48 protein-coding genes (2 of these 48 only partly in view) are annotated in these 57,549 nt (G+C 70.3%); 28 read left to right on the top strand and 20 right to left on the bottom strand.

All coding sequences use genetic code 11. The annotated features are described in order from the left end of the window. On the bottom strand, positions 1 to 420 hold the beginning of the coding sequence (locus tag KEC57_RS16300) for a Gfo/Idh/MocA family protein (RefSeq protein ID WP_229385748.1). The gene continues 720 nt to the left of window position 1, outside the view; 420 of the gene's 1,140 nt are visible here — the first part of the coding sequence; it begins with the start codon at positions 418 to 420; its stop codon lies beyond the left edge, outside the window. Beyond that, a complete protein-coding gene (locus tag KEC57_RS16295; protein WP_229385747.1) occupies positions 420 to 1,238 on the bottom strand; it encodes a sugar phosphate isomerase/epimerase family protein in 819 nt (272 codons plus the stop codon). The genes KEC57_RS16300 and KEC57_RS16295 overlap by 1 nt, the downstream gene beginning before the upstream one ends. A 113-nt stretch (positions 1,239 to 1,351) precedes the next feature. On the opposite strand from KEC57_RS16295, the gene KEC57_RS16290 reads away from it, so the two are divergent. Then, positions 1,352 to 1,960 (top strand): TetR/AcrR family transcriptional regulator, encoded by a 609-nt coding sequence (locus KEC57_RS16290; RefSeq protein ID WP_229385746.1) that lies wholly within the window; start codon positions 1,352 to 1,354, stop codon positions 1,958 to 1,960. Positions 1,961 to 2,118: 158 nt separating this feature from the next. On the opposite strand, the gene KEC57_RS16285 is transcribed toward KEC57_RS16290, so the two are convergent. Further along, positions 2,119 to 2,511 (bottom strand): PPOX class F420-dependent oxidoreductase, encoded by a 393-nt coding sequence (locus tag KEC57_RS16285; protein ID WP_229385745.1) that lies wholly within the window; start codon positions 2,509 to 2,511, stop codon positions 2,119 to 2,121. Positions 2,512 to 2,610: 99 nt separating this feature from the next. On the opposite strand from KEC57_RS16285, the gene KEC57_RS16280 reads away from it, so the two are divergent. Then, the gene (locus tag KEC57_RS16280; protein ID WP_229385744.1) at positions 2,611 to 3,645 is read left to right on the top strand and encodes an endonuclease/exonuclease/phosphatase family protein; all 1,035 of its coding nucleotides are present in this window, start codon (positions 2,611 to 2,613) and stop codon (positions 3,643 to 3,645) included. Between the two features lie 90 nt (positions 3,646 to 3,735). After that, complete coding sequence (locus KEC57_RS16275; protein WP_229385743.1) at positions 3,736 to 4,785, top strand: FUSC family protein; 1,050 nt, start codon at positions 3,736 to 3,738, stop codon at positions 4,783 to 4,785. Between the two features lie 16 nt (positions 4,786 to 4,801). Here KEC57_RS16275 and KEC57_RS16270 read toward each other — a convergent pair whose 3' ends face one another. Further along, positions 4,802 to 6,484, bottom strand: a complete 1,683-nt coding sequence (locus KEC57_RS16270; protein WP_229385742.1) for an aminotransferase class V-fold PLP-dependent enzyme — start codon at positions 6,482 to 6,484, stop codon at positions 4,802 to 4,804. Between the two features lie 75 nt (positions 6,485 to 6,559). On the opposite strand from KEC57_RS16270, the gene KEC57_RS16265 reads away from it, so the two are divergent. From KEC57_RS16265 to KEC57_RS16250, 4 genes are all read left to right on the top strand, one after another. Further along, positions 6,560 to 7,900 (top strand): sensor histidine kinase, encoded by a 1,341-nt coding sequence (locus KEC57_RS16265; protein ID WP_229385741.1) that lies wholly within the window; start codon positions 6,560 to 6,562, stop codon positions 7,898 to 7,900. A 1-nt stretch (position 7,901) separates the two neighbouring features. After that, complete coding sequence (locus KEC57_RS16260) at positions 7,902 to 8,522, top strand: response regulator (protein ID WP_229385740.1); 621 nt, start codon at positions 7,902 to 7,904, stop codon at positions 8,520 to 8,522. A 69-nt stretch (positions 8,523 to 8,591) separates the two neighbouring features. Then, positions 8,592 to 9,050 (top strand): DUF2871 domain-containing protein, encoded by a 459-nt coding sequence (locus tag KEC57_RS16255; RefSeq protein ID WP_229385739.1) that lies wholly within the window; start codon positions 8,592 to 8,594, stop codon positions 9,048 to 9,050. 80 nt (positions 9,051 to 9,130) lie between these two features. Next, a complete protein-coding gene (locus KEC57_RS16250; RefSeq protein WP_229385738.1) occupies positions 9,131 to 11,251 on the top strand; it encodes a RecQ family ATP-dependent DNA helicase in 2,121 nt (706 codons plus the stop codon). Between the two features lie 205 nt (positions 11,252 to 11,456). Here the strand turns inward: KEC57_RS16250 and KEC57_RS16245 are convergent, their stop codons facing one another. Beyond that, positions 11,457 to 12,029, bottom strand: a complete 573-nt coding sequence (locus tag KEC57_RS16245) for a hypothetical protein (RefSeq protein ID WP_229385737.1) — start codon at positions 12,027 to 12,029, stop codon at positions 11,457 to 11,459. 358 nt (positions 12,030 to 12,387) lie between these two features. On the opposite strand from KEC57_RS16245, the gene KEC57_RS16240 reads away from it, so the two are divergent. Further along, positions 12,388 to 13,245 (top strand): sulfurtransferase, encoded by an 858-nt coding sequence (locus KEC57_RS16240; RefSeq protein WP_229385736.1) that lies wholly within the window; start codon positions 12,388 to 12,390, stop codon positions 13,243 to 13,245. 150 nt (positions 13,246 to 13,395) lie between these two features. Continuing rightward, entirely contained in the window at positions 13,396 to 13,989 is a 594-nt protein-coding gene (gene msuE, locus KEC57_RS16235) for an FMN reductase (protein WP_229385735.1), read from the top strand. 621 nt (positions 13,990 to 14,610) lie between these two features. Here msuE and KEC57_RS16230 read toward each other — a convergent pair. From KEC57_RS16230 to KEC57_RS16195, 8 genes are all read right to left on the bottom strand, one after another. Then, positions 14,611 to 15,972, bottom strand: coding sequence for an LLM class flavin-dependent oxidoreductase (locus KEC57_RS16230; RefSeq protein ID WP_229385734.1), 1,362 nt, complete (start codon positions 15,970 to 15,972; stop codon positions 14,611 to 14,613). Between the two features lie 14 nt (positions 15,973 to 15,986). Beyond that, positions 15,987 to 17,336: an NtaA/DmoA family FMN-dependent monooxygenase gene (locus KEC57_RS16225; protein ID WP_229385733.1), complete on the bottom strand. Its 1,350-nt coding sequence runs from the start codon at positions 17,334 to 17,336 to the stop codon at positions 15,987 to 15,989. 26 nt (positions 17,337 to 17,362) lie between these two features. After that, positions 17,363 to 18,223 carry an ABC transporter ATP-binding protein gene (locus tag KEC57_RS16220; RefSeq protein ID WP_229385732.1) on the bottom strand — a complete coding sequence of 287 codons (861 nt, stop codon included), beginning with the start codon at positions 18,221 to 18,223 and terminating at the stop codon, positions 17,363 to 17,365. Continuing rightward, positions 18,213 to 19,160, bottom strand: a complete 948-nt coding sequence (locus KEC57_RS16215; protein WP_229385731.1) for an ABC transporter ATP-binding protein — start codon at positions 19,158 to 19,160, stop codon at positions 18,213 to 18,215. The genes KEC57_RS16220 and KEC57_RS16215 overlap by 11 nt, the downstream gene beginning before the upstream one ends. Positions 19,161 to 19,170: 10 nt before the next feature. Further along, positions 19,171 to 20,061: an ABC transporter permease gene (locus tag KEC57_RS16210; RefSeq protein ID WP_229385730.1), complete on the bottom strand. Its 891-nt coding sequence runs from the start codon at positions 20,059 to 20,061 to the stop codon at positions 19,171 to 19,173. A gap of 1 nt (position 20,062) precedes the next feature. Continuing rightward, the gene (locus KEC57_RS16205; protein WP_229385729.1) at positions 20,063 to 21,112 is read right to left on the bottom strand and encodes an ABC transporter permease; all 1,050 of its coding nucleotides are present in this window, start codon (positions 21,110 to 21,112) and stop codon (positions 20,063 to 20,065) included. Between the two features lie 112 nt (positions 21,113 to 21,224). Then, entirely contained in the window at positions 21,225 to 22,760 is a 1,536-nt protein-coding gene (locus tag KEC57_RS16200) for an ABC transporter substrate-binding protein (protein WP_229385728.1), read from the bottom strand. Positions 22,761 to 23,009: 249 nt separating this feature from the next. Beyond that, positions 23,010 to 24,584, bottom strand: a complete 1,575-nt coding sequence (locus KEC57_RS16195) for an ABC transporter substrate-binding protein (RefSeq protein ID WP_229385727.1) — start codon at positions 24,582 to 24,584, stop codon at positions 23,010 to 23,012. 259 nt (positions 24,585 to 24,843) lie between these two features. Between KEC57_RS16195 and KEC57_RS16190 the strand changes: the two genes are divergently transcribed. Together KEC57_RS16190 and KEC57_RS19015 are read left to right on the top strand one after the other, a co-directional pair. Beyond that, entirely contained in the window at positions 24,844 to 25,896 is a 1,053-nt protein-coding gene (locus KEC57_RS16190) for an LLM class flavin-dependent oxidoreductase (RefSeq protein ID WP_229385726.1), read from the top strand. 189 nt (positions 25,897 to 26,085) lie between these two features. Next, positions 26,086 to 26,208, top strand: a complete 123-nt coding sequence (locus KEC57_RS19015; protein WP_267492724.1) for a hypothetical protein — start codon at positions 26,086 to 26,088, stop codon at positions 26,206 to 26,208. 393 nt (positions 26,209 to 26,601) lie between these two features. Here the strand turns inward: KEC57_RS19015 and KEC57_RS16185 are convergent, their stop codons facing one another. From KEC57_RS16185 to KEC57_RS16175, 3 genes are all read right to left on the bottom strand, one after another. Beyond that, positions 26,602 to 28,158, bottom strand: coding sequence for a DUF222 domain-containing protein (locus KEC57_RS16185; RefSeq protein ID WP_229385725.1), 1,557 nt, complete (start codon positions 28,156 to 28,158; stop codon positions 26,602 to 26,604). 88 nt (positions 28,159 to 28,246) lie between these two features. Then, complete coding sequence (locus KEC57_RS16180; RefSeq protein ID WP_229385724.1) at positions 28,247 to 29,986, bottom strand: FAD-dependent monooxygenase; 1,740 nt, start codon at positions 29,984 to 29,986, stop codon at positions 28,247 to 28,249. Between the two features lie 114 nt (positions 29,987 to 30,100). Then, the gene (locus tag KEC57_RS16175) at positions 30,101 to 31,519 is read right to left on the bottom strand and encodes an aminotransferase class I/II-fold pyridoxal phosphate-dependent enzyme (RefSeq protein ID WP_229385723.1); all 1,419 of its coding nucleotides are present in this window, start codon (positions 31,517 to 31,519) and stop codon (positions 30,101 to 30,103) included. 307 nt (positions 31,520 to 31,826) lie between these two features. Here KEC57_RS16175 and KEC57_RS16170 point away from each other — a divergent pair, with 307 nt between their 5' ends. The 9 genes from KEC57_RS16170 (at position 31,827) to KEC57_RS16130 (ending at position 43,840) form a co-directional block, all read left to right on the top strand. After that, the gene (locus tag KEC57_RS16170; protein WP_229385722.1) at positions 31,827 to 32,855 is read left to right on the top strand and encodes an LLM class flavin-dependent oxidoreductase; all 1,029 of its coding nucleotides are present in this window, start codon (positions 31,827 to 31,829) and stop codon (positions 32,853 to 32,855) included. 61 nt (positions 32,856 to 32,916) lie between these two features. Then, positions 32,917 to 34,221 carry an NtaA/DmoA family FMN-dependent monooxygenase gene (locus KEC57_RS16165; protein ID WP_229385721.1) on the top strand — a complete coding sequence of 435 codons (1,305 nt, stop codon included), beginning with the start codon at positions 32,917 to 32,919 and terminating at the stop codon, positions 34,219 to 34,221. A gap of 38 nt (positions 34,222 to 34,259) precedes the next feature. Continuing rightward, positions 34,260 to 35,153, top strand: a complete 894-nt coding sequence (locus KEC57_RS16160) for a DUF1684 domain-containing protein (protein WP_229385720.1) — start codon at positions 34,260 to 34,262, stop codon at positions 35,151 to 35,153. After that, complete coding sequence (locus tag KEC57_RS16155) at positions 35,150 to 36,955, top strand: ABC transporter ATP-binding protein (protein ID WP_229385719.1); 1,806 nt, start codon at positions 35,150 to 35,152, stop codon at positions 36,953 to 36,955. The genes KEC57_RS16160 and KEC57_RS16155 overlap by 4 nt, the downstream gene beginning before the upstream one ends. Before the next feature lie 13 nt (positions 36,956 to 36,968). Continuing rightward, positions 36,969 to 38,795, top strand: coding sequence for an ABC transporter ATP-binding protein (locus tag KEC57_RS16150; protein WP_229385718.1), 1,827 nt, complete (start codon positions 36,969 to 36,971; stop codon positions 38,793 to 38,795). 84 nt (positions 38,796 to 38,879) lie between these two features. Next, positions 38,880 to 39,902 (top strand): LLM class flavin-dependent oxidoreductase, encoded by a 1,023-nt coding sequence (locus tag KEC57_RS16145; RefSeq protein WP_229385717.1) that lies wholly within the window; start codon positions 38,880 to 38,882, stop codon positions 39,900 to 39,902. A 198-nt stretch (positions 39,903 to 40,100) separates the two neighbouring features. Next, positions 40,101 to 41,081, top strand: a complete 981-nt coding sequence (locus KEC57_RS16140) for a pyridoxal-phosphate dependent enzyme (protein ID WP_229385716.1) — start codon at positions 40,101 to 40,103, stop codon at positions 41,079 to 41,081. Continuing rightward, positions 41,078 to 42,238, top strand: a complete 1,161-nt coding sequence (locus KEC57_RS16135; RefSeq protein WP_229385715.1) for a cystathionine gamma-synthase — start codon at positions 41,078 to 41,080, stop codon at positions 42,236 to 42,238. The genes KEC57_RS16140 and KEC57_RS16135 overlap by 4 nt, the downstream gene beginning before the upstream one ends. A gap of 42 nt (positions 42,239 to 42,280) precedes the next feature. Then, positions 42,281 to 43,840 (top strand): SLC13 family permease, encoded by a 1,560-nt coding sequence (locus KEC57_RS16130; protein WP_229385714.1) that lies wholly within the window; start codon positions 42,281 to 42,283, stop codon positions 43,838 to 43,840. A gap of 53 nt (positions 43,841 to 43,893) precedes the next feature. Here KEC57_RS16130 and KEC57_RS16125 read toward each other — a convergent pair whose 3' ends face one another. Next, positions 43,894 to 44,964 carry an SDR family NAD(P)-dependent oxidoreductase gene (locus KEC57_RS16125; RefSeq protein WP_229385713.1) on the bottom strand — a complete coding sequence of 357 codons (1,071 nt, stop codon included), beginning with the start codon at positions 44,962 to 44,964 and terminating at the stop codon, positions 43,894 to 43,896. 49 nt (positions 44,965 to 45,013) lie between these two features. Here KEC57_RS16125 and KEC57_RS16120 point away from each other — a divergent pair, with 49 nt between their 5' ends. After that, positions 45,014 to 45,595, top strand: a complete 582-nt coding sequence (locus tag KEC57_RS16120; RefSeq protein ID WP_229385712.1) for a TetR/AcrR family transcriptional regulator — start codon at positions 45,014 to 45,016, stop codon at positions 45,593 to 45,595. A 20-nt stretch (positions 45,596 to 45,615) separates the two neighbouring features. Beyond that, complete coding sequence (locus KEC57_RS16115) at positions 45,616 to 45,936, top strand: DUF7882 family protein (protein ID WP_229385711.1); 321 nt, start codon at positions 45,616 to 45,618, stop codon at positions 45,934 to 45,936. A 7-nt stretch (positions 45,937 to 45,943) separates the two neighbouring features. Here KEC57_RS16115 and KEC57_RS16110 read toward each other — a convergent pair whose 3' ends face one another. Both KEC57_RS16110 and KEC57_RS16105 read right to left on the bottom strand, forming a co-directional pair. Beyond that, complete coding sequence (locus tag KEC57_RS16110; protein WP_229385710.1) at positions 45,944 to 47,365, bottom strand: aspartate aminotransferase family protein; 1,422 nt, start codon at positions 47,363 to 47,365, stop codon at positions 45,944 to 45,946. A gap of 150 nt (positions 47,366 to 47,515) precedes the next feature. Then, positions 47,516 to 48,691 carry an ROK family protein gene (locus KEC57_RS16105; protein WP_372457080.1) on the bottom strand — a complete coding sequence of 392 codons (1,176 nt, stop codon included), beginning with the start codon at positions 48,689 to 48,691 and terminating at the stop codon, positions 47,516 to 47,518. 125 nt (positions 48,692 to 48,816) lie between these two features. On the opposite strand from KEC57_RS16105, the gene KEC57_RS16100 reads away from it, so the two are divergent. The 4 genes from KEC57_RS16100 to KEC57_RS16085 are packed head-to-tail and all read left to right on the top strand — an operon-like array spanning position 48,817 to position 54,428. Then, entirely contained in the window at positions 48,817 to 50,112 is a 1,296-nt protein-coding gene (locus KEC57_RS16100; protein ID WP_229385708.1) for an ABC transporter substrate-binding protein, read from the top strand. Between the two features lie 2 nt (positions 50,113 to 50,114). Then, positions 50,115 to 51,143 (top strand): carbohydrate ABC transporter permease, encoded by a 1,029-nt coding sequence (locus KEC57_RS16095; RefSeq protein ID WP_229385707.1) that lies wholly within the window; start codon positions 50,115 to 50,117, stop codon positions 51,141 to 51,143. A 1-nt stretch (position 51,144) separates the two neighbouring features. Then, positions 51,145 to 52,041: a carbohydrate ABC transporter permease gene (locus tag KEC57_RS16090; RefSeq protein WP_229385706.1), complete on the top strand. Its 897-nt coding sequence runs from the start codon at positions 51,145 to 51,147 to the stop codon at positions 52,039 to 52,041. Continuing rightward, a complete protein-coding gene (locus KEC57_RS16085; RefSeq protein WP_229385705.1) occupies positions 52,038 to 54,428 on the top strand; it encodes a beta-xylosidase/alpha-l-arabinosidase in 2,391 nt (796 codons plus the stop codon). Before KEC57_RS16090 ends, KEC57_RS16085 begins: the two co-directional genes overlap by 4 nt. 269 nt (positions 54,429 to 54,697) lie before the next feature. Here the strand turns inward: KEC57_RS16085 and KEC57_RS16080 are convergent, their stop codons facing one another. Then, entirely contained in the window at positions 54,698 to 55,705 is a 1,008-nt protein-coding gene (locus tag KEC57_RS16080; RefSeq protein ID WP_229385704.1) for a LacI family DNA-binding transcriptional regulator, read from the bottom strand. A gap of 162 nt (positions 55,706 to 55,867) precedes the next feature. On the opposite strand from KEC57_RS16080, the gene xylA reads away from it, so the two are divergent. Next, positions 55,868 to 57,055: a xylose isomerase gene (gene xylA, locus KEC57_RS16075; RefSeq protein WP_229385703.1), complete on the top strand. Its 1,188-nt coding sequence runs from the start codon at positions 55,868 to 55,870 to the stop codon at positions 57,053 to 57,055. A 125-nt stretch (positions 57,056 to 57,180) separates the two neighbouring features. Beyond that, positions 57,181 to 57,549, top strand: partial view of a xylulokinase gene (locus KEC57_RS16070; protein WP_267492743.1) — the start only. Its footprint extends 942 nt past the window's final position; 369 of the gene's 1,311 nt are visible here — the first part of the coding sequence; its start codon is at positions 57,181 to 57,183; its stop codon lies off the right edge, out of view.

The following is a 57,549-nucleotide window of genomic DNA, read 5'->3' as shown; positions in this document are numbered from 1 at the left end:
GGCGCGCTTGGCGGTCTGCACGCCGGGGCCGAGCACGGTGTCGGGAGCGACGCCGACGCGCAGGCCCGCGGCATCCGCCTTCTCGAGCAGGCGACGCGACTCCTCGCGGTCGATGCCGATCGGCTTCTCGGTCCAGACGTGCTTGCCGGCCGCGATGATCGCCTCCGACACCTCGACGTGCACCGCCGGGATCGTGAGGTTCACGACGATGTCGATGTCGGGATCGTTCAGCACGAGGTCGACGCCGCCTGAGCGGGGCACACCGTACTTGGCTGCCTGCACGGCGGCGCGATCCTCGAGCAGATCGCCGATCGCGAGCACGCGCACATCGGGGAAGGAGGTGAGGTTCGTCAGGTACTGGTCGCTGATGTTGCCCGCTCCGATGATGCCGACGCCGACGGGCGCGTTCGCCGAGCCCATCAGGCGACGACCTTCGCGGCGACCGTCTCGTCGAGGAAGAGCCGGCTCTGCTCGATCGCGCTGTAGAGGTCGCCGGGGAAGTGGTCGAACTCGACGATGGCGACCTCGAGAGCGGATGCCGCCGCCAGCGCTTCGGCGAGCGGCACGACGCCCTGGCCCGCGGGAACCTGGTCGGCCGGCGGGTAGGCGGCGACGGCCTCGGGGTCGAGCGTGCCGTCCTTGACGTGGACGGCGATCACGCGGTCGCCGAGCGTCTTCAGAAGCGTGGGCGAGTCGACGCCGGCGCGGGCGACCCAGTACAGGTCGACCTCGAGCACGACGCGCTCGTCGAGGAGGTCGGCGAGCACCTCGAGTCCCGTCTTGCCGTCGAAGGTGGCCTCGAGCTCGTGCGCGTGGTTGTGATATCCGACGCGGATGCCGTGCGCTTCGCCGATCTCGGCGGCGGCGTTGAGCAGGCGGGCGGTCTCGGCGATCTGCTCGAGCGACTCCCAGCGGGCAGGCTCCGTGTAGGGATCGATGACCGTGGTCATGCCGAGGGTCTTCGCGGCGGCGAACACCACCTCGGGGGCGGGGACCGGGACGGTCGTGCCGCTGCCGTCGGGATTGACGAACGAGGTGGACGCGAGGAACGCATGGCCGGTCGGCGCGGCGAGGCCGTGCGCGGCGAGGGCGGCGGCGAGCGGCTCGGCGCGGCGCACGAAGTCGTACGGCTCGACCGCGGTGAAGCCGCGTGCGGCGACCTCGGCGAGGGTGCCTTCGAGGTCGGCCTCCAGTGCGGAGTTGACCGTGAACAGCTGAATGGATGTCTGGACCGGCATGGGTCGCGCTCCTTCGTTGTCGTCGATGACGGATCGGGCGGTCAGGCCCGCCGTGAATCACGATAGCATCAAAACCTCCACGCGGAGGTTTTAGTGCGGTTAGGATGACGACCATGCCGGACGAACCTGCCCCGACCCCGCGCGGGTCGTACGCCAAAGGGGTCGCCCGACGCCAGGAGATCCTCGATCGAGCGATCGAGGTGTACGCCAGGCGGGGCTCCGACAAGACGAGCCTGCGTGCGATCGCCGAAGAGGTCGGCGTCACGCATGCCGCCCTGAAGCACTACTTCGGCTCGCTCGAGGAACTGCTGGTCGCCGTCTACCGCGAGTCCGAGCGGCGCAGCGACGCGCGGGGCCCGGTCGATCCGGAGGTGACGCCGGTCGAGCTCATGCGCCGCTGGACCGAATCCAACCGCGAGGTCCCGGGGCTCGTGCAGCTGTACTCGACGCTCGTCGCCGCCGCCCTCGAAGAGGGGCACGAGGCTGCCCACGACTTCGCCACGGAGCGCTTCGCGCGCGTGCGGAGCGACCTGGTCGAGCGTGTGCGGCACAACCAGGCGGCAGGCCTGATCCGCGCGGATGTCGCTCCGGACGCGGTCGCCGCGCTCGTGGTCGCGGCCTCCGACGGCCTGCAGACGCAGTGGCTGCTCGATCCGGCGGCCCCTCAGGACGCCGCCCTGGCGCTTCTCGAACTGCTGCTCGCGAGCCCCGAGACACGCTGACACGCGGATCCGGTGCCTGCGGCCGCGCCCGACGTGGGTCGGCGCCAGCTTCCTGCGGCGGCTACACAGATCGGATGCGCCACGACAGGAATCTGCAGCCGTAGCGATCGCCGACGGTCCCGAGCCGCGCTGACGCGGCGGACCGCGGCATCCGCTCGTCAGGCGAAGAGGTCGGCCGACCCCATCACCGTGACCGGGTCGAGCCGGATGACGACGCGTCGCGGGTTCACCCGCGGCTGCCGGTATCGCTGCGCGTAGAGCGCGACGGCGTGCGCGACGGCGTCGGGATCGCGCTCGATCGTGGCGCGTCCGGCGATGCTCAGCCAGCGCGGACCCGCGACCTGTGCCACGGTCGCCCGCGGCTCGCGCTCGATGTTGCGGACCTTCTGCGTGGCGTCCGACGTGATCACGCGCACGACGCCGTCATCGACGGTGAACCCCACCGCGACGACGTGGATCCCGCCGTCGCGGCCCAGGGTCGAGAGCGTCGCGAGGTGGTAGTCGGAGACGAATCCCGCGCCATCGTCGGTGAGAGAGGTGAGGCTGCGCACCCCACCATCATCCCCTGCAGCTCATGGCCCGCCGTCCGCAGGTCCGCGCGCGGGTATCAGCATGGATGCCCGCACGCTCCTGTCAGGAGGAGGTGCGCCATGGATCTCGATCGCTTCAGCGTCGCGACGTTCAATCTGTACAACCTGCAACTGCCCGGCCGGCGGATGAACCCCGGCCAGGTCGTCTGGACCGACGACGAGTACCGGCGCAAGGTCCGCTGGATCGGAGCGAAGCTGCGCGCGCTCAAGCCGGACGTCGTGGGGCTGCAGGAGCTGTGGCATCGCGACGCGATGGCCGAGGTCCTCGCCGATGCGAATCTCGACGACGACTACGAGCTGATCGCCGAGCCGGCGTCCGGCGGCCGGATCATCTGCGCCGCGCTCGTGCGGACGGGGCTGCGGGCGGGCGATCCGGTGTGGATCGATCAGTTCCCGCCGGGCCTGCGACTGGAATCGACCACCCCGATGGATCCCCAGGCCCCCGGCATCCGGGTGAGCATTCCGAGATTCTCGCGTCCCGTGCTGCGCGTTCCCCTGGCGCTGCGCGACGACCACGTCACCGAGGTGTACGTCGCCCACTTCAAGTCCAAGCTGCCGATCCGCATCGACACCGAGACCTGGTTCGATCAGGATCCCGACCGGTACAAGCCGCACGTCACCGCGATCGGCGCGGCGCTCGCGACGATCCAGCGCACCGCCGAGGCGGCTGCATTGCGGGTGCTGCTGACCGAGACGATGAAGGGCACCGTGACGCCGGTGATCGTCCTGGGCGACATCAACGACGGGCAGCACAGCAACACCGTGAACATCCTGACCGAGCAGCCCCGTTACCTCGTGGGAGTGGCGCAGGGCGGCGCCGACGTCGGGCTCTACACGGCCCAGACGCTGCAGGAATACCGCGACACCCGCGACGTGTATTACACGCACGTCCATCAGGACCTGCGCGAGTCGCTCGACCATGTGCTGGTCAGCGAGCAGTTCTACGACCACAGCCGGCGACGGCTCTGGCTCTTCGACGGACTGTCGATCGACAACGACCACCTCAACGCCGAGGACCACCGCGAGAGCGGAACCGGCGACCACGGCGTGGTGAGGGTGTCGTTCCGGTGGCGCCCGTCGCCGCAGGACGGCTGACCGCACCGGACCGCACCGCACCTGTCTCCTGCTGCGGCCCCGCCCTGCCTCGCGCACGCGAGAGGATGGACTGCGGGAAGGAGCACGCGGATGCCAGCGAGCAGTGACGGCCGCACGTGGCGGACAGAACTCGGTCACGCCCTGGCGAGTCTCGTCCGTCTCGGTCCCGCGCGAGGCCCGAGGTGGGCGATCGGGCTGCGAGCCGCGCTCGCGATCTCGCTGCCGATCGCCCTGATGTCGCTTCTCGGACGCCCCGACCTGGGGTTCCAGGCGGCGACCGGCGCGTTCGTCGCGCTCTACGGTACCCATCTGCCCGTGGTCGAACGAGTGCGCGTGCTGCCGTTCGTCGCCGGCGCGCTCTTTGCCGCAGCCGTCCTCGGCACTGTCGCCGGCCCGTCTCCGGTCGCCACCCTCGTGGGTCTCGCGATCGTCACGATCGCGGCCGCAGCGGCGATGTTCGGATTCTCGGTCGGTCCGCCGGGCCCGATCTTCGTCGTGCTCGTCTTCGGGCTGTCGGCACGGATCGTGGCTTCGGGAGCGGATTCCGGGACCTTCGTCGTCGCGGTGGGCTGCGGCATCCTGTTCGCTTCTCTCCTCTGTCTCACCCCGCTGCTGCTCCCGAGCCGGCGTCGCCCGCCCGCCCGGGCCCTGCGCGAAGTGCTTCCCGGGCCGGCGTGGCCGCCGGCGGCGCGGATGCTCCTGGCCCGCGTTGCGCTCGTGACGGTCGCCGGGATCGCGCTGGGCCTGCTCCTGGACCCCGATCGCGCCTACTGGATCGTCGGCGCGGCCGTCGCGGTGATCGGCGTCGCGGCGGATCGGCGTGCGGCGTTCACGCGCGGACTGCATCGCCTGATCGGCACCGTCATCGGCGCCGGGGTCTACCTCCTGCTGGCTCCGCTGCCGCTCGACGTGCTGTGGCTGGCACTGCTGCTCGGCGTGCTGCAGTTCACGATCGAGCTGTTCGTCGTGCGCAACTACGCACTCGCGCTCGTCTTCATCACGCCCCTCGTGCTGCTGCTCACGGGTGCGGCGACCGGAGATGTCGACAGCGTCGCCGTCGCGGCCGAACGCGTCGTGGACACTCTTGTGGGCGCCGCGCTCGGCGCGGCGAGCGGCCTGCTGCACGCGCGCGACGACTGAGCAGCCGATCCGGCCGCTACCGTTCGAGCGACTCCGCGGGCAGGTCGAACCAGCGCAGGTGCTCGAAGTCGGCGCTGAGCCGGTCGTCGGCGACATGCGCCGGCTGCCCGTCGGCGTACGGGTCGGGCAGCGATTCGAGCAGGTCCCGTGCCTCATCGAGGTATCCGGCCAGCGCCGACTCGGGGGCCCTGTCGTCGTGCCGCGGGAACGTGAGCCGGCCCTCGCCGTCGTAGCCGAGCTGCGCGAGCCGCAGCGGCGGCTCGACGAGTCCGGAGGCGTGGCGCCAGAGGCCCGTGTCGGGGGAGAACCGGTAGCGAGGCACGAGCTTGTACCCGTGGTCGGCGACGAGCGACACCGCGTCGACGATGTAGTCGAACACGGCGTCGCTGAGGAAATAGTTGAAGCTCACCCGCACCCAGCCGGGCTTGATCCCCTCGCACCCGCCTTCGATCTCGCGCTCGAACTCGTGGGAGCGGTCGAGGTCGATGCCCAGCAGGCGATGGCCGTACGGGCCGGCGCACGAGCATCCGCCCCGCGCCTGGATTCCGAAGAGGTCGTTGAGGATCGCCACCACGACGTTGTGGTGCAGGTAGCGGCCGCCCGGGCGCGTGATCACGAACGACACGATCGACAGGCGGTCGGCGCCCGGGTTCCCGAGGATCTGGATCGACGGGTGCCGCTGCCACGCCTCCCGCGCCCGCGCGAGGAACCCGTGCTCCAGTTCGCGGATCGTGTCGACGCCCACCTCGTCCTTGAGGGCGAACACGAGGCCGGCGCGGATCGACTCGATGATCGCCGGGGTTCCCGCTTCTTCGCGGTGCGCGGCATCCGTGATGTAGCGATGCTCGAGCGGGTTCACGTACGCGACCGTGCCGCCGCCGACCGACTCGGGCACCGAGTTGGTCAGAAGGCGCCGATCGACCACGAGCACGCCGGGCGTGCCCGGCCCGCCGATGAACTTGTGCGGCGAGAGGAAGACGGCGTCCTCGTCGGAGGCGTCGACGTCGATGTACGGGGCGGCGGCCGCGTAGTCCCAGAATGCGAGCGCGCCGTGCTCGTGGAGCACGCGGGTGATCGTGGCGGTGTCGGTGAGGATGCCGGTGACGTTGCTGGCGGCGCTGAAGGAGCCGATCTTCAGCGGGCGCTCGGCGAGACGCTCGAGTTCGGCGGTGAGACGCGCGACGTCGACGTGTCCGTCGGCATCTTCGGGGATCGTCACGACGTCGGCGATGGACTCGCGCCAGGGCAGCTCGTTGCTGTGGTGCTCGTACGGCCCGATGAACACGACAGGGCGCTTCGCCGGCGGAATCCGCGTCGACAGTGCGTACTCGCGATCGAGATCGGCGGGGATGCGGAGTCCGAGGATGCCGATCAGCTTGTGGATCGCGCCGGTCGATCCGTTGCCGGCGAAGATCACGACGGTGTCGTCGGTGCCGTGCACCGCACGGTGGATGATCGCGCGCGCGTCCTCGCGCAGACGCGTGGTCTGAAGGCCCGTGCCGCTGGCTTCGGAGTGGGTGTTCGCATACCGGGGGAGCACCTCGTCGCGGACGAAGTCCTCGATGAACGACAGTGCCCGGCCGCTCGCGGTGTAGTCGGCGTACGTCACGCGACGGGGTCCGAACGGCCCGTGCATCACCTGATCGTCGCCGATGACGCCCTCGCGGATGCGCGCGAGGATAGGCGGCTCTGCCCTCATGAGGTGAAGGCTACCCTCGTGACGCGCGCGGCACAGGGGGCCCGGCTTCCTGGCTCGTCGCGCGACAATCGAGGTATGACGGACGCCTCCGGTTCTCGTGCCCCGCTCGCCGGCGGTGTGCCGGGTGCGCGCCTGCGCGCCGTCTCGGTCGCGCGTTGGATGCGCACCGGGCAGACGCTGATCACCGCCGTGCTCCTCGCGGTCGGCGCGACCCGGGCTGTCGTCGACGGCACTTCTGCGGCCTGGGTGGTCGCGGCATCCGTCGTCTTCGCCGGCTGGTACGGCGCCGGTCTGCTGCTCTTCGGACGGGCGGCGCATTCGGGTGGTCAGACGGGGACCGCCGTCGATCCCGCCGTCCCGGCGCCCCCGGCCTGGTGGATCATCGGCCTCGCGGCGATCTGGGTCGGCGCGGTGGTCGTCTCGGCCGAGTTCGTGTGGCTCGCCTTCCCGCTGTGGCTGTTCGCGGGCTACGCGCTGCGCCTGCGCTGGGCCGTGGCGTACTCGGCCGCGGTGTTCGCGATCGTCGTCGCAGCGCCCGTCCTGCACAACGGTGCGCTGACGTACGCCGACGTGATCGGCCCACTGGTGGGAGGGGTGTTCGCGCTCGGGATCTCGCGCGGGTTCCTGCAGCTCGTGCGCGACGCGAGGGAGCGCCAGCGACTGGTCGAGTCGCTCGTCGAGACGCAGCATGAGATGGCGGGGTTGCAGGACGAGCTCGCCCGCACGCAGCGCGAATCGGGCGCGATGGCCGAGCGCACGCGTCTGTCGCGCGACATCCACGACACGGTCGCGCAGTCGCTCACCTCGATCGGCATGCTCGCGCGCAGCGCACAGGAGGCCGCGAGGACGGATGCCGTCGGCCCGATCTCTGCGCGGGGTCGGAAGGTCGCATCTATGCCGCTCGCGCAGATCGAGCGCCTCTCGCATGAGGCGCTCGCCGACGTCCGCCGCATCGTCGCCGCGCTCGCACCGGCGGAGCTCGAGACCGGGGCGCTCGCGGGGGCGCTCGCGAGGATGCTCGAGCGGCTCGCCGACGAGACGGGCATCGCCACCGAGCTGCATGTCGACGAGACCCTGCCGGCCCTGCCCACCGCGACCGAGGTGGCGCTGCTGCGGACCGCGCAATCGGCGCTCGCGAACGTGCGCGCGCATGCGGCGGCGCGCAGAGTCGTGGTGAACCTCGTCGATGCCGAGGAGGCGGTGCGCCTGGACATCGTGGACGACGGCGCGGGCTTCGATGCCGCGGCGTGGGACGCGGCGCGCGACATCACCGATGGCGGGTACGGGTTGCGTGCGATGCGCGACCGCCTCCGGGAACTCGGCGGCGGGCTCGAGGTCGAGAGCGCACCGGGCGACGGCACCGCCCTGTCGGCGCACGTTCCGTTCGGGCTGATGCCCACGGGTGAGGCGAGCTGACATGGCCATCACCGTGCTCCTCGTCGACGATCATCCGATCGTGCGCACCGGACTGCGCGCGCTGTTCGCGCACCGCGACGACGTCGAGATCGTGGGCGAAGCGGCATCCGGAGAAGAGGCGATCGCGCTCGCGGACGAGCTGCATCCGGACGTCGTGCTGTGCGACCTGCGGCTGGGTTCCGGCATGGACGGCGTCGCGACGACGCGCGCGCTGCGGTCGCGGCCGCACGCTCCTGCCGTCGTGATCCTGACGACCTTCGATCGGGACGCCGAGATCCTCGCCGCGATCGAGGCCGGCGCCGCCGGGTACCTTCTGAAGGAGTCGCCCCCCGACGCGATCGTCGCGGCGCTGCGTCACGCGGCTGCGGGAGGACTGGTGTTCGCCCCCGGCATAGAGGAGCGCGTGGTGGCGGGCATGCGGCGCCCTCGCGTGAACCTCACCGACCGCGAGCGGGATGTGCTGAGGCTGCTCGACACGGGCGCCTCGAACCGCGAGATCGCGAAGGCGCTGTTCGTCTCCGAGGCGACGGTGAAGACCCACCTCGTCCACGTGTTCGAGAAGCTCGGCGTCTCCAGCCGCGCCAAGGCGATCGCCGCGGCGCGCGAGTCGGGAATCGTCTGAATCAACCTTTCGATGGATCCACCCCGGCCCGTTCGCGCCGAGGCTGGAAGAAGATTCGAGAGGAATGCCATGCGAAAGCTCTACTACGCCGCCTTCGGCTACATGATCGCCGGAGTGGCTTCGGGACTGTTCTACCGCGAGTTCACGAAGCTCAACGACTTCCCGGAGGGCCAGTTCACGCAGCTGGGTCTCGCCCACACCCACCTGCTCACGCTCGGGTTCATCATCCTGCTGATCGTGCTCGCGCTCGAGAAGGTGTTCGCGCTGTCGCGCTCGCGACTGTTCGGCTGGTTCTTCTGGATCTACAACGCCGGCGTCGTGGTCACCTCGGCGATGCTGATCTGGCACGGCTCGCTCACGGTGCTCGGAGAGGAGTCCTCCAAGATGATCTCGGGCATCGCCGGCACCGGGCACATGCTCCTCACGGCCGGTATGGTGCTGCTGTTCCTCGCGCTGGGCCGCGCTCTTCGTCGCTCGGAAGCGCCGGCGGCGGGCGAGCGGATGCCGCAGGCCCAGGTCGCCGCGTAGGCGCGGGCCTTCCCGGCGCGATGCGCCCTGGCCGCCGTTCCCGCGCGCACGTGTCAGGGGGATGAGGCAGGGTGGAACGCATGACTTCGACGACGTCCACCCGTGACGAGGCGCTCGACGTCCTCCACGCCCTCGTCGGCCGCGACGACGCCGACTTCCACGACGGTCAGTTCGAGGCGATCGAGGCCCTCGTCGACGGTCGCCGCCGGGCGCTCGTGGTGCAGCGCACCGGGTGGGGCAAGTCGGCCGTGTACTTCGTCGCGACGCTTCTGCTGCGCCGGCGCGGCGCCGGGCCGACGGTGCTCGTCTCACCGCTCCTGGCGCTCATGCGCGATCAGATCGCCGCTGCGCAGCGCGCCGGAGTGCGGGCGGTCGCGATCAATTCGACGAACGCGCACGAGTGGGGCGACGTTCTCGCGCAGCTCGACCGTGACGAGGTCGACGTGCTGCTGGTGTCACCCGAGCGACTGAACAACCCGTCGTTCCGCGATCAGCAGCTGCCGCAGCTCGTCCCCAGAATCGGACTCCTCGTCGTCGACGAGGCTCACTGCATCAGCGACTGGGGCCACGACTTCCGCCCCGACTACCGACGGCTGCGCGACCTCATTGCGCGCATGCCGGTGGGCGTGCCCGTGCTCGCGACCACCGCGACCGCCAACAGCCGCGTCGTCGCCGACGTCGCCGAACAGCTCGGTGCGCTCGCCGGCGACGGCGCCGAGGCGGCCGACGTCCTCACCATCCGCGGCCCCCTCGCGCGCACGTCGCTGCGCCTGGGCGTGCTGCGGCTGCCCGATGCGCCGAGCCGGCTCGCCTGGCTGATCAGCCACCTCGGCGATCTGCCGGGTTCGGGGATCATCTACACGCTGACCGTCGCCGCCGCGAACGACACCGCGCGGCTGCTGCGCGACCGCGGGTACGAGGTGCGCGCCTACACCGGGCAGACCGACACCGACGAGCGCGAAGAGTCCGAGGGACTCCTCAAAGACAACCGGGTCAAGGCGCTCGTCGCCACCAGTGCGCTGGGCATGGGGTTCGACAAGCCCGACCTCGGATTCGTCGTGCACCTCGGCGCGCCGTCGTCACCGGTCTCCTACTACCAGCAGGTCGGGCGCGCCGGCCGAGCGACGGCATCGGCCGATGTGCTCCTGCTCCCCGGCGTCGAGGACCGCGAGATCTGGCACTACTTCGCCACCGCGTCGATGCCCGACCGCGAACGAGCCGAGCGGGTGCTCACGGCGCTGTCGGCGTCGCGCTCGCCGATGTCGACCCCCGCGCTCGAGGCCGTGGTCGACATCCGCCGCACTCCGCTCGAACTGCTGCTCAAGGTGCTCGACGTCGACGGGGCGGTCGCCAGGGTGCAGGGCGGCTGGATCGCGACGGGCGAGCCGTGGGTCTACGACGAGGAACGCTACCGCCGGATCGCCGCTGAGCGGGTCGCCGAGCAGCAGCACATGATCGAGTACGAAGAGACGCGCGAGTGCCGCATGGAGTTCCTGCAGCGCTCGCTCGACGACGATTCCGCGGCCCCGTGCGGTCGCTGCGACAACTGCACGGGCGCGTGGTTTCCGACCGCCATCGCTCGAGAGGCGACGGATGCCGCATCCGCCGCCCTCGATCGCGTGGGCGTGCCGATCGAACCGCGGCGGCAGTGGCCGACGGGTGCGGATCGGCTGGGCGTCGCGGTGAAGGGACGCATCCCGGCCGGCGAGCAGTCGGAGGAGGGCCGGGCGCTGGCCCGCCTCACCGACCTCGGATGGGGCGGCACGCTGCGCGAGATGTTCGCGGCGGGCGCCCCGGATTCCCCGGTGCCGCCGAACGTGCTCGCGGCGTGCGTGCGCGTGCTGGCCGATTGGGGGTGGGCAGAGCGCCCGGTCGCCGTGGTCGCCATGCCGTCGCGCTCGAAGCCCCAGCTGGTGGCATCGCTGGCGCGCGGCATCGCCGAGGTCGGGCGCCTTCCGCTCGCCGGCACCCTCGATCTCGTGGAGGGTGGTCCGACCGGGCAGCCCGGCGGCAACAGTGCCTTCCGGCTCGCCGGCGTCTGGGGGCGATTCAGCGCCGCCGGGATCGAGCTGCCCGCGGGTCCCGTGCTGCTGGTCGACGACTACGTCGACAGCAAGTGGACACTGACCGTCGCTGCGCGCGAGCTCCGCCGCGCCGGCGCCACGGCTGTGCTCCCGTTCGCGCTCGCCCTACGCGGCTGACCCACGGGGTACTGGAGCGCGAACCCCCACCCGATTGCGGGGCGCTGATCGCGGTGCGGTGTTGATCGTGGTGCGGTGTTGATCGTGGTGCGGTGTTGATCAAGGTGCGGTGTTGATGGCGGTGCGTTGGCGATGGTGATGGCAGTGGCGTGGTGATGGCAGTGGCGTGGTGATGGCGGTGGCGTGGTGATCGCGCCGCTCGGGATCAGCCGGGCGTGCCGGGCGTGCCGGGCGCCTCGTCCGGTCCACGGGGCCGCCGCGGCCGGCGGACGATGAGGTAGACGACCGCAGCCGCGACGAGCAGCCCGAGGCCGATGGCCCACGGCACCCAGGCGGTCGACGACGCGTCCGTCTCGGCACCCGCGTCAGCGGTCGGTGACGCGGATGCCGTCGACGAGGGTGTCGCTGTGGCGGTCGTCGTCGGCGAGGTGGTCGGGCTGGGCTCCGGCGCCACAGTGGGTTCCGGTTCGACGGTGGGTTCCGGCACCACGGTCGGTTCCGGTTCGACGGTGGGCTCCGGTTCGACGGTGGGCTCCGGTTCGACGGTGGGCTCCGGTTCGACGGTGGGCTCCGGTTCGACGGTGGGCTCCGGTTCGACGGTGGGCTCCGGGGCCACGGTCGGCGTCGGCTCCGGACGAGGAGGCAGCGTTCGTGTCGCGGTGGGTGTGGGCAGCGCGGTCGGGAGGGTCGTGGGCAGCGCAGTCGGCAGCTCGGTCGGGAGCGCAGTCGGCAGGGGGATCCCGCCTTCGCAGCCCGAGAGCACGATCGCGGCGGCCACGATCGCGGCCCCTGCCCAGAGGCGAACCAGGTGTGGTCGTCTCGACATTCGCGCCTGCGGCATCCGGTCCCCCGTCATCGTCCTGGCTGAATCGTAGGGCCCCGGCCCCGCGAGGCCGGCGACCATCGTCGGGCGCGTTCTTTCGACATGCTCGTCGCTGCACGCGCCATGTCATCGAAGCCGGCGTCGTGGAACCGCTTTCATCCGCGGGAATCCGTGCGTCACGCGAGGGGCGGGCCGGGCTGCGGGCCCGGGAACACGCGGCTCACATGACGTTGTATTGCGCCGCGTGTCGTCGTGTCGCGGCGTGTGTCGTCACGGCATTCCGTCGGGCCGCGCCCAGGACGAGCATGGCCCAATGGCCTCCCCACTCATCTCGGCGACCGAGCTCGCCGACCTCATCCGCGACGGCGGCGCACCGCGGCTGCTCGACGTGCGCTGGCGCCTCGATCAGCCCGAGGGACGGCCCGCATATCTCGACGGTCATCTTCCCGGAGCCGTGTACGTCGACCTCGACAACGAACTCGCCCGTCGCGGGGATCCCCGGCAGGGGCGGCATCCGCTCCCGGCACGGGAACAGCTGCAGGAGGCGGCGCGGCGCTGGGGCATCCACGCCGGAGACACGGTCGTCGCCTACGACGACGTGCACTCGGTGGCCGCTGCCCGCGCGTGGTGGGTGCTGACCCGGTCCGGGCTGCCCGATGTGCGTGTGCTGGACGGCGGGCTGCGCGGCTGGCTGGCCGAACGTCTGCCTCTGGAGACGGGCGACGTGCTGGCCCCGCGCGGAGATGTCGTGCTCTCGGACATCACCGAGGGCGTCGCCGCCATCGACGACGTCGAGGAGTGGCCCGATCACGGCCTGCTGCTCGATGTGCGGGCACCCGAACGCTACCGGGGCGACGCCGAGCCGCTGGATCCGGTCGCCGGTCACATTCCGGGTGCCGTGAATCTGCCGACGACCGTGCATCTGACGGCCGGAAAGTTCCGCTCACCCGATGAGATCCGCGCCTCGTTCGCTGCTGCCGGAGTCGCCGACGGCATAGCCGTGGCCGCGTACTGCGGGTCGGGCATCGCAGCGACGCACACCGCGCTGGCCGGTGTGCTCGCCGGCATCGAGGTCGTCGTCTACCCCGGATCGTGGAGTCAGTGGTCGCGTACCCGTGGCCGTCTCGCCGCCGTCGGCCCTGCTCCCTCGCTCGATGTGATCCCGCTGTGACCGAGCTCCTCCACTCCCTCGGAAAGGAAACCCCATGACCACCGCGACACCCGACACCGTCGACGTCCTCGTCGGCGTGCAGGAGGGCGGCGCCGTCGACGTGCATCGCCTCCGCCATCCCACGCCCGTCTCTGCACGGGAGCAGTCGCGATGAGCGTGGTGCTGCCCAACGACCGGCCGCTGCGCGTGGTCGGCGTCTCGGGCTCGCTTCACGAGCCGAGCCGCACGACCGCCCTCGTGCGGACGATCCTCGAGCGGATCGGGGAGCGCGTGCCTGCGGAGACGACATTGATCGAGGTGGCCGCGCTCGGCCCGAGCTTCGCGGGGGCCCTGCGCCGCGACGAGGTCGCCCCCGAGGTCGAGCAGGCGCTTCAGACGATCGAATCGGCCGACCTGATCGTGGCCGCGAGTCCCGTCTACCGGGCCTCGTTCACGGGACTGTTCAAGCACCTGTTCGACTTCGTGGGTCAGTACGAGCTCGTCGGCACGCCGGTGCTGGTCGCTGCGACCGGCGGCGGGGAGCGCCATGCGCTCATCCTCGAGCACCAGCTGCGGCCCCTGTTCGGCTTCTTCCAGGCGCTCACCCTGCCGATCGGCGTGTACGCCTCGAACAGCGACTTCACCGATTACGAGCTCACCTCGCCCGACGTCGTGCGCCGGGTCGGCCAGGCCGTCGACCGGTCGCTGCCGCTCATCGAGCAGGCGTCCGCGATCCGCTCCTCGGAGTACGTCGCGACCTGGTGACGCACTGACGGATGCCGCGACCCGCGCCTGTGCGCGAGGGTCGCGGCATCCGTCATTTCCGGCACGCCGGCGCGCGGTGTCACCGCGTCGGTGCGGGAGGGCGCGCGGTGTCCGTCGTTCCGGCGCATCGCGTCACCCCGGCTGTGCGCGAGGGCGCGGTATCCGTCGTTCCGGCACGCCGGCGCGCGGTGTCACCGCGTCGGTGCGGGAGGGCGCGCGGTGTCCGTCGTTCCGGCGCATCGCGTCACCCCGCTGTGCGCGAGGGCGCGGTATCCGTCGTTCCGGCACGCCGGCGCATCGCGTCACCCGGCTGTGCGCGAGGGCGCGGTATCCGTCGTTCCGGCACGCCGGCACGCCGGCGCGCCGGGGCACCGCGTCGGTGCGGGAGGGCGCGCGGTGTCCGTCATTTCCGGCACGCCGCGACCCACCCCCGCCTCTGCACGAGGGCGCAGCATCCGTGCCCGGCGTCGCCACTCCGCCTGTGCGCGAGGGTCGCGGCATCCGTCGTCCCCGCGCATCGCGTCACTCGCCTCTGCCCGCGCCGCGGGATCAGCCCGAGGGCATGACGAAGGGGAGGGCACCGGCCGGAAGCCGGCGCCCTCCCCTCTGGTCTGGACTCGCTCAGACGCCGGCAGGCACGGCCTCCGCCTGCCGGGCGGCCTCGTAGCGATTCTGCGGAACCTGCAGACCGAGGTTGCCACGCAGCGTGTCGGACTCGTACTCGGAGCGGAACAGGCCCCGCTCGACGAGGATCGGGACGACCTCGTCGATGAAGCGATCCAGCTGTGCAGGATGCCCGGCGTGGATGTTGTAGCCGTCGACGCCGTACGCCTCGAACCACTCCTGGAGGCGCCCGGCCACCGTCTCGGCGGTTCCCACGAACGGACCGGGGGCTCGGCGCAGGCTGTTGTCGACGACCTGGCGAAGCGACCATCCGTTGTCTGCGGCGAGGCCGGCGATCCGCTGCGCCCCCGTGCGGAAGCTGTTCTCGGCGAAGATGAGCGTCTGCTGCGGGAACGGCTCGTCGAGCTCGTACTGGCGGAAGTCGTGCCAGCCGAACGAACGTCCGAGTTCGGCGAGAGCCTGGTCGAACGAGTGATCCGAGGTGCGATAGTGCTGTTCGAGCTCGCGTGCCTCGTCCTCCGTGTCGCCCACGATCACGCCGACTCCCGGAAGGATGACGAGGTCTTCGGGGCGCCGGCCGTACGAGTTGACGGCGCGCGTCTTGATGTCGTCGTAGAACGCCTTGGCCTGCGCGAGCGTCGCCGCGTGGGTGAAGATGCCCTCGCCGACTTCGGCGCCGAGGTCCCGCCCTTGAGCGGAGTCGCCCGCCTGGAAGATCACCGGCTGCCCCTGCGGCGGTCGCTCGAGGTTGAGCGGTCCGGCGACCGAGAAGTGCTCGCCGCGATGATCGAGAGCGTGGAGCTTGTCGCTGTCGAGGAAGCGCGCCGTGGCCCTGTCGCGGGGGAGCGCGTCGGGTTCGTACGAGTCCCACAGCGCCCGCACGAGCTTCACGTGCTCGCTCGCTCGTCCGTAGCGGGTGTCGTAGTCGTAGTGCTCGTCGAGCCCGTAGTTGCCGGCGGTGCCGGCATCGCCGCTGGTGACGACGTTCCATCCCGCACGGCCGCCGCTGATGTGATCGAGCGAGCCGAAGCGGCGGGCGACGTTGAAGGGCGCGTTGTACGAGGTCGTCAGGGTTCCCACGAGCCCGATGCTGCGGGTCCGCGTCGCGACGCCCGACAGCAGCGTGAGCGGCTCGAGGCGGCTCAGGTAGTGGGGCGGGGAATCCGGCGTGATGAACTGGCTGTCCACGATGAAGACGAGGTCGAACTTCGCAGCCTCCGCCTTCAGCGCATTCGCGATGTACCACTCGATGTCGACGCTCGCGTTCGCGGGGATCGCCGGGTCGAGCCACAGATTGTGGTTGCCGGGACCGCCCGCGCCGGTCAGCACGAGGCCCAGCTTGATCTGACGCTTCACCATGTGCGTCTCCTCTCTCAGAGGCTCGCGGCGGCGAGCTCGGACGTAACCGCGAAGCGGTTCTCGGGAATGCGCAGGCCGAGGTTGCCTCGGAGCGTGTCGGACTCGTACTCGGTGCGGAAGATCCCGCGCTCCTGCAGGATGGGCACGACCTCGGCGGCGAACTGGTCGATGTCGTCGGGCGTGCGCAGGCGCAGGTTGAGGCCGTCGGCGGCGCGGCCGCGGAACCACCGCTCGATGGTGTCGGCGACGGTGGCCGGCGAGCCGATGAACGGCGACGGCTTGTACTGGGTGAACTCCAGCACCGTCTCGCGCAGCGTGAGGCCGCCTTCGCGGGCTCGCTCCAGGATCTTCGTGCCGCGCGTGCGGCCGCCCTTCTCGGCCTCGGCGGCCAGGTCGGGGAAGGGGGCGTCGAGATCGTGGACCGAGAAGTCGTACGCCCCGAAGGCGCGGCCGAATGCGGCGAGCTTGCGGTCGAAGTCGTTGTCGGCCTCGTAGATCTCGCGAGCGAGGCTCTGGGCTTCGGCATCCGTCGCCGCGATCACGGGGCTTGCCCCCACGAGGATCACGAGGTCGTCCCACTCGCGGCCGACGGCGGCCAGGCGCCCCTTGACGTCGGCGTAGTACTCCGCGGCCGAGTCGAAGTCCTCACCGGGGGCGTAGATGCCTTCGGCCACGTGCGCCGCGAGGTTGCGGCCCTCTTCCGACACTCCGGCTTGGAAGATGACCGGCTGACCCTGCTTCGAGCGCGAGAGGTTCAGAGGGCCGTCGACGCGGAAGTGCTCGCCGCGGTGGTTGAGCGCGTGCAGCTTGTCGGGGTCGAGGAAGATCCCGCGCTCGATGTCCGCGATGAACGCGTCGTCCTCGTACGAGTCCCAGAGGCCGCGCACGACCTCGACGGCCTCGAGCGCGCGGCCGTAGCGGGTCTCGTAGTCGAGGTGCTCGTCGAGGCCGTAGTTGCGCGACGTCCCCGTGTCGAAGCTGGTCACGACGTTCCAGCCGGCGCGGCCGTCGCTGATCTGGTCGAGCGAGCCGAAGCGTCGCGCGAGGTTGAACGGCGAATTGTAGGTCGAGCTGGCGGTGCCGATGAGTCCGAGGCGGGTGGTGTGGGTCGCGACGGCCGAGAGGAGGGTGAGCGGCTCGAGCCGGTTCAGGTAGTGCGCCGGGTAGGTGGCGTTGATGAACTGGCTGTCGACGATGAAGAGCGCGTCGAACTTCGCGGCCTCGGCCTGCTGTGCGCGGGCGATGTACCAGCGGATGTCGATGCTCGCGTCCTTCGGGATGCGGGGATCCTTCCACAGGCTGTGCTGGGCGGGCCCTCCGACGCCATAGACGCTGAGAGTGAGCTTGAGCTTTCGTTCGGACATGTTCGTTCTCCTGAGTGGGGGGTGTGTCAAGACGGTTCGAAGAGCCGGCGGAGCTCGGCACGACGTTCGCGGTCGATGGCGCCCGACGAGAGGGTCGGTGCGGACCCGACCAGCAGACGGGTGTACGGATGCTCGGGACGGTTGACGATGTCGGTGGTGGCGGCGGTCTCGACGAGTTCGCCCCGGTAGAGCACGATCACGCGGTCGGTGACGCCGGCGACCGAGCCGAGATCGTGCGAGATGAACACGAGCGAGGTTCCGTTCGCACGCAGCGTGTTGAGGATCTCGAGCACGGCGACCCGGTTCGCGGCGTCGAGCGCGCTGACCGGCTCATCGAGGATCAGCACCCGCGGCTCGGTCGCCAGCGCCCTCGCGACCAGAACACGCTGCCGCTGGCCGCCGGACAGCTCTCCGGGAAAGCGTTCCAGCAGCGAGGAGTCCAGGCGCACCTGCTCGAGCCGGTAGACGATCCGGTCGCGGATCTGCTGTCGCGACAGCCGGCGCTGCACCTGCAGCGGCTCGGACAGGGACTGCTCGATCGTGAGATCGGGATCCAGCGCCCGCAGGGGATCCTGGAAGACGTACTGGATGATCCCGCGGCGGCGGAAGTCACGCCATTGCCGCAGGCCGAATCCGGTGACGTCCTCGCCCGCGATCCGCACGCGGCCGGAACTCGGACGCACGAGACCGACGATCGCGCGGGCCAGCGTCGACTTTCCCGAGCCGGTCTCGCCGATGAGGCCGACCGACTCCCCTGCCGCGACCTGCAACCCGGCGTCGAAGATGACCTGGGTGCGCTCGCGGCCGGTGCCGTAATGGACGGCGAGGTGCTCGACCTCGACGAGCGGATCGCCCGGGGCGGACAGGCCGCCCCGCTCACGCGACACGTCGGGCTCCTTCGGCGTCGACCAGGGCCTGTGATCCCGTGGCGGCGGGTGGTGCGTCCTCACCGGTGCGGAACCGGTCGAGCCCGTAGTGGTTGTGCTCGTCGATCAGCAGCCGGGTGTAGTCGTGCGACGGATCGAACAGGATGCTGTCGGTCGGGCCGTGCTCCACGACCGCGCCGTCACGCAGCACCAGCACCTCGTCGCACGTCTGCGCCACCACGGCGAGGTCGTGCGAGACCACGATGAGCGACAGCCCGTGCTGGGTCTTCAGATCCAGCAGCAGGTCGAGGATCTCGGCCTGGACGGTCACATCGAGCGCGGTGGTCACCTCGTCGGCGATCAGCACCTGCGGATCGAGCGAGATCGCCGCCGCGATCAGCACACGCTGCAGCATCCCGCCCGAAAGCTCGTGCGGATACTTGCGGTACACGATCTGCGGATCGCGCAGACGCACGTCTGCGAGCAGCTGGAGGGCGCGGGCCTTCGCCTCGCGGCGGCTCACCCGGCGCTTGACCCGGATCACCTCGGCGATCTGCGCACCGACCCGGATGGACGGGTTCAGATACGAGCCGGGGTCCTGGAACACCGCCGTGATGCTCGTGCCGAGCAGGTTCGTCCACTCGCGCGGGGTGAGAGTCGCGACATCCCGGCCGAGCAGCTCGATGCGGCCGCCCGAGACCTCGAAGAGCCGAGGCAGGATGCCGAGCACGGCGCGGCAGGTGAGGGTCTTGCCGCTGCCGGACTCGCCCACGATGCCCACGACGTGACCACGACGTAACTCGAACGAGACGCCGTGCACCACATCCTTCCCGGTGTGCTGGTTGCGGATCCGCACGTCTTCGACGCGGAGGACGACGTCCGCCTCGTCTGCGGTGTCGGCGGCGGCCGCGACGATGTCGTTCTCTGCGGTGAGTACGGCGCTCAGTGTGTCGGTCATGTCATCCTCCTCATGCGCTCGCGACGGCGGATTCGCGCGTCGTGTCGTTCTTCTTGCGTCTGCCGGACCCCTGCTCGGCCAGCAATGCGCGCCCGGACTCGCCCGCGACATCCCGGATCACGTCCGCGAGCAGATTGAAGGCCCACACCGTGACCATGATCAGAACCGTCGTGAACAGCGGCGCGTAGGGGCGGTAGTTGAGATAGCCGAGGTCCGAGGCCAGCACTCCGCCCCACGTCGGCGCGGGCGGCTGGACGCCGATGCCGAGGAAGGTCAGGCTCGAGACCACGACGAAGCCGATGCCCATCGTGTTGGCGAGGGCGATCGCGATCGGCGGCAGCACCTTGGACCACACGTGCGTGCGGACGATCCATCCCGTCGAGGCACCCGCGAGGATCGCGGACTCGACGTACTGCGAGCGCGCCACCGAGAGCGTCGCGGCCCGGGCGACCCGATAGAACAGCGGCGAGACCAGGATGCCGACGGTGAGCATCGCCTGCGGGATCCCGTTGCCGAGGAGGGCCGTCACGGCCACGGCGAACACGAGGAACGGCAGCGCGATGAGGGTGTCGACGAAGCGGAGCGTGAACCACTCGAAGACCCGGCCGAAGTACACCGACAGGATGCCGGGGATGGCGCCGACCACGAGGGCGATGAGCGCGACCTGGACGGCGCCCAGCACACTCACCGTCGACCCGGCGAGGATCCGGCTGAGGACGTCGCGTCCGAGGTAGTCGGTGCCGAGCCAGTGCGCCGCGGTCGGATGCGCGAGAGCGTCGTCCGTTCCCTGCAGCGGGTCGAAGGGCGCGAGCGCCGGGCCGAAGACGGCCAGGAACGTGATGAGCACCAGGAAGGCGACCGCGAAGCGGCCGGCGGGAAGGCGCAGAACTCGTCGGATCACGTCATACCCCTCTCGCCGAAGCGGGATTGAGCCGCACGAGCAGCACGTTGACCACCAGGTTGAACAGGACCACCAGCACGATCGCCACGACCAGCACGCCCTGCACGGCCGGCACGTCGCCGCGGCTCGCCGAGTCGGCGGCGAACTTGCCGTAGCCGGCGAGTCCGAAGATGGCTTCGGTGACGACGGCGCCACCGAGCAGGTTGGGGAACTTCATGCCGAGGACGGTGAGGGCGGGCCCGCTGCCGTTGCGCAGCACGTGCACGAAGAAGATGCGCTTCGGTCCGAGGCCGCGAACGACCGCTCCGGTGACGTAGTTGTCGCGGTACGCCTGGACGAGGCCCGTCCTCATCTGTCGCGCGACATCGGCCACGGTGTCGAAGCTGAGCGCGATCGCGGGCAGCCACAGGTGCCACAGCCACTGATCGAAGCCGCCGCGCTCGATCGGCACGTATCCGGCCGAGGGGAACCATCCGAGTCCCACCGCGAAGACCGCGACCAGTGCGATGCCGACCACGAACGAGGGCATCACCGAGATGAACGTGGTGAACGCCGTGATCGAGCGGTCGATCCACGTCGTCTGGAACACGGCGGCGAGTACGCCGAAGCCGAAGCCGAACACGATGCCGATCAGCAGCGCGAGTCCGGCGACCGACAGGCTGATCAGCGCGCGCGACGCGAGCAGGTCGGCGATGCTCGCGCCGTTGTACCAGCTCTCGCCGAGGTCGCCGCGTGCGATGCCGGTCAGCCAGTCCCAGTACTGCACGATGAACGGGCGGTCGAGTCCCCATTCGTGCTCGAGCGCGGCGATCTGCTCGGGCGTGGCCGACTCCGACAGCTGCAGGTGGGCGGGGCTGAGCCCGCTGAGTTCCTGGAGCGCGAAGGTGATGAATGTCGCGAAGAAGAACACCGTCGCGAAGACGACCAGCGAGTGCAGCAGGAACCGGACCGAGCGATGGCCCCCGCTCGACCGCTTCGAGGATGCCGTGCGACCGGCAGAGGTGGCGGGGGTCTCCGTGGTGCGGTGGGGATCGATGGTGGCGATGGCCATGGCTGCTCCCTTCTCGTGGTGCGCGGGTCTCGTGGTGTGCGGTCTCGTGGTGTGGGGGGATCTCGTGCCGAGGTGGGGCGGTGCCCGGCATGGCCGGGCACCGCCGCGAGGCCTACGGCTCGATGGTCACGCCGGTCAGGTGGATCTGACCGGGGATCTGCGGCAGATCCGAGACCTTGGGGGACTTGACGATCAGGGTCGGCGCCCCGAACGTGAAGATCAGTGCGCCGCTCTGGAGGCCGACACGCGTGGCCGCCTGCAGGTTCTCCGCATAGTCGGGGCTGTCCAGCGGCGTCTCGCGCGCCAGCGCGACGGCCTCTTCGAAGCCCTCCGGCTCGTACGGGCTCGACAGGTTGAGCGGGCCGTCGGGGCCGAAGTGGGCGGTGAGGGTCTGCACCGGCGACTCGCGTCCGGTCGTGCCGTAGGTCGACAGCGTCAGGTCCTTCGCGAAGAACGGACCCGCCCAGTCGGGAGCGACCTGGATGTTGGCGGTGATCCCGATCGCGGCGAGCTGCGACTGGACGATCTCGTTCGACACCGACTCGGCGCTCACGACGAAGTCCACGACGATCTCTCCGGGCGCGTACCCGGCATCGGCGAGGATCTTCTTCGACTTCTCGGGGTCGTACGGCCAGAGGTCGGCCGACTCCTCGTCGTAGGCGATGTACCCCTCGGGGAACGGCTGGGTCGTGGTGTAGCCATGGCCGAACGCGACCTTGTCGAGGAACTCCTGACGGTCGATCCCGTACCGGACGGCTTCCACGACGGCCGGGTCGTTGAAGGGAGCCTTGTTGATGTTCAGGCTGATGTTCGATGCCGAGTAGACGGGATGCTGTGCGACGTCGAGCCCGGCGTCCACCGCGGCGTCGTACTGCGAGGCCTGCAATCCGTACGCGAAGTCGTACACCCCGGTGCTGATCGAGGCGACCAGCGTGGACGGCTCGGGAGCCGTCGAGAGTTCGACGCGGTCGATGTGGATGTTGTCGGCATCCCAGTAGTCGTCGTTCTTCTCGAAGTAGATGTGTGACTCGGGCACGTACTCCACGACGGTGAACGGGCCGGCGCCGACCGGCCACTGGTCCAGCTTCTCGGGGTCCTCCGCGGCCTTCGGGCTGGTGATCTGTGCGACACGGCGGCCCAGCAGCAGCGGGATCTGGTGGTCGACCTGGGTCAGGTGCACCGTGACGTCGAGGTCGCTGTCGGCTGTGACGCTCTCGATCGAGGTCAGGTCGCCGTGCAGCGCCGAGTTCTCCTGCGTCTTCGCGCGCTCGATGTAGAGCTTCACGGCCTCGGCGTTCACCGGCTCGCCGTCCTGGAACTCCAGGCCCTCGCGGAGGTGGAAGGTGACCTCGTCGCCGGCGTCGTTGTACTCCCAGCTCTCGGCGAGTCCGGGGGCGGCGTTGCCGTCCTCGTCGATCTCGGTCAGCGAGGCGTAGGCGAGCGCCGTGAGGTTGAAGCTGAACCCGCTGCCCTGCACGATGGGGTCCCAATGCGCGGGCAGGGTGGCGGCCCACCGCAGCACGGCGGGCTCGGTGCTCTCGGCAGCGTCGCCCGTGCTGTCGGCGGCGCTGGCGCAGCCCGTCAGCGCGAGGGCGCCCACGAGAGCGGCCGCGACAGCGGCTCGCAGTCCGGTGAGTCTGATGACCATGACAATTCCGTTTCAATCGGGTGACTTTGTATCAGCATGGGAACCGGGCGAGATCGGGGCGATTCGGCCGGAAACACGCGGTAATGGAAGGTCTGTGGCTGACGGATGCCGCGCATCGCAGTTCGTCGTGAAGTGGAAAGTGTGACGAATCACGGCGCTTTGTGCACCCGTCAATTCGTCCGATTTCGTCGCGTTGCGTTTTGTGTCGGAGGGGTGGGCCGGTGCCTTGCGCGGCCCACCCCTGCGCGATCACTCGCCGACGGTGACGCCCTTCCAGCTCAGCTGGCCCTGGATGGTCGGCAGATCCGACACCTCGGTCGACTTCGCGTAGAACGCGGGGACGGTGTAGAGGTGGACGGTGGGCGAAGTGGCCACGCCCGCGCGGGTCGCCTCGCGCAGCAGGCGCTCATAGTCGGGGGAGTCCAGCGGCGTCTCGCGGATCGTGCGCAGCGCCGACGTGAACTCGTCCGACACGTACGGCGAGCTGAGGTTCAGGACGCCGTCGCGGTCGTAGTTCGCCGTGAGGGCCTGCACCGGGGAGTCGCGGCCGAAGTAGCCGTAGAGCGACAGCGGCGTCTCTTTGCCGAAGTAGCCCACGCGCCAGTTCGGATCGATGTCGATCGTGACGTCGATGCCGATCGCTCCGAGCTGCTCCTGGATGATCTCGGCGGTCGGGTTCTCGACCGAGATCGACAGCGGGATCGCGAGCTCTCCGGGCTCGTAGCCGGCCTCGGCCAGGATCTTGGAGGCCTTCTCGGGGTCGTAGTCCCAGACATCCTCCGACTGCTCGTCGTACGCGATGTACCCCGGCGGGAAGGGCTGATCGACCGCCTTGCCGTAACCGAGGGTCACCTTGTCGACGATCTCGTCGCGGTCGATCGCGTGCTTGATCGCCTCGACCACGGCGGGGTCGGTGAACGGCTCCTTATTGACGTTGATGCTGAGGAAGTTCACGAACCACGCGTACTGGTCGCCGAACCAGACGTCGAGATCGGCATCCTCCGCCTCTTTCACCGACTTGGCCTCGATGATGGCGAAGTTGTAGACGCCCGTCTGCAGCGATTTGACGATGGTCGAGCCGTCGATGCCGAACTCGATCTCGATGCGGTCGATGTGGATGTTGTCGGCGTCCCAGTAGTCCTCGAACTTCTCCAGCACGATGCGGCTCTCGGGAACGAGTTCGACCACCTTGAACGGGCCGGCGCCGATCGGCTCCGACACGTTGAGCTTGTCGGGGTCGGCGGCGGCCGCCTCGGCGCTCGTGATGAGCGCGCCCCGCACGCTCAGCAGATAGGGGATCTGATAGTCGACCTGGGTGAGGTGCACCGTCAGGGTGAGGTCGTCGTCCACCGAGACGGACTCGATGGTCGCGTAGTCGCCGATCAGTGCCGAGTTCTGCTGGGTCTTGGCGCGTTCGATGAACGCGGCGACCGCGGCGGCATCGACCGGTGTGCCGTCGTGGAAGGTCTGTTCCGGCCGCAGGTGGAAGGTCACCGCATCGCCGGTGTCGTTGTACTCCCAGGACTCGGCGAGGCCGGGTGCGAGGTTTCCGGACTCGTCGATCGAGGTCAGCGATTCGTAGATCGGCGTGAGATATCGCGTGCTGGCGGTGCTTCCAGTGACGATCGGATCCCAGTTGGCGAACGGCTGCGTCACCGCCCAGCGGATCACCTGCTCCTCGTCGGGCGCCGATTGTCCGGCCGGCGCGTTCGAGGCGCACGCCGACAGGAGGGTCGCTACGGCCGCGGCGAGCGCGAAGGTTCTGACGAGTCTGCGCGTGCGCGCTCTCGGTCGCCCTGCATTGTCGACGGATGGGCTGCTCATGGATGGGCCTCTCGGTGCGATTCGCTCTCCGTCGGGTTCGACGGCGTTCCCGAGAGTGTGGGAACCGGACAAGGCCGCGCGCGACGGGCGTCGACATTCTGACTCATAGTCGGTCACAAAATGACACACATTCCATTCATGTGCCACGTCGGTTGTGCGTATTGTTCAGGACTGCATACGGTCGTCCTCGTCGCACCTTCGCCTGCCCGCGGTGCGTCGAACCGATGCGGATGCGTGTCCGCGCAAGGAGGAGCTCACGATGGCCGCTGCGATCCCCGACGATCCGAGCGCCGCAGCGGACGGCGCACCGCCCAGGCTGGGGCATTTCGCGGTGCCCCCGCTGACGGGGGATCCGCACCGCGACTACCGCGCGATCATCGACCTCGCGGTCCACGCGGAGAGCGTGGGCTTCGACTCTTTCTGGGTCGCCGAAGGCCACGTCGCGACGAACGGGCTGCCCGCGGCGCTCACCTTCCTCGCCGCGCTGTCGCAGCGGACGGCCTCGATCCGCCTGGGAACGGCCGTGATCGCCCTGGCCTTCGAGAACCCGATCGCGCTCGCCGAGACGGCGGCGGTGGTCGACGTCCTGAGCGACGGCCGACTCGAGCTCGGCCTCGGCAAGAGCAACCGCGGGGGGTGGGCCTCGCCCGCCTTCGAGGCGTTCGATCTCGACGAGGGCGACCGGGACGCGCTGTTCGCCGCCGCGCTCGACCGGTTGCGGGGCACTCTCTCGGGCCGAGCCGCGGATCGCGCCGTGGAACTGTATCCGAGAGCCGAGCACCTGGGCGAGCGTCTCTGGCAGGCGACGAGTCGTGCCGCCACCGCGGCCGCCGCCGGTCGTGCCGGTGATGGCCTCCAGCTTCACCGCAAAGCGGCCGAGGGCGACACGGGGGCTGCGCAGGCCCGGCTCATCGACGCCTATCTCGCGGAGTTGCCTGCGAGCTCCGTGCCGCGGATCGCGGTTTCGCGGGTCGTGCTGCCCGCGCGGGATCGCGCCGAGGCGCTCGCGCTGTATCGCCGGTACGCCGAGGGCAGCCCTGCCTACTATCGGCGTGCGGATCTGACTCGCGGCGTCGAAGAGCACCTCGTCGACGCCAACATCGCGTTCGGCTCGGTGGATGACATCCTGGGGTCGCTCGGGGCGGATGCCACGGCTCGGCGTTCGACGGAGATCCTCTTCAGCATCCCGCTCCCGTTCGATGCGCCGGAGTACCGCGACGGCTTGACGACTCTCGCCCGCGACATCCACCCGCACCTCGGCTCTCCGGAACGTGCTCCGGCGATTCCCGTACTCCCGCGCGTGGCGGGGTGACAACTACGCGGGTGTTGATGGTCGGAGGACTCGGCCATGGTGACGACCCGGCCTTCGTGCTGACCTCGGCCATCGTGCTGACCCGCGCCTCGTGACCCCTCGGTCGTGGTGATCCCGGCCTTCCTGATGACCCGGCCTTCGTGATGGCCTCGGCCTTCGTGATGACCCGCGCCCCGTGACCCCTCGGTCGTGCTGACCCCGGCCATCGTGCTGACCCCGGTCTTCGTGCTGGTTCCGGCCTTCGCGCTGACCCCGGCCTTCGTGATGACCCCGGCCTTCGTGATGACCCGGGCGCTTCGTGACCCTCGGTGATGGTGACGACCGTCATTTGGCGGTGAGATTCTGCGCGCCCAGCCTTGGTCGCGAGGTCTGACGAGCTCGGCCGTGCTGGTGAGCGCCGCACGTGTCGCCTCGGACGTGCCAGCCGGCGCTTGTGCGCCGGTCGCCGCGAGGCGTGCGGGCGTCGTGAAAGGTCCCGAGTCTTCGTGCCAGGTCCGGGGATGTCTGGCGATCTGGTCGGCGGAGGGTCTGGAGTTCGCCGAGGTGCCGGGCTGGCGACCATCACCGGTAGCGGGTACTCGGCGACTCCGGCGCATGGGTCGGTGCAGATCTGGGAATCGCGGTCGCGAAGCATCGTCCTGTCCTCCCCTGACGTCGGCCCACAGAACCAGCCTCGACCCACCGCAAATGACCGTGATCGCCCGCTCACGCAACACGGCGGAATCGTCTGGGGGGTGGGTCGAGGTCGGCCCAGGCATAGCGGAGTGCCAGACGTGGCGCGAGAACGATCGGGGTGCCCCTGCCGGGCGGCGGATGAAGGACGAAGTCGCCGCGCCCCTGTCGGGTGATGCGCCAGCCGCCGTGGTGCAGTTCCGTGTGATGCCAGCGGCAGAGCAGGACGCCGCGGTCGATGTCGGTGCGGCCGGAATCGCGTACCCATTCGTCGATGTGATGCGCTTCACAGTAGGAGGCGGGGCGGTCGCAGCCACGCCAGCGGCAGCCGCCGTCACGCGCCGCGAGGGCGATTCGCTGCCGTGGAGTGAACAGGCGTGCCTCACGGCCGACATCGAGGGGGCTGCCGGTGGTGTCGAGAGTGCACGGCACGGTGCCGGTATCGCACACCTGCTGCCGCACCAGCCACGCGGGGATCGAGGTCTGGTCGTCCTCGACGAGTGCGACAGCGGGTTCGCCGCTTGCGTCGGCGTCGGCAGCGGCGCGTGTCACGAGGACTCGCACGCCCGCCTGGCGGGTTCCGAACACGGTCGCCGCATCCGCGAGCGCTCCGGCGCGGAGCACATCGAGGAACAGGTCGTAGGCGAGCTGATCGTTGCTGCGGGGGTCGGCGATCAGCTCGTCCGCGCGCGCCTTCTCGTCGGGGTCGACGAACCTGGGTCCGCCTCGTCGCGGCCGCAGCGCGGAGTCGAGGATCGTCTGGGCCCACGCGCCCCCGAGATCGTCGAACACGATCGATCCCCGACGCACACCGTCGGCATCCCGCCACAGCCGGAAGGCCCGCTCGTCGAACTGGTCGTCGAATCGCCGCTGCGCGCCTTCGGGATCGAGTTGATCGCGCACGGTGCGCGCTGTGCGGCCGAGCTCTTCGACCGTGCGCTCTTGCGCCTCGACGATGAGATGCTCGGCCGCGACCGACCAGGCTTCGCGTGCCTCCGCGACCGCGTCGGCGTCACCATCGGCGTCACCGTCGGCGTCATCCGGAGCAGCGTCGGCCGGCGCGGGCGGGTTGCCGAGCCCGCGCAGGATTGCGTCGTGCTGCGCGGAACCGATGATTCCTGCCAGCAGTGCGCGCCCGAGCGGTGCATGCCACGGCTCAGGCAAGGGCACCACGGTCGACCCCGCGCCCTCCGTATCGGCCGCGGTCGCAGCATCTGCCACCGCGTCGTCGTCGGGCTCGATCACCGCTGCCGCGCGCAGGGCTTCACCCAGGCGCACGTGCTTCGCGGCCTCTGCCCTCGTCGCACCGGTGATCTCTTGGATCAGCGAGGCCGGAGACCGATGGCCGAGCTTCTGCGCGAGCCCGTCATGACCCGCCTCTCGCGTCGACCGTGCGGCGGCGACGCCGGCTGCGGCGATGCGGACCTTCTCGCCGGCGCGCACCAGACCCGTCGCAGCCTCGAGGGCCGCGACGACGCTCTCGTCACCCAGCCGCTCGACCAGCGCCGGCAGATGCTCGGCCTCGACGTCGCCCCCGAACGCATCGCGCAGCACTTCGAGGTGCTGAGCGAGATCGGAGAAAAAGGCCATGATTCATACTCTCGCCTCCCTCCGACATCCGAAGATAAATACGACGAGTGGGCCGACGGCATTCGCCGGCCCACTCGTCGCGGCGGAATCAGATCGCTGCTGTCAGCTCCTGCCGGGCCGGCTCGATCGTCGCCGGCGCCGTGCGGCCGTAGGCGAGGTCCAGCACCGCACCGGCGTCGACGTCCTGGCCTGTCCCGCGCCAGGCGACGTGGTGGTCCGGGCGCACCAGCGCGTAGGGCGCACCGTAGAGCGCCTGCGCGCTCGCATCGGCGAGGTGGATCACCTCGAGATCGATGGACCGATCGGCCGCGGCCTGCTCGAAGAGCGCGACGGCGGATGCCTCCTTCGACAGCACCAGCAGGACCACGTCGCCTCGGATCCGGTCGTAGAGCGTGCCGCCGAAGGGATCGATGACTCCGTTCGGCGCCCGGTGGCCGGGCAGGCCGCTCGGCTCGTAGGTGCGCGCATCCCAGGCCGCCTCGCGGGCCGTCTGCTCCGGCTCGTACCAGACGACGGGGGAGTCGTCGTAGCGCTCGTCGAACTGGACGCCCCAGTCTGGACCCGCGCCGCGCGCGAGGATCTCACCGATGACACGTCTGCGCTCTTCGGCCTCGGGGGTGACATCGTCGTCGGCGGGGAATCCGAGCGCTCGCGCGTCGGCGACGTTGTGCTCGGTCGCGTCGGCGCGCGCCTTGGCCGCGGCGCCGACTCGGCGGTTGTGCAGGCGACGCTCCCGATCGTAGGAGTCCAGCAGAGCATCGCCGCCCGTGCGATGCAGCACGGCGGCGAGCTTCCAGCCCAGATTGAACACGTCGCCGAAGCCCTCCCCGAGGTTGCCGCCGGGAGTGCGCACGTGTGCGGCATCCCCCACCAGCAGCACCCTGTCGCGACGGAACTGCCGCGCAAGTCGCGTGCTCTTGAAGTACGGCGTCGCGTCGAGGAGTTCGAGCTCGACATCCGATCCGAAGGCGGCGCGCGCGATGTGCAGCAGCTCTTCGGGTGTCGGCACGTGATCGAGGGGGTAGGGGCCCGCATAGACGCGCCAGTCGGTCTCGCTCAGCGCCGCCAGGAACCCGGAGTGCACGTCGTTGACGATCACGTTCGAGCCGCTCGGGAAGGGATCGCCTCCGACGTAGTCGCCGACCGTGCGCACGACGAACCGGAAGTGCCGTTCCGTCGCGTAGGCCCCCTCGCGTTCGATGCCCGCGAGCTGTCGCACCGTGCTGCGCGCGCCATCGGCTCCGACCAGGTACTTCGACCGCACGACACGGCGGGCGCCGACCTCGATGTGCTCGAGGGTCGAGGTGATGCCGTCGGCGTCCTCCTCGATCCCGACCAGACGCCAGCCCCCGGCCACGACCACGTCGATATCGGCGAGCTGGTCGAGGAACGCCTGCTGCAGTGCGGTCTGGGGCCTGCGGATCGACGATGCGAACGAGAAGGGATGAGCCGGGCGCGTGTCGAACGCCGGACGCTCGACGCTGCGCAGATCATGGCCTGCCAGCGAGGTGCGCAGCTGCGTTCCGAGGTTCCACTCGGGCGGGAAGGTCCAGCCGCGTCGCACCCGGTCGGCGACGCCCCACTGCTGGAAGAACTCCACCGTCCGGGCCGAGTGCCCCATCGCTCCGGCGCGTTCCAGGCGGAACGACGTCGCGGCGTCGACGACGGCGACGTCCACGCGATGGCGGTGCAGCTCCAGCGCGGTCGCGAGTCCGGCCGGTCCCGCGCCCACCACGAGCACTTCGACTTCGCGAGGCGGTGTGCTGCGGGGCAGCAGCACCGAATCGACGTGCCGCTCGCCGCGGCTGATCTCGTTCTTGGCAACCATGTGCAATTCCTCCGGTGTTCAGACGAGGCAATTGTTCGTCCGGAGGCAGCGAGCGCGTTCTGTGTCCTGTTACATAACGACATGCAGGGTCAGGAGCCGCGCGTGCACAAGGTGTCAGTCGAAGAACTCGCGCGTTCCGCCGCGTGCCGCCTTCGCCACCTGATCCGCGAGCTCGGCGATCGCGTCGGCGTCGTCGGGGAGCTGCAGCGGCGAGATGCGGATGACGCTGCGCTCGGGCGCGGCGATGAACACCCTGCTGCCCGGGGCCACCGAGATCCCCTTCGCCGCGAGCGAGACGAGCGCGTCGGTCTCGTCGTCGACGTCGACCCAGAGCACGAGGCTGCGCGGGCCCGTCTCGACCGTCAGGCCCCGGCTCTCGAGCGCCGCGCGCAGCGACTCGCGGCGGGTGGCGTAGACGTCGCGCGCCTCTGCGACCGACGCCGCGGCCGCCGCGCTGCCGACGAGGTGCGCGAGCGCGTTCTGCAGGATGCGGCTGTTGGAGCCGACCCCATGGCTGCGCAGGGCGATGGTGCGTTCGACGAGATCGCGGCTGCCTCCGAGCACCGAGGTGCGCACGTCGATGCCGTAGGCCTTGCAGTAGCTGCGGACGCGGATCACCTGCCCGGGAAGAGCGACGCCCAGGCTCGGGGACTCGACGGCGGCCAGGGGACCGATCGCGTCGTCCTCGACCACCCAGACGCGCCGGGGCGAGTCCGCGATGACGTCGGCGAGCTCGGCCGCCCGCTCCGGCGTGGTCCGGCCGTGGAGGGCGAACTCGCCGCCCGGCTGCACGACGAACGCCGTGGCGCCGGCATCCACGGCCGCGCGGAGTGACGCGGAGGTCGGGCCGTCGTCGTCGGATGCCACGCCGATCGGCGTGAGCGAGAGCACGCGCAGCGTGTCGAGCAGGCCGGGGCTCGCGGGTTCGTGCACGGCCACGAGCGAACCCGGCTCGGCGGCCGCGGCGACGGCGAGCAGCAGCGCCTCGGTGCCGCCGCCTGCAGTCGCCCATGCCTCCGCGGCGAAGGGCCACGTCGGAGCCACCGCGCGGCGCAGCGGATCGGTCATGTACTCGCGGCCGAAGACGTTCAGGCTCTCGTCGGCGAGGCTCTCGAGCAGGGCGTTGCGCAGGCCCGGCTGCAGCGAGATGTCAGGTGCGCACTGGTGCAGGTCGACGGTCGCCCACGTGCGCGGTGCCGCCGCGCCGCGGCCGGTCGCTCGTGCGCCCGTCGTCCGGTCGGACTCGGAGCCGTCGCCCAGCCCGTCGTCGACGACGATGGTGCCGCCGCGGCGGTGGGTCTCGATGAGACCCGCGGCGCGGAGCTGGTTCCAGACCGCCAGGACCGTGCCGGGGCTGAGGTCGGCGGCGCGGGCCAGCTCGCGGATGGTCGGAAGCCGCGTGCCGACGGCGAGGTCCCCTGCGGTGACGAGGGCGACGATCCCCTCGCCGATCTCCCGGGCGCTGCGGCCGGGGATGCGCTGCAGCAGCCACGATGCGGACGCCGTCCGATCCGATGCGTCGACGACCGTCATGTCCATCCCCCTGCAGTCAGGCGCGGCGGTCCGGGACTGCCAACCCCGGTTTCGCACAATGTCCGACGAACGGGAACACGCCCCGATCGTCTGCTCACACATTACCGACGATCTCGGCTCGCCCGCGTGGAGGCCGCCCCCGTACGAGGCCGTCTCGTCGGCATTTCCGGGCCTGCTCGCGGCTGCGCAGGAGGACGACGGATGCTGAGGCTGTGGCAAAAGCGACGGAATGTGTCAAACAATTTTCCGACCTGGTTTGCACAATCACTACGGTCTGACCCGTACCCCGGTTCCCTAGGAGAAGCTCATGAGCCACGACAGCGCCTTCCGCCTCGGATTTCTGACCCATGTGGAGGGCGGCGCCGATCTCGCCGAGACCTACCGCAACGCGCTCGAGCTTTTCGTCGCCGCCGACGAGCTCGGCTTCGACTCGGGCTGGGTGGCTCAGCATCACTTCGGTCCGGGAGCCGCCGACGGGCTCGCCTCGCCGTGGATCTTCCTCGCCAATGCGGCGGCGCGCACGCGCAACATCCACGTCGGCACCGCGGTGACGCTGATCCCGCTGCACCATCCCGTCCAACTCGCGCAGGACATCGGGGTGCTCGACGCGATCAGCGGCGGACGGGTCGAGTTCGGCGTCGGCACCGGGTTCGACAAGGTGGCCTACTCGATCTTCGAGCAGGACTTCGAGCGCCGTCGTGAGCTCACCACCGAGCGCTTCGCCACGGTGCGGGCAGCCCTGCGCGGCGAGCCGCTCGATGCCGACGGGACGGTCCTCAAGGCCGCCGCGCGCGACCTCGCGGACAACCGCTCGTGGCACGGCGTCTTCAGCGCCGACGGCGCGGCCCATGTCGCGGGCGAGGGAGCGAACCTCCTGCTCAACCGTGCCACGTACGGCTACGAGGAGCCCACCGACGTCGTCCAGCGGGCGTGGGCCGAGCGCTACCTCTCGGAGTGGACGGCACCACGCCCTCCCCGCATCGGTCTGTCGCGGCTGATCTTCGCGGCCGACGACCGCCGCACCGCGCTCGATCACATCGGCGACGCCCTCATCGACAACGTGCGCCGCTCCAACGCGGGCGGCCGTCCGCTCGGCCCCGAGACGCTCGAGAACGCGCTCTTCCGGTATCACGCCCACTACGGCCACCCCGACGAGGTCATCTCGCAGCTGCAGTCCGAGCGGGTGCTGCCGCTCGCAACCGATCTGCTCGCCCAGTTCAACCCCGGCCGCCCCGGACTCGACGCCTCGATCCGCGCCCTCGAGCTGCTCGCGACCGAGGTCGCTCCGGCGCTCGGCTGGCGCCCCGCCGCGGCCCGCCAGCCGGTCGCAGTCTGATCCGCGCGCACGACGCGACCCGCCGCATCCCCCACTCTCTTTCGCACCCCCGGAGACCGACATGACCAAGCCACCACGGCAGATTCGGCTGAACCTCAACCTGCAGACGGCGGGGCGCCATGACGCCGCGTGGAAGACGCTGCCGGATGCGGCGGGTCTCGTCACCGACGTCGACTACTACGTGCGCGTCGCCCGCCTCGCCGAGAAGGGGAAGCTCGACGGCATCTTCTTCGCGGACTCCCTCGGCTCGCTGAGCGAGAACTCGGTGCGCCGGCCCTGGCGCGGTCTCGATCCGACGGTGCTGCTGTCGGCGATCGCGCAGCACACCTCGGCCATCGGTCTGGTCTCGACGGTGCCGGCCATCCACGGCAGTCCGTTCGTGACGGCGCGCCAGATCGCGAGTCTCGACCACGTGAGCAAGGGACGGGCGGCGTGGAACATCATCACGAGCCAGAACCCGCCCACGCTCGATGCGCTCGGCAAGACCGAGGCGCTCGACAGTGAGACGCGATATCGCAAGGCCGGCGAGTTCGTCGAGATCGTGACGGGCCTGTGGGATTCGCTCCCGCAGGAGGCGATCGTGAACGACCCGACGCGCGATCTGTACATCGACGAGTCGCAGACGCGCCCGGTCGAGTACGAGGGCGAGTTCTACTCCACGAATGCCGTGCTGCCGCTCACCGGCGGCCACCGCGGGCGTCCCGTGCTCTTCCAGGCCGGCGCTTCGGCGCGCAGCCGGGAGTTCGGAGCGACGTGGGCCGACGCGCTCTTCACGGGTCAGCGCACGAAGCAGCTCGCGCAGCGCTTCAGCGCCGACGTGAAGGGGCTCGCCGCCCAGCACGGCCGCGACCCCGAGAAGCTGCTGGTGCTGCCGGGACTCTGGGTCATCGTGGGCGACACCGAACAGGCCGCGCACGCGCGGAAGGCGGAACTCGATGCGCAGCTCGACGCCGACTACCTGCTCGAACAGCTCGCCGAGCGCCTCGGCATCGCCGCGTCGCGGCTCGTCCTGGACGAGGAGCTGCCGTACGACGAGCTCTCGGCGCCCTTGGAGGACACCCTCGTCGCGCGCCACCGCGAACAGATCATCGCCGAGGCGCGGGGCCGGCTGACGGTTCGGCAACTGCTCTACAACAACCTCACGGGCGGCCATCGGGTGCTGATCGGCACGCCCGAGCAGATCGCGGACGACATCGCGGACTGGGTCGATGACGGAGCGTCCGACGGCTTCAACATCAACATCGACCGGCAGCCCGACGGCCTCGAATCGTTCATCGACGGCCCCGTCGCGGTGCTGCAGAACCGCGGGCGCTTCCGCGCCGACTACGAGTTCGAGACCCTGCGCGAGAACCTCGGCGTCGCCTGAGCGCGGCCCACGAACACCACATCAGAAGGAGCGATGACATGACCCTTGCAGAGACCTCCACGACAATCCCCACACCCCCTCCCGGCACCGCCGGCGCGCTGCCCGGATCCTCCGGGGGCGTGAGCCCAGCCGCCACCGAGCTCGACGCGTTCGCGCGCGACTGGCAGCAGTGGCACGACGAACTCGAGACGGGCCGCCGTGCGCCGCACGGATTCCTGGCGTACACGAGCGTGAACTTCCTCGATGACCACCCGCGACGCTTCGACGGCGTGCCGGGAGTCTGGTCGACGGGGGAGCGCGGCCCCGTCGTCGAGCTCGATCCCGGCGAGGTCTTCGTGATCGACGGCGTGCAGGTCTCGGGCCGGCACGAGTACGGCGTCATCGGCGAGCGCACCTTCCATCGCGCGGGCTTCGGCGACGTGGTCGTCGAGCTCTCGCGTCGCGGCGGCCGGGATCTCGTGCGGCCCCTGTACCCCGATCACGGGCTGCGGGTCGGATACCGCGGCACGCCGACCTTCGCGCCCCACCCGCGTTGGGTCATCGAGGCCGTCTTCGAGGCCGAGGAGCCCCGAGACATCCCGATCGCTGCAGCGATCCCCGAGATCACCCACACGCATTCCACTCCGGGCCGGGTGCGGTTCACGATCGACGGTGAGAGCTACGCGCTCACCCTCATCGCGCGCGGCGCGGGACAGGCGACCCTGCTGTTCCGCGACGCGACCAGCGGCGTGACGACCTACGCCGCGAGCCGCACGCTCGGCGTCGCGCTTCCGAGCGACGGCACCGATCGCGTCGTGCTCGACTTCAACCGCGCGACCAACCTGCAGTGCGCGTACACCGACTACTCGCCGTGCCCGCTGGCGCCCGCGGAGAACCGGCTGCCGTTCGCGGTCGAGGCGGGCGAGAAGATCCCCCTCGACCGCACCTCGTGAGCGCGACCCGACCCCGGGAGTCCACGCTGTCGCACTCGCTGCTGCGCCTCTATCCGCTCGCCAAGCCGGTCGTTCCGCGACTCGCGCTCGGCATGTTCACCGCGGTGCTGGCGAGCGGCGTCGCCCTCGCGATCCCGCAGGTGCTGCAGTGGATCGTCAACGGACCTCTCTTCGTGACTCACGATCCTCGGGGACTCTGGGTCGGTGTCGCGATCGTGCTGGGGCTCGGCGTGCTCGAGGCGGGCCTGCTCGTCGCGCGCCGCCAGCTCGTGCTCGCGCCCGGCGCCAAGCTCGAGGCCGATCTGCGAGTCCGGCTCTACGAGCACCTGGTGGATGCTCCGGCGGCCTTCCACGACGAGTGGAGCAGCGGCCAGCTGCTCTCGCGGTCGATGAGCGACATCCGCCGCTTCCGTCGCTGGATCAGCTTCGGCATGGTGATGATCTGCGTCAACACGATCACGATCATCGCCGGAATCGTGCTCATGACCCTCGCGAGCCCGATCATGGGCGCCATCTTCGCGGCCGCCGCGATTCCGGTCGCGGTGGCGAGCTTCCATTTCCGCCGCGGCTACCAGACGGCGTCGCGTCTCGCGCAGGACCAGGCGGGCGATCTGGCGACCACCGTCGAGGAGTCGGTGCGCGGCATCCGCATCTTGAAGGCTTTCGGTCGAGGTCGCGCGGCGCTCGCGTCGTTCTCGACGCAGGCGGATCTGCTGCGCGCCACCGAGATCGAGAAGGCGCGGTCGCTGTCGACCGTCTCGCTGATCCTGACGGCGCTGCCCGAGGCGGCGCTGGCATCGGCCCTCGTCGTGGGCGCATTCCTCGTCGCCGGGGGCCAGCTGAGCGTGGGCGCGATCGTCGCCTTCTTCGGGACGGCGGCGGTGGTGAGCGGACCCCTGGGCCGACTGGGCGAGCAGTTCGCGATGTCGATGGACGCGAAGGCGGCGATCGACCGGTTCTTCGAGGTGCTCGACGTGCCCAACACCATCCTCGATCCGTCCGATCCGGTTCCGCTTCCGGCATCGGCGCGGCGACTCGAGCTGCGCGGCGTCACCTTCCGGCATCCGGATGCCGCGCCCGACGCTCCGGCCGTGCTCGATGACCTGCACCTCGTGCTGGAGCCGGGCGAGACCCTCGCCCTCGTGGGGGTGACCGGTGCAGGCAAGAGTTCGCTCGTCCAGCTGATCCCGCGACTGTACGACGTCACCGAGGGCAGTGTGCTCATCGGCGGCGTCGATGTGCGCGATGTGGAGCGGACGGCCCTCCGGCGACACGTGTCGATCGCTTTCGAGGATCCCGTGCTGTTCTCCGCCACGGTGCGCGAGAACATCCTCCTCGGCGTCCCCGACGCCGGCGACGACGTGCTCGAGGCTGCCATCGCGACCGCCGGGGCGGAGTTCGTCCGCGCGCTTCCCGACGGTGTCGACACGGTCATCGGCGAGGAGGGGCTCAACCTCTCGGGCGGGCAGCGCCAGCGCATCTCGCTCGCGCGCGCGATCGCCGCATCGCCGCGCATCCTGGTTCTGGACGACCCGCTGTCGGCACTGGACGTGCACACCGAAGAGGTCGTGACCCGGCGCCTGCGCGCCCACCTGCACGAGACCACGACGCTCGTCGTCGCCCACCGTCCATCGACCGTCGCACTCGCCGACCGGGTGGCCCTGCTCGACGGCGGCCGCATCGTCGCCATCGGCTCGCACACCGAACTGCTCGCGACGAGCGCGCACTACCGGTCGGTCATCACGAGCACGCAGGCCGAGACGGTTGCCGAGACTCTCATCGAAGCGGAGATCGTCGTATGAACGGGGTGGGTCGATGAGCGGGGTGGCATACGAGGATCACGTCGATCTGGAGCGATCGCTCGCGCGCACCGTGAGAAAGCGGTCGATGCGACTGCTCGGATCGCTGCTGCGGCCGATGCGGTGGCGATTCGCCCTGATGCTCGCCCTGGTGGCGGCGGCCCAGGCGGCGAAGGCCGCCGGTCCCCTCTTCGTGGCGTTCGTGATCGACACGGGGCTGCCGCAGCTGACCGCCGGCGATCCGGCCGGCGTGCTCGGGGCCGGGCTCGGCTACATCACCGTCGCGTTCGCGGGCGGACTGCTGATGTTCTGGTCCATCCGCCTGAGCGCCCGCATCGCCCAGGCCGTCCTCTTCGAGCTGCGGCGGCGGGTGTTCCGCCACACCCAGCGGCTGAGCCTCGAGTTCCACGAGACGTACACGTCGGGGCGCATCATCGCGCGTCAGACGTCGGATCTGGATGCCGTGCGGGAACTCCTCGACTCGGGAGTCAACCAGCTGCTCTCGGGCCTGCTGTTCATGGTGTTCGTCGCGGTGATGCTGCTGTTCCTGGATCCCTGGAGCGGGCTCGTGCTGGTGGCGGCGTCCGTGCCCGTGGCACTGCTCACCCGGTGGTTCCACGTCCGTTCGCAGCTGCACTACCGATCCACCCGCGTCGCCTCGTCACGGCTCATCGTGCAGTTCGTCGAGACGATGGCCGGCAATCGCGCCGTGCAGGCCTTCCATCGAGAGCGTCACGACATCGCGCGGCACCGCGAACTCGCCGACGACTACCGTCTGACCGACCAGCGCGCCGTGGGCCTGATCGGCGTCTACAACCCGGGACTCGTGCTCATCGGCAACGTCACGGTCGCGGCAGTCCTCGCCGTCGACGGCTACCGCGTGTTCGCGGGAGAGCTGTCGGTGGGCGTGCTGATCGCGGCGCTTCTGTACGCGAAGCGCTTCTTCGCGCCCGTGCAGGAGATGGCGCAGTTCTACAACTCGCTGCAGTCCTCCGTCGCCGCGCTCGAGAAGATCTCGGGGCTCCTCGAAGAAGAGCCGTCGGTGGCCGCGCCGGCTCGGCCGGTGGCACTGCCGCGTGCGAGCGGGCGCATCGACTTCGACGGCGTCCGCTTCGGCTACACCCCGGGCGCTGATGTGATCCCCGGGCTGGATCTGCGCATCCCGGCCGGCCAGATCGTGGCGCTCGTGGGCACGACCGGTGCCGGGAAGTCGACCGTCGCCAAACTCGTGGCCCGCTTCTACGACACCACCGAGGGTCAGGTGCGCCTGGACGGGATCGACGTGCGCGACCTCGCATTCTCGGACCTTCGTCGCGCGGTCGTCATGGTCACGCAGGAGAGCTTCCTCTTCAGCGGCACCATCGCCGAGAACATCGCGATCGGCCGGCCCTCGGCATCCCCCGACGACATCCGGGCGGCGGCGCGTGCCGTCGGAGCCGACCGCTTCATCGATCGGCTGCCGGACGGAATCGACACCGATGTGCACAAGCGAGGCGGAAGACTCTCGGCGGGACAGCGACAGCTCGTCTCGTTCGCGCGGGCGTTCCTCGCCGACCCGGCCGTCATCATCCTCGACGAGGCGACGGCATCGCTGGATCTGCCGAGCGAGGCGATCGTGCAGCGGGGACTCGCGACGCTGCTCGAGGGCCGTACGGCTCTGGTCATCGCGCATCGCCTGTCGACCGTCGAATCGGCCGACCGCGTCATCGTGCTGCAGGGCGGCCGGGTCGCCGAGGACGACTCGCCGGCGGCCCTGCTCGCAGCCGGTGGCGAGTACGCGGCCCTTCATGCGGCATGGCGAGCGTCCACCGACCAGCAGGCGAATGCCGCATCCGACACATGACGACACCTTCTTCGCCCAACCCGAAAGGCCCCTGGAACAATGTCGATTCCGCTGCACTCCGCCCCCTCACCCTCTGGAGCCACCTTGAGACTCGGATACTGGACTCCCGTCTACGGGGGGTTCCTCCGCAACGTCGGTGACGAAGGGATGCCGGCCACCTGGGACTACATCAAGTCGCTGTCGCAGCTGGCCGACCGCCTCGGCTATGACACGACTCTCGTGCCCGAGCTCTATCTCAACGACCGCAAGGGCCTGCAGGCGCCGAGCCTCGAGGCCTGGTCGCTGACGAGTGCGATCCTCGCGACGACCGAGCGCCTCCGCGTCATGACCGCGGTGCGGCCGGGCTTCCATCTGCCCGCCGTCACGGCGAAGGAGTCGTCCACGATCACCGACATCGGGGGCGGACGCTTCGCGCTGAACGTCGTCGCCGCATGGTGGGAGGAGGAGGCGAAGCAGTACGGCGGCCGGTTCACCCGTCACGACGAGCGCTACGAGCAGGCACGCGAGTTCGTCGAGATCCTGAGGGGAACGTGGGGCGAGACGCCGTTCTCGTACGCCGGGGACCACTTCACGGTCCAGGACACCATCCTCGAACCCAAGCCGCGTGTGGTGCCTGCCGTCTTCGCGGGAGGCGAGAGCGAGCACGGCCGCGAGTCGATCGCCGGGTTCGCCGATTCGTACGCGCTGCACGGCGGCACCGTGGACGAGGTGCGCGAGAAGGTCGACGACATGAACGAGCGCCGTCTGCGCCGCCACGGACTGCCCTTCGACGAGTTCGCCATGTCGGCGTACGTCATCGTCCGCGACACCGAGGCGCAGGCCCGCCAAGAGCTGGAGCGCATCACGACCGTCGATCCGTCCTCGCCCGGCTACGCGTCGTTCGAGGAGTTCGTGCGCAACTCGCAACTGGACGTCGAGCTCTCCAAGCGGGAGTACTCGGTCGGCACGCGCGGCCTGCGTCCCGACCTCGTCGGCACGGCGGAACAGGTCGCCGAGCGCATCCGCGAGTTCCGGGACGCGGGCGTCACGCTGCTGCTGATCCAGTCCTCGCCCGCGCACGACGAGCTGGAGCGCATCGCCGTCGAAGTCGGACCGCTGCTGCGGTGATGGCGGCTCTCCCGCTGCGGCCGTCCCGAGTCGGCGCGCGGCATCCGTCTCGACGCGGCCCGCGACCGGCGTCTAGACTGACCCGCGTGTTGACCTGTCGTTGTTGTCGCCCCTGCTGCTGAAGCCTTCGCTTCACACACTTCCGCGACCCCGACAGATCTCCCCGCGCACCCGCGCGGCAACACCGAGGACTCATCCGTGCGTTACGCCAAGAGCGTGGCCGACCTCGTCGGCAACACCCCTCTCGTCCAACTGACCCGTGTCACCGACGGCATCGCCGCCACGGTGCTCGCGAAGGTCGAATATCTGAATCCCGGCGGCTCCGCAAAGGACCGCATCGCCCGCCGCATCATCGACGCCGCCGAACGCGACGGTCTTCTCCAGCCCGGCGGCACCATCGTCGAGCCCACCAGCGGGAACACCGGCGTGGGGCTGGCGCTCGTCGCCCTCCAGCGCGGCTACCGCATGATCTTCGTCGTGCCCGACAAGTTCGCGGGCGAGAAAGTCGCGGTACTGAAGGCCTACGGCGCCGAGGTCGTCGTGACCGACACCAGCGTGCCTCCAGAGGACCTGCGCTCGTACTACAGCGTGTCGGACCGGCTCGTCAGCGAGATCCCGGGCGCATTCAAGCCCAACCAGTTCGCGAACCAGAACGGCCCGCTCAGTCACTACGAGAGCACCGGCCCCGAGATCTGGCGCGACACGGATGGCACGGTGACACATTTCGTCGCCGGCATCGGCACCGGCGGCACGATCTCCGGCACCGGGAGGTTTCTGCACGAGGTGTCGGGCGGCGCGGTGCGTGTCGTCGGCGCCGACCCCGAGGGGTCGATCTACTCGGGAGGTCCTCTGCACGGGTACCTCGTCGAGGGCGTCGGTGAGGACTTCTGGCCCGAGACCTACGATCCGACGGTGGTGGACGAGATCCACCGGGTGTCGGATGCCGAATCCTTCGCCATGACCAGGCGGCTCGCGCGCGAAGAGGGCCTGCTCGTCGGCGGATCGAGTGGGATGGCCGTCGTCGCGGCGCTGCGCACGGCCCGCGACCTCCCGGCCGAGGCGGTCGTGGTCGTGCTGCTGCCCGATCACGGCCGCGGCTACCTGAGCAAGTTCTACGACGACGACTGGATGCGCGAGCGCGGATTCGAGATCGACACCGACAAGGGAGCACACGAATGAGCGAGCCCACCACTGACCGCGGATTCGAGACCCGTGCCGTGCACGCCGGTCAGGCGTTCGACCCGACCACCGGTGCGGTCATCCCCCCGGTGCATTTCTCCACCACGTACGCGCAGGACGGCATCGGCGGGCTCCGCGAGGGCTACGAGTACGGCCGCAGCGGCAACCCGACGCGCACGGCGCTGGAGACGCAGCTGGCAGCGCTCGAGGGCGGGGCTCACGCGCTGTCGTTCGCATCGGGCCTGGCCGCCGAGGACGCCCTGCTGCGTGCGGTCCTGAAGCCCGGCGACGAGGTGCTGCTGGGCAGCGACGTCTACGGCGGCACCTACCGGCTCATCGCGCGGGTTCTGGGCGGCTGGGGGATCGGGGTGCGGGTCGTCGACATGAGCGACCTCGACCGGGTGCGCGCCGCGCTGGAGGAGCGCCCTGCGCGCATCGTGTGGGTCGAGACGCCGAGCAACCCGCTGCTGCGGATCACCGATATCGCGGGGCTGGCCCGACTCGGCCACGACGCAGGCTCCCTCGTCGTGGTCGACAACACGTTCGCGTCGCCCGCCCTGCAGCAGCCGCTCGCGCTGGGCGCGGACGTGGTCGTGCACTCGACCACGAAGTACCTGGGCGGCCACTCCGACGTGGTCGGCGGCGCGCTCGTGCTGAACGACGACGCCCTGTTCGAGCAGGCGAAGTTCCTGCAGTTCGCGGTGGGCGCGGTCTCGGGCCCGCTCGACGCGTGGCTCACCACGCGCGGGATCAAGACCCTCGCCCTGCGCATGCAGCGCCACGGCGAGAACGCCCAGGCCGTCGCCGAGTTCCTCGAGGGGCATGGCGCGGTGGCGCGCGTCTACTACCCCGGGCTGGTGTCGCACCCCGGCCACGAACTCGCCGCGGCGCAGATGAGCGGCTTCGGCGGCATCGTCTCGGTGGCACTGGCGGATTCCGCGGCCGCGCGACGTTTCGCCGAGTCGACCCGGCTCTTCCAGCTGGCCGAATCGCTCGGCGGGGTCGAGTCGCTCATGAACTACCCCGACGAGATGACGCACGCCTCGGTGCGCGGCACCGAGCTCGCCGTCCCGCCGGAGGTGGTGCGACTCTCGGTCGGGATCGAGAGCGTCGCCGACCTGATCGCCGATCTCGACGAAGCGCTCGCCGGGCTCTGACGCGACCCGCCGCCGGGCGAGGGCGGTGGCTACGCTGAGGTCGTGGACCCCGTCGCCGCAACCCTCGTCATCCTGGTCCTCGCTGTCGCCGCGTTCATGAGCAACCGCGTGCCGATCGGGATCGTCGCCATCGGCGTCGCGCTCGCGCTCTTCTTCACGGGAGTGCTCACGCTCCCGCAGGCGCTCGCCGGATTCGGCGACCCGACGGTGCTGTTCATCGCGGCGCTGTTCGTGGTGAGCGAGTCGCTGGATGCGACCGGGGTGACCGCGTGGGCGGGCCAGATGGTGATCGGGCGCGCCGGCACGAAGCGCAGCACGCTCATCGTCGTTATCGCGCTGCTGGTGGCGGTGCTGTCGGCCCTGATCAGCATCAACGGCGCCGTCGCGGCGCTCCTGCCGCTGGTCGTCGTGGTGGCAGCGCGCGCGGGGATCACATCGTCGCGGCTGCTCATGCCCCTGGCGTTCGCGGCATCCGCGGGCTCGCTGCTGCTGCTGACCGGCACCCCGGTGAACATCCTCGTCTCGGACTTCGCGGCGGCGGCCGGCGGGCGCACGTTCGGCTTCTTCGAGTTCGCGCTGGTCGGCATCCCCGTCGTGGTGGGCGCCGTCGTGATCCTCCTGCTCGGCGGCGGGCTCGTGCCCGAACGGACCGGGGCGCTCATGCCGGTCGACCTCGTGCGCCATGCGCGGCTGCTGCGCCAGCAGTACTCGCTCACGCTCGACACCGGCACGCTGCTCGGCCCGAACACCGGCATCACCGAGGTCGTCGTCGCGCCCCGGTCGCCGCTCATCGGCAAGCGGGTCTGCGCCGGCATGACCACCCCTGACGGCGACCTCGTGGTGCTGGCCGCCCGCCGCGGCGACGAGCAGCTGAAGGGAACGGAGTTCCTCGTGCAGGCCGGCGATGCGCTGCTGCTGCAGGGCGCGTGGGACGACCTGTCGAGGCGCTCCAGCGAGCCGGGGATCCTGGCGGTCGACGACCCGCAGCGGCTGCGGCGCTCGGTGCCGCTGGGGCGCGGCGCGAAGCGCGCGATCGTCATCCTGCTCGCGATGATCATCCTGCTGGCGACCGGGCTCGTGCCGCCGGCTGTCGCGGCGCTGCTGGCCGCGTGCGCGCTCGTGCTCACGCGCACGGTGACCTCGACGCAGGCCTACCACTCGATCTCGTGGACGACGGTGGTGCTGATCGCGGGGATGATCCCGCTGTCGACCGCCTTCATCCAGACCGGCACCGCCGACCTCGTCGCGGGATGGATGCTGTCGGCCCTCGGTGACGCGGGGCCCCATGCCGCCCTGCTCGCGCTGTGCGGACTGACCGTCGTGCTCGGGCAGCTCATCAGCAACACCGCGACGGTGCTCATCGTGGCGCCGATCGCGATCTCGGTCGCGCAGGCGCTCGACCTCTCGGTGCAGCCGTTCATGATGGCACTCACCGTCGCGGGCGCCGCGGCGTTCCTCACCCCGATCGCGACCCCGGTCAACCTCATGGTGATGGAGCCGGCGGGATTCCGCTTCGGCGACTACTGGAAGCTCGGACTGCCGCTCGTGCTGTTCTTCCTCCTGATGGCGGTCTTCTACGTCCCGCTCATCTGGCCGTTCTGAGTGGTGCGCGACGCCCCGGCCGTTCGGGTCGGCCGGGGCGCCGCGGTTCGGGATCAGGCGGCCGACCAGCCGCCGTCGCTCGCGAGCACGACGCCGTTGACGTTCACGCCGTCGTCGCTGAGCAGGAATGTGATCGACGCCGCGAGGGCATCGGCCTCGGCGGGGTCGGGGAGGATCGCCATCGCGGTGCGCACGCGCTCCGCGCCCAGCGGTGACGCGAACGTGGCCTCGATGTTGGTGATGGTGGCACCGGGTGCGACGGCGTTGACGCGGATGCCGCTGGGGCCGTACATGAACGCGCTCGACTTCGTGAGGCCGACGACGGCGTGCTTGGAGGCCGTGTAGGCGGCGCCGGCGGCCGAGCCGCGCAGCGCCGCCTCCGAGGCGGTGTTCACGATCGATCCGCCGCCCTGGGCGAGCATGCCGGGGATCACCGCGCGCATGAGCTTCATGGTGCCGTCGACGTTCACGCGGAAGACGCGCTGCCACACGGCATCCGTCATCTCGCCCACCGGCGTCATGTCGTCCATGATCCCGGCGATGTTGGCGAGGGCGTCGACGGTCTCACCGGCGGCGGCGATGATCTGCGCGATGCCGGCGTCGTCGGTGATGTCGGCGACGAGGGGCACGATGTCGGCGGCGGGATGCTCGGCCACGAACTCGTCGAGGCGCTCGCCGCTGACGTCGACGGCGACCACGCGTCCGCCTTCGCGCGCGACGCGCGAGGCGGTGGCGCGACCGATGCCGGAGCCGGCCCCGGTGACGATGACGGTCTTGCCGGTGAATCGGCCCTGGTCGAGGCGCTCGGTCCACTCGCGGAGTGCGACCGCGGGTGCGGCGGGGGCGGATGCCTCGTCCTCGTCGATCGTGCTCGGCGCCGGGGCGCCCTCGGGCACCTCGCCGGCCGCAGCGCGGCGGATGATGTCGTCGAGGGCCTCCTGCGTGAACGCGCCGCGGCTCAGCTTCACGAGGCGCTTGATCGCGAGGCGCCGGACGGGCTTGAAGGCGTCGGCGGTCTGCCCGCCCTGGGCGAGCATGTCGCGAAGGATGGCGCCGCCGATGGGGTCGTCGAGCCAGTTCGCGATGGAGGTGTCGCCGGTCAGCGGCGTGGTGCTGGTGGTCATGATTGCTTCCTTTCAACCGGACAACAGTGTCCGGTACTAGGCTACACCCGTGCCGAGTACCGCATCCCCCCGCGTGAGTTCCCTCTCACGCCAGAACCGCGGTCCCGCCGCCGCAGCCGACAATCGCCGCGCCCTGATCGCCGCCGCGCGCGAGGTCTACGCCGAGGGCGGGCTGGGTGCGCCGTTCAGCGCCGTGGCCAAGCGCGCCGGTGTCGGCCAGGGAAGCCTCTACCGGCACTTCCCCGACCGCACGGCGCTGGCCGTCGCGGTCTTCGAAGACAATGTGCGCGGTCTCGAGGACGACACCGCTCCTGCCGACCGCACCATCGACGATCTGCTCGACCTGGTCGTGGAGCAGGCCGTCGTCTCGACCGCGTTCATCGAGCTGATCACCGCCGACCTGCGCGACCCCCGCGTCGCCGGACTCGGGGCGCGCTTCCACGATCTGGTCGCGCGCGTCGTGGAGCGCGACCGCGACGCGGGCCGGATCGGCGGACACGTCGAGACGGAGGACGTGACGATGGCGACCGGCATGCTCGCGACCGAACTCGCGCGATCCGATCCCGCGCAGCGGCCCGCCGTCGCCGCGCGTGCCAGAGCGCTCTTCCGCGCCGCATTCGCTCCGCGATGACGCGGCACTAGGCTCCAGATATGGGCAGGTTCATCTACGACACGACGGGCAGTTCCGTCGATATCGACGACCGTACTCTCGCGCACCTTCGGATCGTCGTGATGAACAAGCTCCGCCGGTCGGAGCCCTTCATGTTCGACATCGAGATCGGTGACGGCAGCGGTCGCCGCAGCTTCTGGATCCACCCCGCGGTGCCCTTGCAGTTCCACTTCTTCGGCAGTCGTCAGCCCCGCATCAATCGTGCGTGGATCGAAGAGCTCATGCAGGCCGCGAGCGGCCCGAGCGGGCTGACCATCCTGCCCGAGCCCACCGAGGACGAACTGCCCGACGCTCAGGGCTGAGCAGGCGTCAGAGCCTGGCCCAGGCCTCGGTGAGCACGCCGCGGAGGATCTGCTCGATCTCGTCGAACTCGGCGGGGCCCACCGTGAGGGGCGGCGCCAGCTGGATGACCGGATCCCCGCGGTCGTCCGCACGGCAGTACAGGCCGGCATCGAACAGCGCCTTCGAGAGGAATCCGCGCAGCAGCCTCTCGGACTCGTCGTCGTCGAACGTCTCTTTGGTCGTCTTGTCCTTGACGAGCTCGATGCCGAAGAAGTACCCGTCTCCGCGCACGTCGCCGACGATCGGCAGATCGGTGAGCTTCTCGAGCGTCGAGCGGAAGATCGGCGAGTTCTCGCGCACGTGCTGGTTCAGCCCCTCCTCCTCGAAGATGTCGAGGTTCTCGAGCGCGACGGCGGCCGAGACCGGATGCCCGCCGAAGGTGTAGCCGTGGTAGAACGCCGTGTCACCGTGCGCGAACGGCTCGTAGATGCGGTCGCTGACGATGGTCGCGCCGATCGGCGAGTAGCCGCTGGTCATCGCCTTCGCGCACGTGATCATGTCGGGGACGTAGCCGTACGCGTCGCACGCGAACATGTGACCGATGCGCCCGAAGGCGCAGATGACCTCGTCGCTGACCAGCAGCACGTCGTACTTGTCGCAGATCTGGCGGACGCGCTGGAAGTATCCGGGCGGCGGCGGGAAGCAGCCTCCGGAGTTCTGAACCGGCTCGAGGAAGACGGCGGCGACCGTGTCGGGACCCTCGAACTGGATCATCTCCTCGATGCGGTCGGCCGCCCATACGCCGAACGCCTCGATGTCGTGAGAGGGGGCGCCCATGTCGTCGGCGCGATAGAAGTTCGTGTTCGGCACCCGGAATCCGCCCGGCGTCACGGGCTCGAACATCGCCTTCATGGCGGGGATGCCGGTGATCGCCAGCGCGCCCTGCGGAGTGCCGTGGTAGGCGACCGCGCGTGAGATCACCTTGTGCTTGGTGGGCTTGCCCTGCAGCTTCCAGTAGTACTTGGCGAGCTTGAACGCGGTCTCGACGGCCTCGCCGCCGCCCGTCGAGAAGAAGACCTTGTTGAGGTCGCCCGGCGCGTAGTCGGCCAGGCGATCGGCCAGCTCGATGGCCGCCGGGTGCGCGTACGACCAGATGGGGAAGAACGCGAGCTGCTCGGCCTGCGTGGCCGCGACCTCGGCGAGCCGCTTGCGACCGTGGCCGGCGGCGACCACGAAGAGCCCCGCGAGGCCGTCGATGTACTTCTTGCCCTGCGAGTCCCAGATGTGGTGGCCCTCGCCCTTGACGATGATGGGCACGCCCGGACCGTCGGTCATGACGGACTGCCGTGCGAAGTGCATCCAGAGGTGGTCCTTCGCCATCTGCTGCAGCTCGGCCTCGCTCCTCGCGGGGCGGTCGGTGCGGGCGTGGCGTTCGGTCGTGGTCGACATAGCGGGCCTTCCGTCTGGACGTGCTCCCGACGATACTCGCGAGGACATCGAGCGTGTCCACGACGGTTCGTCCTGATCCGCCGGTCGTTGCGGCGGACCGTCCGCCGTGCGGATGGCCGGGCATCCGGCGCGGGGGCGGCGCGGGGCGCGTCAGAGCGCGGTCGGGTCGCGGAGCAGATCCGCGAAGGCGGCTTCGGCGGCGCCGATGAGCAGGCGGTCCTCGGCGAGGGAGGCGACGCGGATGTCGAGACCCTCCATCGTGGAGGGCATGGCCTGTGCGGCGACGGCGTCGAGGAGCCCCTGCGGATCGTGGGCGGCGATCGTGGCGAGGAAGCCGCCCAGGACAACGACCGAGGGGTTCAGCACGTTCACGGCGTTGGCGAGGGCGGTGGAGAGGATGCGGCGCTGCCGGGCGAGCTCCGCCTCCACCGCGGGGTCTTCGGATGCCCCGAGTGCGGCGGCGAGGGTCGGCTCGTCCGCGGTGTGCAGGCCGACGGCGGCGAGCAGGCGCGCCCGGCTGACCTCGTCCTCGAGCACCCCGTTCTCGGCGCGGCGGTCGGTGTCGGCGGCGATGCCGGGGCGGTTCTGGCCGAACTCGCCGGAGTATCCGCCGGCGCCGGCCACCGGCATCCCGTGCACGATCAGCCCGCCGCCGATGCCGCTCGCGCCGCCGTTGAGGTAGACGACGTCATCGATGCCGCGTGCGGCGCCGTAGAGGTGCTCGGCGAGGGCGCCGAGCGCGGCGTCGTTGCCCACGACGGTCGGAAGGTCCGTGGCGGCCGAGACGAGGTCGCGCAGCGGCGCGTCGATCCAGCGCAGGTGAGGGGCGTTGCGCACCAGCCCGTCGGCTGCGCGGACGAGTCCGGGCACCGCCAGGCCCACCGAGACGATGCGTGCCGCGGCGAGCGGGCCGGAGCGCCAGGCGCGCAGTCGTGCGGCGACGAGGGCAGCGGTCTCGGCGGGAGTGAGCAGGTGGTCCAGGTCGATGCGCTCCCGCCGCGCGATGGTGTGGTCGAGCCCGACCGCGGCGATGGTGAGGGCGTCCACTTCGGGGTTCACGGCGAGGGCGAGCACGGTGTGATCGACGGCGACCACGGGGGAGGGGCGTCCGACGCGTCGGGACGGGTCGGGAGCGTGCTCGGCGACGAGGCCGAGACGGGCGAGCTCTGCCACCAGGTCGGCGACGGTCGAGCGGTTCAGGCCGGTGGATTCGGTGAGGCTGGCCCGTGACAGCGGGCCCTCGAGGTGCACGAGGCGCAGCAGCCGGGCGAGGTTTCGCTGGCGGATGCCCTCGACGGCGGGAAGCGGATCGGTCACCCGACTCACTGTACGGGCGGAATGCCCCCGTTCAGGGTATTTGTTGCCCTTGACCTCAAATCCCTCTCTGACGTACTCTGAGCACGTCCACATCACTTTCGACGTCGAAGTCGAAACTTTCGAGAGGTTCGAAGATGAACACACGCAGCAGGATGCGCGTCTTCGCAGGAATCGCCGCAGCAGGTATCGCGGCCGGCGCTCTCGCCGGCTGTTCGGCCGGCGATGGCGGCGGCGGAGAAGACGGCGACGGGGTCACTCTCACGTGGTGGCACAACGCCACTTCGGGACCCATGCCCGCGGTCTGGGAAGAGGTGGCCGCCGAGTTCGAAGAGGCCCACCCCGGCGTCACGGTCGAGCAGACCGGCTATCAGAACGAGGAGCTGCAGCGCACGCTCATCCCGAACGCGCTGGCTGCGGGCGATCCGCCCGACCTCTTCCAGGTGTGGCCGGGCGGCGAGCTGCGGGGCCAGGTGGAGAACGGCTATCTCATGCCGCTCGATGACGTCATCGGCGACACCGTCGAGAGCGTCGGTGCGACGGTGAACCCGTGGCAGGTCGACGGCGTCACCTACGGCATCCCGTTCACCTTCGGCGTCGAGGGCTTCTGGTACAACACCGAGCAGTTCGCCGACGCGGGCGCCGAGGTGCCCACCACCTTCGACGAGCTGGTCGAGGTCGTCGGCGCCCTCCGCGAGGCCGGCAGCACGCCGATCGCCGTCGGTGCGGGCGACGGCTGGCCGGCGGCGCACTGGTGGTACCAGTTCGCGCTCAAGTCGTGCTCGCCCGAGACGCTCGCCGCCGCCGAGACCGAGTTCGACTTCACCGACCCGTGCTGGGTCGAAGCGGGCGAGCAGCTGCAGGACTTCCTCGGCGTCGAGCCGTTCCAGGACGGCTTCCTCGGCACGCCCGCCCAGCAGGGCGCAGGCAGCTCGGCAGGCCTCGTCGCCAACGGCCAGGCCTCGATGGAGCTCATGGGCCACTGGAACGCCGGCGTGATCGGCGGCCTCACGCCCGATCAGGAGGTGCCCGCCTTCCTCGGCTGGTTCCCCGTGCCCGGCATCGCCGGTGCCGACGGCGACCCGACCGCCGCGCTGGGCGGCGGCGACGGCTTCGGCTGCTCCGCGGATGCTCCGCCGGAGTGCGCAGAACTGCTCGCCTACATCATGAGCGAAGACGTGCAGAAGAAGTTCGCGGCCAGCGGCTCCGGCATCCCCACGGTGCCCGCGGCGCAGTCCTCGCTCGAGGACCCCAACCTGAAGATGGTCGCCGACGGCCTCGCCGCGGCATCCTTCGTGCAGCTCTGGTTCGACACCGCATTCGGCACCACCGTCGGAAACGCGATGAACGAGGGCATCGTCAACCTGTTCGCAGGCACCGGAACGCCCGAAGAGATCGTGCAGCGGATGCAGGACGCGGCGGCGACCCTGTAGCCATGGCGACCCTCACCACGCCCGGGCCCGCGGTCACCGCGGGCCCGGGCCCCCTGCCGGTGCGCGCGCCCCGCCGCCGCTCGGGACGCAAGCGTCTCGAGATCCTCCTGTTCGCCGGCCCCGCGCTCGTGCTGTTCCTCGGCTTCGTGATCCTGCCGGTGATCCTCGCCGGGGTCTACAGCTTCTACAACCTGCCCCCCGCGTTCCAGTGGGAGGACCTCGCCGAGTCCGGACGCTTCGTCGGGTTCGACAACTACGTCCGCGCGCTGACCACTCCCGAGTTCCAGCGCGCGATCGGCAACACCTTCTTCATCCTCGCGATGTCGCTGCTCGTGCAGGGGCCGATCGCGATCGGGGTCGCGCTGCTGCTGAACCGCCGGCTCCGCGGGAGAAGCATCTTCCGCCTGCTGATCTTCGTCCCGTATGTGCTGGCGGAGGTCATCGCCGGACTCTCCTTCAAGCTGATCCTGCAGCCGAACGGCGCCGTCAACGCGACTCTCGAGTCGCTCGGCCTCGGCGCGTTCACCCGCAACTGGCTCGCCGATCCCTCGATCGCGCTGTGGACGATCTTCTTCATCCTCACCTGGAAGTACATCGGCTTCGCGATCCTGCTGTTCCTCGCCGGGCTCCAGGGCATCCCCGAAGAGCTCGCCGAGGCGGCGCAGATCGACGGGGCGACCTGGTGGCAGGTGCAGCGGCACATCACGCTGCCGCTCCTGGGACCCACGATCCGTATCTGGGCGTTCCTGTCCATCATCGGATCGCTGCAGGTCTTCGACATGGTCTGGGTCACGGTCGCGCCCGCGGTCCGGCGCATCGCGACCGAGACCATGGCGACCTACATGGTGCAGCAGGGGCAGTTCGCCGGGCAGCCCGGCTACGGCAGCGCCATCGCCGTGATCCTCTTCGTCATCTCCCTCGTCATCGCTCTGGCGTATCAGCGCTTCGCGCTGCGCCGAGACCTCACGGGCGCCGTGACCGCACCACGCCGCAGCAGAAAGCCCGCTTCCCGCAGAAAGGCGGTGCGCTGAGATGTCCGCCACCACCACCATCGTCACCGGCGACGCGGCGCCCCGCGCCGCGGAGCCGGCCGGTCGCCGGTTCGACTGGGGCCAGCCCTTCGTCTACCTCGTCGCCCTGGTCGTCGCCGCCGTCGCGATCGGCCCGGTCGTCTACGTCTTCCTGGGCGGGTTCCGCACGACTGCCGACCTCAACGCCGACCCTGCGGGATGGCCCGACCCGTGGACCGTGCAGAACTGGATCGCGGTGCTCAGCGCCCCCCGGTTCTGGGGCAACGTCTTCGCGAGCACCCTGCTGGCGGTCGCCACCACCGTCGGCGTCGTGATCGCCGGGATCATGGCGGCATTCGTGCTCGCGCGGTACGACTTCCGCGGCCGGCAGGGGCTCTACACGCTGTTCGCCGCGGGGCTCATGTTCCCGCTGACGGTCGCCGCCCTGCCGCTCACACTGCTGCTGCGCACGCTGGGCCTGCACGGCACGTACCTCGGCGTGATCATCCCGGGCATCGCGTTCGCGCTGCCCACGACCATCATCATCCTGGTGCCGTTCCTGCGGGCCATTCCCGACGAGCTCGAAGAGGCGGCGATGATCGACGGCGCGACGCGCATCGGCTTCTTCTGGCGCATCCTCCTGCCGCTCGCCAAGCCCGGCCTGATCACGGTCGGCATCCTCGCGTTCGTGGCGAGCTGGAACGGATATCTGCTGCCGCTGCTGGTGATCTCCACCGGCTCGCTGCCGCAGGAGCTGTGGCCGCTGCCGCTCGGGGTGACGCAGTTCTCGTCGCAGTACTCGCAGGACACCGGGGCCGTGCTGGCGTACACGTCGCTCGCGATGATCCCGGCGCTGGTGTTCTTCCTCCTCGCCGAGAAGCGGATCGTCGGCGGTCTCACCGGGGCGGTGAAGGGATGACCCTCGAACAGCACTCCACGATCCGCACACCTTCGTGGCGCGAGACCGCGCGACCGGTCGCGGAACGCGTCGACGCCCTCATCGCCGAGATGACGGTGACGGAGAAGATCGCCCAGCTCTACGGAGTGTGGGTCGGAGCATCCGCCGACGGGGAAGACGTGGCCCCGCACCAGCACGACATGAACGACGAGGTCGATCTCGACGCGCTGCTTCCGGCCGGTCTCGGTCAGCTCACGCGCCCGTTCGGGACGGCTCCGGTGGATCCCGCGGTGGGCGCCCTGTCGCTGATGCGCGCGCAGCAGCGGATCATGGCGGCGAACCGGTTCGGCATCCCGGCTCTCGCGCACGAGGAGTGCCTCGCCGGGTTCGCGACCTGGGGTGCGACCGCCTACCCCGTTCCGCTCAGCTGGGGCGCGACGTTCGACCCCGCGCTGGTGCGCGAGATGGGCGGCCGGATCGGCGCCGACATGCGTGCCGTGGGCGTGCACCAGGGGCTCGCCCCGGTGCTCGACGTCGTGCGCGATGCGCGCTGGGGCAGGGTCGAGGAGACGATCGGCGAGGACCCGTATCTCGTCGGCACCGTCGCCACCGCCTACATCCAGGGCGTCGAGTCGGCGGGGGTCATCGCGACACTCAAGCACTTCGTGGGCTACTCGGCCTCGAAGGGCGGACGCAATCTGGCACCCGTTTCGGTCGGTCCGCGGGAACTCGCAGACGTGCTGCTGCCGCCATTCGAGATGGCACTGCGCGAAAGCGGGGTGCGGTCGGTGATGAACTCCTACACAGACCTCGACGGCATCCCCACGGCCGCCGACCCGCGTCTTCTCACCGAGCTGCTGCGAGAGACCTGGGGCTTCGACGGAACGGTGGTCGCCGACTACTTCTCGATCGCGTTCCTGCGCGAGCTCCACGGCATCGCCGAGACATGGACGGATGCCGCGGCCGCCGCCCTCGCGGCGGGGATCGACGTCGAGCTGCCCACCGTCAAGACCTTCGGCACCGACCTCGTGCGCGCCGTCGAGGAGGGCCGGGTCGACGAGGCGCTCGTGGACCGAGCGCTCGGTCGGGTCCTGCGTCAGAAGGCCGGACTCGGCATGCTCGACGCGGACTGGAGCCCGGTGCCGGCAGCCTTCGGCGGATCAGACGCAGGCGGGTCCTCTGCCGGTGATATCTCGGCCGACGCCGTCCGCGGGCGAGTCGATCTGGATCCGCCCGAGAACCGCGCGCTCGCACGCCGCATCGCCGAGCAGGCGATCGTGCTGTTGCGCAACGACGGAGTGCTGCCTCTCACCCGAGCGACGCGCATCGCTGTCGTGGGCCCGGTGGCGGACGACCCGTACGCGGTGCTCGGATGCTATTCGTTCCCTTCCCACGTCGGGGTGCGGCATCCGGAAGTCCCCCTCGGGATCGAGCTGCCGACCTTGCGCGACGCGCTGGCGACCGAGTTCCCGCACGCCGAGATCGCGTTCGCCGCCGGCACGACGATCGACGGCGGCGAGACCGAGGGATTCGCCGAGGCCCTCGACGTCGCCTCCAGCGCCGATGTCGTCGTCCTCGCCCTCGGTGATCGTGCGGGGCTGTTCGGGCGCGGCACGAGCGGTGAGGGCTGTGACGCGGCCGACCTCACGCTTCCGGGATCGCAGCAGCAGCTGCTGGATGCGATGCTCCAGGCCGGGGTGCCGACGATCGTCACGATGCTCGCCGGGCGGCCGTACGCGCTCGGCTCCGCGCCCGAGCGCGCCTCGGCGATCGTGCAGACCTTCTTCGCGGGCGAGGAGGGAACGGGTGCGATCGCCGGCGTGCTGAGCGGCCGGGTGAACCCGAGCGGACGGCTGCCGGTGAGCATCCCTCGCGACCCCGGTGCCCAGCCGTCGACGTATCTCGCCTCGACCCTCGCGCGCGGGGGCGATGTGTCGAACATCGATCCCGCACCCGCGTACGCGTTCGGGCACGGTCTCGGCTATGCCCTGTCGGTGTGGTCGGATGCCGCATCCTCGGCGCCGGAGATGCCTGCCGACGGCGCTGTCACGGTGTCGATCCACGTCGGCAACGCCGGGGAGCGTGCGGGCGCGGAGGTCGTGCAGCTGTACCTGCACGATCCGGTCGCCTCGGTCGTGCGCCCGGTGCAGCGGCTCATCGCCTATGCGCGGGTGCCGCTGGAGCCGGGGGAGCGCGTCCGCGTGTCGTTCGAGGTGCCGGCCGATCTGGCGGCGTTCACTGGAGCGGACGGGCGGCGGATCGTCGAGCCGGGCGAACTCGTGCTGGGCTTCGGCCGCTCCAGCGCCGACATCGTGGCCACGCGCTCCGTGCGGATCACCGGCGAGCCGCGTGTCGTCGACCACACGCGCGCGCTGCACGCGGAGGTGACGGTGACACGCGGCCGGTGACGCGCTCGCCGGCGTGCCTGTCGCCGCGTGTTCACACGAGATGTGCGCCTCCACAGGAGGATTGGCGGTGGGGCGCTCCGCGGCGCGAAGCTCCTGTGGGAGCGCAGTTCTCCTGCACGTCAGTCCACTTCATGTGCTCTCGCCGAGGCCACACGCTGGGTGCGGGTGGATCGTGTGCGGTCGGTGACAGCACATGAAATGGACGCCTGAGACAGGCAGGTTTCGGGGCGCGGCGCATCTCCCTGAGCCTGCCGAGCGGATGCTCCTGCTCAGCGAGAGGGCGCGGCCGTGCTGCCGCGAACCACGAGGTGCGTCGCGAGGTCCATGCGGAGGGTCTCGGCGGTGGCGCCGTCGGCCAGTCGCAGCGCGAGGCGGGTGGCCTCCTCGCCCATGCGCCGCAGCGGCTGGTGCACGGTCGTGAGCTGCGGGCTCATCCAGCGTGCGAGGGCGATGTCGTCGTAGCCGACCACCGACAGGTCGTCGGGAACGCGCAGCCCCGCAGCCGAACCGGCCGCGATCGCGCCGAGCGCCTGCAGGTCGCTGCCGGCGAAGATGGCGGTCGGCGGGTCGGCGAGGGCCAGCAGGTCGTGGGCATGGCGCTCGCCACCGGCGGGGTGGAAGTCGCCGAAGCGGATGAGGTCGGGGTCGATCGGCAGCCCTGCGGCGTTCATGGCGGAGCGGTAGCCGTCGACGCGGGCGAGCGAGCACATCATGTCTTCGGGCCCGGTGATGGCGGCGATCCGTCGATGCCCCAGCTCGATGAGGTGGCGTGTCGCCATGAGCCCGCCCGACCAGTTCGCCGAGCCCACGGACGGCACGTCGGGCGAGGGGTCGCCTGCCGGGTCCACGATGACGAAGGGGATGCCGCGCGAGCGCAGCTTTTCGCGGTGACGCTCCTGGATGTCGGAGAACACCAGCACGACGCCCACCGGTCGGCGGCGGAGGACCCCGTCGATCCAGTCCGCGGAAGGGGTGTGGCGGTCGCCGCTCACCGTGAGCACGACCGAGAGGCCGGCGGCGTGGGCGACGTCCTCGACGCCCTCGATGACCTCCATCGACCAGCTCGGCTCGAGTTCGTGGAACACGAGTTCGACGAACTCCTTGCGCGGGGATGCCCCGCGCCGCATATATCCGTGACGCGCGAGATGCTCCTCGAGACGCGCACGCGTGTCGGGGGCCACATCGGTGCGTCCGTTGAGCACCTTCGACATCGTCGCGAGCGAGACGCCGGCCTCGGCGGCGATGGCGGCGAGGGTCACGCGCGAGCCGTCGGTCATGCGTCGATCGTAGCGCTCGAAACTATCGAAATCGCGATTCGATGTTCCGACCGCGGGATGGCCGAGTGAAGACCTGCGTGTGCCATCGGGAGTGGACGCGGCATCCGATCTGGTATAGGTTGTCGTCAACAACAATTAGGTTCACCGGTGAACAGGAGCGTCATGCCCACCCCCACTCGCGCCGACAAGTTCTCGTTCGGTCTCTGGACCGTCGGCTACAACGGCACCGACCCCTTCGGCGGTCCGACCCGCAATCATCTCGACGTGGTCCACGCGGTCGAGAAGCTCGCCGAGCTCGGCGCCTACGGCCTCACCTTCCACGACGATGATCTGTTCGCGTTCGGATCGACCGACGCCGAGCGTCAGACCCAGATCGACCGGCTGAAGGGCGCGCTCGCCGACACCGGCCTCATCGTGCCGATGGTGACGACCAACCTGTTCTCGGCTCCCGTCTTCAAAGACGGCGGGTTCACCTCGAACGACCGCGACGTGCGACGCTTCGCGCTGCGCAAGGTGTTCCGCCAGCTCGACCTCGGCGCTGAGCTGGGTGCCAAGACGTTCGTCATGTGGGGCGGCCGCGAGGGCGCGGAGTACGACTCGGCGAAAGACATCCGCGCGGCGCTCGAGCGCTACCGCGAAGCCGTGAACCTGCTCGGCGACTACGTCACCGACAAGGGCTACGACATCCGCTTCGCGATCGAGCCCAAGCCCAACGAGCCCCGCGGCGACATCCTGCTGCCGACGCTCGGTCACGCGATCGCGTTCATCGATTCGCTCGAGCGCCCCGAGCTCGTGGGCGTCAACCCCGAGGTCGGCCACGAGCAGATGGCCGGGCTCAACTTCGCCGCCGGCATCGCCCAGGCGCTGTACCACGGCAAGCTCTTCCACATCGACCTCAACGGTCAGCGCGGCATCAAGTACGACCAGGACCTCGTCTTCGGTCACGGCGACCTGCACAATGCGTTCGCCCTCGTCGACCTGCTCGAGAACGGCGGCCCGGGCGGCGTGCCGGCCTACGACGGCCCCCGGCACTTCGACTACAAGCCCTCGCGCACCGAGGACGAGACCGGAGTGTGGGCCTCGGCATCCGCCAACATGCGCACGTACCTGCTGCTCAAGGAGCGCGCCGCGGCCTTCCGCGCCGATCCCGAGGTGCAGGAGGCGCTCGCCGCGGCGAAGGTCGCCGAGCTCTCGGTGCCGACCCTCAACCCGGGGGAGTCGTACGACGACTTCCTCGCGGACCGGTCCGCCTACGAGGACTTCGACACCGACGCGTACCTCGGCGGCAAGGGCTTCGGGTTCGTGCGTCTGCAGCAGCTCGCCACCGAGCACCTCCTCGGCGCGCGCTGAGGCATCCGACCGCACACCTCTCGCCGAGACAGGGGATTCACGCCGAGACCGAGGGCTATGCCCCCGGTCTCGTGCGGAATCCCCTGTCTCAGCCTCACACGCAAGGAGCAACCGTGCCGCTCGTGATGGGCGTCGATTCATCGACGCAATCGTGCAAGGTCATGCTGACCGATGCCGCGACCGGCGCGATCGTGCGCCAGGGCCGCGCCTCGCACCCCGACGGCACGTCCGTCGACCCCGCGGCGTGGTGGCGGGCGCTGCAGGCCGCGATCGCCGACGCCGGCGGGCTCGAAGACGTCGAGGCATGGGCGATCGGCGGGCAGCAGCATGGCATGGTCGCTCTCGATGCCGACGGCCGTGTGATCCGCGACGCCCTGCTGTGGAACGACACCCGCTCGGCGGGCGCCGCAGCAGATCTCATCGCCGAGTTCGGTGCGGACGAACTCGCTCGCCGGACGGGCCTGGTGCCCGTCGCATCCTTCACGATCACGAAG

The organism is Microbacterium allomyrinae, from assembly GCF_020682705.1.
Lineage (GTDB): Bacteria > Actinomycetota > Actinomycetes > Actinomycetales > Microbacteriaceae > Microbacterium > Microbacterium allomyrinae.
This window is presented reverse-complemented; position numbering and strand designations above follow the sequence as displayed.

What these genes read in the sequence shown, in the direction of transcription:
- KEC57_RS16115 (WP_229385711.1), top strand. Translation starts at nt 45,616, where the DNA reads ATGGGCAGGTTCATCTACGACACGACGGGCAGTTCCGTCGATATCGAC.
- KEC57_RS16240 (WP_229385736.1), top strand. Translation starts at nt 12,388, where the DNA reads ATGGCCTCCCCACTCATCTCGGCGACCGAGCTCGCCGACCTCATCCGC.
- KEC57_RS16295 (WP_229385747.1), bottom strand. Translation starts at nt 1,238, where the DNA reads ATGCCGGTCCAGACATCCATTCAGCTGTTCACGGTCAACTCCGCACTG.
- KEC57_RS16135 (WP_229385715.1), top strand. Translation starts at nt 41,078, where the DNA reads ATGAGCGAGCCCACCACTGACCGCGGATTCGAGACCCGTGCCGTGCAC.
- KEC57_RS16125 (WP_229385713.1), bottom strand. Translation starts at nt 44,964, where the DNA reads ATGACCACCAGCACCACGCCGCTGACCGGCGACACCTCCATCGCGAAC.
- KEC57_RS16080 (WP_229385704.1), bottom strand. Translation starts at nt 55,705, where the DNA reads ATGACCGACGGCTCGCGCGTGACCCTCGCCGCCATCGCCGCCGAGGCC.
- KEC57_RS16290 (WP_229385746.1), top strand. Translation starts at nt 1,352, where the DNA reads ATGCCGGACGAACCTGCCCCGACCCCGCGCGGGTCGTACGCCAAAGGG.
- KEC57_RS16100 (WP_229385708.1), top strand. Translation starts at nt 48,817, where the DNA reads ATGAACACACGCAGCAGGATGCGCGTCTTCGCAGGAATCGCCGCAGCA.
- KEC57_RS16200 (WP_229385728.1), bottom strand. Translation starts at nt 22,760, where the DNA reads ATGGTCATCAGACTCACCGGACTGCGAGCCGCTGTCGCGGCCGCTCTC.
- KEC57_RS16085 (WP_229385705.1), top strand. Translation starts at nt 52,038, where the DNA reads ATGACCCTCGAACAGCACTCCACGATCCGCACACCTTCGTGGCGCGAG.
- KEC57_RS16260 (WP_229385740.1), top strand. Translation starts at nt 7,902, where the DNA reads ATGGCCATCACCGTGCTCCTCGTCGACGATCATCCGATCGTGCGCACC.
- KEC57_RS16230 (WP_229385734.1), bottom strand. Translation starts at nt 15,972, where the DNA reads ATGGTGAAGCGTCAGATCAAGCTGGGCCTCGTGCTGACCGGCGCGGGC.
- KEC57_RS16090 (WP_229385706.1), top strand. Translation starts at nt 51,145, where the DNA reads ATGTCCGCCACCACCACCATCGTCACCGGCGACGCGGCGCCCCGCGCC.
- KEC57_RS16250 (WP_229385738.1), top strand. Translation starts at nt 9,131, where the DNA reads ATGACTTCGACGACGTCCACCCGTGACGAGGCGCTCGACGTCCTCCAC.
- KEC57_RS16270 (WP_229385742.1), bottom strand. Translation starts at nt 6,484, where the DNA reads ATGAGGGCAGAGCCGCCTATCCTCGCGCGCATCCGCGAGGGCGTCATC.
- KEC57_RS16265 (WP_229385741.1), top strand. Translation starts at nt 6,560, where the DNA reads ATGACGGACGCCTCCGGTTCTCGTGCCCCGCTCGCCGGCGGTGTGCCG.
- KEC57_RS16185 (WP_229385725.1), bottom strand. Translation starts at nt 28,158, where the DNA reads ATGGCCTTTTTCTCCGATCTCGCTCAGCACCTCGAAGTGCTGCGCGAT.
- KEC57_RS16255 (WP_229385739.1), top strand. Translation starts at nt 8,592, where the DNA reads ATGCGAAAGCTCTACTACGCCGCCTTCGGCTACATGATCGCCGGAGTG.
- KEC57_RS16195 (WP_229385727.1), bottom strand. Translation starts at nt 24,584, where the DNA reads ATGAGCAGCCCATCCGTCGACAATGCAGGGCGACCGAGAGCGCGCACG.
- KEC57_RS16170 (WP_229385722.1), top strand. Translation starts at nt 31,827, where the DNA reads ATGAGCCACGACAGCGCCTTCCGCCTCGGATTTCTGACCCATGTGGAG.
- KEC57_RS16190 (WP_229385726.1), top strand. Translation starts at nt 24,844, where the DNA reads ATGGCCGCTGCGATCCCCGACGATCCGAGCGCCGCAGCGGACGGCGCA.
- KEC57_RS16225 (WP_229385733.1), bottom strand. Translation starts at nt 17,336, where the DNA reads ATGTCCGAACGAAAGCTCAAGCTCACTCTCAGCGTCTATGGCGTCGGA.
- KEC57_RS16205 (WP_229385729.1), bottom strand. Translation starts at nt 21,112, where the DNA reads ATGGCCATCGCCACCATCGATCCCCACCGCACCACGGAGACCCCCGCC.
- KEC57_RS16160 (WP_229385720.1), top strand. Translation starts at nt 34,260, where the DNA reads ATGACCCTTGCAGAGACCTCCACGACAATCCCCACACCCCCTCCCGGC.
- KEC57_RS16150 (WP_229385718.1), top strand. Translation starts at nt 36,969, where the DNA reads ATGAGCGGGGTGGCATACGAGGATCACGTCGATCTGGAGCGATCGCTC.
- KEC57_RS16110 (WP_229385710.1), bottom strand. Translation starts at nt 47,365, where the DNA reads ATGTCGACCACGACCGAACGCCACGCCCGCACCGACCGCCCCGCGAGG.
- KEC57_RS16280 (WP_229385744.1), top strand. Translation starts at nt 2,611, where the DNA reads ATGGATCTCGATCGCTTCAGCGTCGCGACGTTCAATCTGTACAACCTG.
- xylA (WP_229385703.1), top strand. Translation starts at nt 55,868, where the DNA reads ATGCCCACCCCCACTCGCGCCGACAAGTTCTCGTTCGGTCTCTGGACC.
- KEC57_RS16165 (WP_229385721.1), top strand. Translation starts at nt 32,917, where the DNA reads ATGACCAAGCCACCACGGCAGATTCGGCTGAACCTCAACCTGCAGACG.
- KEC57_RS16175 (WP_229385723.1), bottom strand. Translation starts at nt 31,519, where the DNA reads ATGACGGTCGTCGACGCATCGGATCGGACGGCGTCCGCATCGTGGCTG.
- KEC57_RS16215 (WP_229385731.1), bottom strand. Translation starts at nt 19,160, where the DNA reads ATGACCGACACACTGAGCGCCGTACTCACCGCAGAGAACGACATCGTC.
- KEC57_RS16180 (WP_229385724.1), bottom strand. Translation starts at nt 29,986, where the DNA reads ATGGTTGCCAAGAACGAGATCAGCCGCGGCGAGCGGCACGTCGATTCG.
- KEC57_RS16095 (WP_229385707.1), top strand. Translation starts at nt 50,115, where the DNA reads ATGGCGACCCTCACCACGCCCGGGCCCGCGGTCACCGCGGGCCCGGGC.
- msuE (WP_229385735.1), top strand. Translation starts at nt 13,396, where the DNA reads ATGAGCGTGGTGCTGCCCAACGACCGGCCGCTGCGCGTGGTCGGCGTC.
- KEC57_RS16275 (WP_229385743.1), top strand. Translation starts at nt 3,736, where the DNA reads ATGCCAGCGAGCAGTGACGGCCGCACGTGGCGGACAGAACTCGGTCAC.